Origin of the sequence: Dehalobacter sp. TeCB1 (assembly GCF_001707455.1) — a bacterium.
In the GTDB taxonomy this organism is placed as follows: domain Bacteria; phylum Bacillota; class Desulfitobacteriia; order Desulfitobacteriales; family Syntrophobotulaceae; genus Dehalobacter; species Dehalobacter restrictus.
In genome coordinates, this window is sequence record NZ_MCHF01000026.1 from 1 (window position 1) to 57,671 (window position 57,671).

Annotated in this window: 51 protein-coding genes, 4 tRNA genes and 1 riboswitch (1 of these 56 running past the window's edge); of the genes, 12 read left to right on the plus strand and 43 right to left on the minus strand. The window is 45.3% G+C overall.

What is annotated here, in order from left to right:
- Positions 1-96: 96 nt before the first annotated feature.
- Positions 97-1,401 (minus strand): Rne/Rng family ribonuclease, encoded by a 1,305-nt coding sequence (locus A7D23_RS07495; RefSeq protein ID WP_025206111.1) that lies wholly within the window; start codon positions 1,399-1,401, stop codon positions 97-99.
- A 51-nt stretch (positions 1,402-1,452) separates the two neighbouring features.
- Complete coding sequence (locus A7D23_RS07500; protein WP_242836955.1) at positions 1,453-2,250, minus strand: TIGR03936 family radical SAM-associated protein; 798 nt, start codon at positions 2,248-2,250, stop codon at positions 1,453-1,455.
- 135 nt (positions 2,251-2,385) lie between these two features.
- On the opposite strand from A7D23_RS07500, the gene A7D23_RS07505 reads away from it, so the two are divergent.
- On the plus strand, positions 2,386-2,808 hold the full coding sequence (locus A7D23_RS07505; protein WP_019224799.1) for a DUF2935 domain-containing protein: 423 nt from the start codon (positions 2,386-2,388) through the stop codon (positions 2,806-2,808).
- Positions 2,809-2,821: 13 nt separating this feature from the next.
- Here the strand turns inward: A7D23_RS07505 and A7D23_RS07510 are convergent, their stop codons facing one another.
- Positions 2,822-4,696, minus strand: coding sequence for a TIGR03960 family B12-binding radical SAM protein (locus tag A7D23_RS07510; RefSeq protein WP_019224798.1), 1,875 nt, complete (start codon positions 4,694-4,696; stop codon positions 2,822-2,824).
- A 188-nt stretch (positions 4,697-4,884) separates the two neighbouring features.
- A complete protein-coding gene (locus A7D23_RS07515) occupies positions 4,885-5,502 on the minus strand; it encodes a methylated-DNA--[protein]-cysteine S-methyltransferase (protein WP_025206112.1) in 618 nt (205 codons plus the stop codon).
- A 173-nt stretch (positions 5,503-5,675) separates the two neighbouring features.
- Here A7D23_RS07515 and A7D23_RS07520 point away from each other — a divergent pair, with 173 nt between their 5' ends.
- Entirely contained in the window at positions 5,676-6,224 is a 549-nt protein-coding gene (locus A7D23_RS07520) for a manganese catalase family protein (RefSeq protein WP_019224796.1), read from the plus strand.
- 82 nt (positions 6,225-6,306) lie between these two features.
- Here the strand turns inward: A7D23_RS07520 and A7D23_RS07525 are convergent, their stop codons facing one another.
- From A7D23_RS07525 to A7D23_RS07595, 14 genes are all read right to left on the minus strand, one after another.
- Complete coding sequence (locus A7D23_RS07525) at positions 6,307-7,167, minus strand: M50 family metallopeptidase (RefSeq protein WP_019224795.1); 861 nt, start codon at positions 7,165-7,167, stop codon at positions 6,307-6,309.
- A 78-nt stretch (positions 7,168-7,245) separates the two neighbouring features.
- On the minus strand, positions 7,246-7,995 hold the full coding sequence (locus tag A7D23_RS07530; RefSeq protein WP_019224794.1) for a peptidoglycan DD-metalloendopeptidase family protein: 750 nt from the start codon (positions 7,993-7,995) through the stop codon (positions 7,246-7,248).
- A gap of 158 nt (positions 7,996-8,153) precedes the next feature.
- Entirely contained in the window at positions 8,154-9,326 is a 1,173-nt protein-coding gene (gene rodA, locus A7D23_RS07535) for a rod shape-determining protein RodA (protein WP_025206113.1), read from the minus strand.
- Between the two features lie 308 nt (positions 9,327-9,634).
- Entirely contained in the window at positions 9,635-9,925 is a 291-nt protein-coding gene (gene minE / locus A7D23_RS07545) for a cell division topological specificity factor MinE (RefSeq protein WP_025206115.1), read from the minus strand.
- Positions 9,926-9,951: 26 nt separating this feature from the next.
- Positions 9,952-10,746, minus strand: coding sequence for a septum site-determining protein MinD (gene minD / locus A7D23_RS07550; RefSeq protein ID WP_019224790.1), 795 nt, complete (start codon positions 10,744-10,746; stop codon positions 9,952-9,954).
- A 236-nt stretch (positions 10,747-10,982) separates the two neighbouring features.
- Positions 10,983-13,061 carry a penicillin-binding protein 2 gene (gene mrdA, locus A7D23_RS07555; protein WP_068883440.1) on the minus strand — a complete coding sequence of 693 codons (2,079 nt, stop codon included), beginning with the start codon at positions 13,059-13,061 and terminating at the stop codon, positions 10,983-10,985.
- Positions 13,062-13,099: 38 nt separating this feature from the next.
- Positions 13,100-13,615 (minus strand): rod shape-determining protein MreD, encoded by a 516-nt coding sequence (mreD, locus tag A7D23_RS07560; protein WP_025206117.1) that lies wholly within the window; start codon positions 13,613-13,615, stop codon positions 13,100-13,102.
- Positions 13,612-14,478: a rod shape-determining protein MreC gene (mreC, locus tag A7D23_RS07565; protein ID WP_025206118.1), complete on the minus strand. Its 867-nt coding sequence runs from the start codon at positions 14,476-14,478 to the stop codon at positions 13,612-13,614. The genes mreD and mreC overlap by 4 nt, the downstream gene beginning before the upstream one ends.
- 18 nt (positions 14,479-14,496) lie before the next feature.
- A complete protein-coding gene (locus A7D23_RS07570) occupies positions 14,497-15,513 on the minus strand; it encodes a rod shape-determining protein (protein ID WP_015044646.1) in 1,017 nt (338 codons plus the stop codon).
- A gap of 231 nt (positions 15,514-15,744) precedes the next feature.
- The gene (radC, locus tag A7D23_RS07575) at positions 15,745-16,428 is read right to left on the minus strand and encodes a DNA repair protein RadC (RefSeq protein WP_025206119.1); all 684 of its coding nucleotides are present in this window, start codon (positions 16,426-16,428) and stop codon (positions 15,745-15,747) included.
- Positions 16,429-16,457: 29 nt separating this feature from the next.
- Positions 16,458-17,063, minus strand: coding sequence for a Maf family protein (locus tag A7D23_RS07580; protein WP_051408119.1), 606 nt, complete (start codon positions 17,061-17,063; stop codon positions 16,458-16,460).
- Positions 17,064-17,232: 169 nt separating this feature from the next.
- Positions 17,233-18,834, minus strand: coding sequence for a citramalate synthase (gene cimA / locus A7D23_RS07585; protein WP_025206121.1), 1,602 nt, complete (start codon positions 18,832-18,834; stop codon positions 17,233-17,235).
- Positions 18,835-19,015: 181 nt separating this feature from the next.
- Positions 19,016-19,648, minus strand: a complete 633-nt coding sequence (locus tag A7D23_RS07590; protein ID WP_025206122.1) for a redox-sensing transcriptional repressor Rex — start codon at positions 19,646-19,648, stop codon at positions 19,016-19,018.
- A gap of 130 nt (positions 19,649-19,778) precedes the next feature.
- On the minus strand, positions 19,779-20,486 hold the full coding sequence (locus A7D23_RS07595) for an SPOR domain-containing protein (protein ID WP_025206123.1): 708 nt from the start codon (positions 20,484-20,486) through the stop codon (positions 19,779-19,781).
- Positions 20,487-20,661: 175 nt separating this feature from the next.
- Between A7D23_RS07595 and A7D23_RS07600 the strand changes: the two genes are divergently transcribed.
- A complete protein-coding gene (locus tag A7D23_RS07600; RefSeq protein ID WP_019224782.1) occupies positions 20,662-21,561 on the plus strand; it encodes a diguanylate cyclase in 900 nt (299 codons plus the stop codon).
- Here the strand turns inward: A7D23_RS07600 and A7D23_RS07605 are convergent.
- Together A7D23_RS07605 and A7D23_RS07610 are read right to left on the minus strand one after the other, a co-directional pair.
- Positions 21,552-22,877: a folylpolyglutamate synthase/dihydrofolate synthase family protein gene (locus A7D23_RS07605; RefSeq protein ID WP_025206124.1), complete on the minus strand. Its 1,326-nt coding sequence runs from the start codon at positions 22,875-22,877 to the stop codon at positions 21,552-21,554. The genes A7D23_RS07600 and A7D23_RS07605 overlap by 10 nt on opposite strands.
- 21 nt (positions 22,878-22,898) lie before the next feature.
- Complete coding sequence (locus A7D23_RS07610) at positions 22,899-25,574, minus strand: valine--tRNA ligase (RefSeq protein ID WP_025206125.1); 2,676 nt, start codon at positions 25,572-25,574, stop codon at positions 22,899-22,901.
- Between the two features lie 612 nt (positions 25,575-26,186).
- On the opposite strand from A7D23_RS07610, the gene A7D23_RS07615 reads away from it, so the two are divergent.
- The gene (locus A7D23_RS07615; RefSeq protein WP_025206126.1) at positions 26,187-27,986 is read left to right on the plus strand and encodes a ribonuclease J; all 1,800 of its coding nucleotides are present in this window, start codon (positions 26,187-26,189) and stop codon (positions 27,984-27,986) included.
- A 128-nt stretch (positions 27,987-28,114) separates the two neighbouring features.
- Here the strand turns inward: A7D23_RS07615 and A7D23_RS07620 are convergent, their stop codons facing one another.
- From A7D23_RS07620 to lonB, 8 genes are all read right to left on the minus strand, one after another.
- Positions 28,115-28,462: an EamA family transporter gene (locus A7D23_RS07620; protein ID WP_019224778.1), complete on the minus strand. Its 348-nt coding sequence runs from the start codon at positions 28,460-28,462 to the stop codon at positions 28,115-28,117.
- A gap of 4 nt (positions 28,463-28,466) precedes the next feature.
- A complete protein-coding gene (locus A7D23_RS07625) occupies positions 28,467-29,198 on the minus strand; it encodes a glycosyltransferase family 2 protein (RefSeq protein WP_019224777.1) in 732 nt (243 codons plus the stop codon).
- A 67-nt stretch (positions 29,199-29,265) separates the two neighbouring features.
- Positions 29,266-30,807, minus strand: a complete 1,542-nt coding sequence (locus A7D23_RS07630; RefSeq protein WP_025206127.1) for a glycosyltransferase family 39 protein — start codon at positions 30,805-30,807, stop codon at positions 29,266-29,268.
- A 219-nt stretch (positions 30,808-31,026) separates the two neighbouring features.
- Complete coding sequence (locus A7D23_RS07635; RefSeq protein WP_025206128.1) at positions 31,027-31,623, minus strand: hypothetical protein; 597 nt, start codon at positions 31,621-31,623, stop codon at positions 31,027-31,029.
- Between the two features lie 117 nt (positions 31,624-31,740).
- Positions 31,741-32,730 (minus strand): sodium:calcium antiporter, encoded by a 990-nt coding sequence (locus tag A7D23_RS07640; protein WP_019224774.1) that lies wholly within the window; start codon positions 32,728-32,730, stop codon positions 31,741-31,743.
- A gap of 160 nt (positions 32,731-32,890) precedes the next feature.
- Positions 32,891-33,502: a ribosome biogenesis GTP-binding protein YihA/YsxC gene (gene yihA / locus A7D23_RS07645; protein ID WP_025206129.1), complete on the minus strand. Its 612-nt coding sequence runs from the start codon at positions 33,500-33,502 to the stop codon at positions 32,891-32,893.
- Between the two features lie 280 nt (positions 33,503-33,782).
- Positions 33,783-36,167 carry an endopeptidase La gene (gene lon / locus A7D23_RS07650; RefSeq protein ID WP_038603376.1) on the minus strand — a complete coding sequence of 795 codons (2,385 nt, stop codon included), beginning with the start codon at positions 36,165-36,167 and terminating at the stop codon, positions 33,783-33,785.
- Between the two features lie 38 nt (positions 36,168-36,205).
- Entirely contained in the window at positions 36,206-37,951 is a 1,746-nt protein-coding gene (lonB, locus tag A7D23_RS07655) for an ATP-dependent protease LonB (RefSeq protein WP_025206131.1), read from the minus strand.
- 200 nt (positions 37,952-38,151) lie between these two features.
- On the opposite strand from lonB, the gene A7D23_RS07660 reads away from it, so the two are divergent.
- The 6 genes from A7D23_RS07660 to A7D23_RS07685 all read left to right on the plus strand — a co-directional run bounded on the left by A7D23_RS07660 (position 38,152) and on the right by A7D23_RS07685 (position 43,993).
- Positions 38,152-39,015: an SPFH domain-containing protein gene (locus tag A7D23_RS07660; protein ID WP_019224770.1), complete on the plus strand. Its 864-nt coding sequence runs from the start codon at positions 38,152-38,154 to the stop codon at positions 39,013-39,015.
- 23 nt (positions 39,016-39,038) lie between these two features.
- Positions 39,039-39,203 carry a hypothetical protein gene (locus A7D23_RS07665; protein ID WP_019224769.1) on the plus strand — a complete coding sequence of 55 codons (165 nt, stop codon included), beginning with the start codon at positions 39,039-39,041 and terminating at the stop codon, positions 39,201-39,203.
- 45 nt (positions 39,204-39,248) lie between these two features.
- A riboswitch (cobalamin riboswitch) is annotated at positions 39,249-39,425 on the plus strand.
- 119 nt (positions 39,426-39,544) lie between these two features.
- Complete coding sequence (locus tag A7D23_RS07670) at positions 39,545-40,462, plus strand: cobalamin-binding protein (RefSeq protein WP_025206132.1); 918 nt, start codon at positions 39,545-39,547, stop codon at positions 40,460-40,462.
- A 14-nt stretch (positions 40,463-40,476) separates the two neighbouring features.
- Positions 40,477-41,526 (plus strand): iron chelate uptake ABC transporter family permease subunit, encoded by a 1,050-nt coding sequence (locus A7D23_RS07675; protein ID WP_019224767.1) that lies wholly within the window; start codon positions 40,477-40,479, stop codon positions 41,524-41,526.
- Entirely contained in the window at positions 41,527-42,798 is a 1,272-nt protein-coding gene (locus tag A7D23_RS07680) for a heme ABC transporter ATP-binding protein (RefSeq protein ID WP_025206133.1), read from the plus strand. It begins immediately after the preceding gene.
- Position 42,799: 1 nt separating this feature from the next.
- Complete coding sequence (locus A7D23_RS07685; RefSeq protein ID WP_025206134.1) at positions 42,800-43,993, plus strand: adenosylcobinamide amidohydrolase; 1,194 nt, start codon at positions 42,800-42,802, stop codon at positions 43,991-43,993.
- A 221-nt stretch (positions 43,994-44,214) separates the two neighbouring features.
- Here A7D23_RS07685 and clpX read toward each other — a convergent pair whose 3' ends face one another.
- The 10 genes from clpX to yedE form a co-directional block, all read right to left on the minus strand.
- Positions 44,215-45,468 (minus strand): ATP-dependent Clp protease ATP-binding subunit ClpX, encoded by a 1,254-nt coding sequence (clpX, locus tag A7D23_RS07690; RefSeq protein ID WP_019224764.1) that lies wholly within the window; start codon positions 45,466-45,468, stop codon positions 44,215-44,217.
- A 50-nt stretch (positions 45,469-45,518) separates the two neighbouring features.
- Positions 45,519-46,868, minus strand: a complete 1,350-nt coding sequence (gene tig / locus A7D23_RS07695; protein ID WP_019224763.1) for a trigger factor — start codon at positions 46,866-46,868, stop codon at positions 45,519-45,521.
- Positions 46,869-47,179: 311 nt separating this feature from the next.
- Positions 47,180-48,337, minus strand: a complete 1,158-nt coding sequence (locus tag A7D23_RS07700) for a glycosyltransferase (protein ID WP_025206135.1) — start codon at positions 48,335-48,337, stop codon at positions 47,180-47,182.
- 337 nt (positions 48,338-48,674) lie between these two features.
- Positions 48,675-48,759, minus strand: a tRNA-Leu gene (locus tag A7D23_RS07705).
- 10 nt (positions 48,760-48,769) lie between these two features.
- Positions 48,770-48,843 (minus strand) — tRNA-Gln (locus tag A7D23_RS07710).
- Between the two features lie 111 nt (positions 48,844-48,954).
- Positions 48,955-49,572 carry a hypothetical protein gene (locus A7D23_RS07715; protein ID WP_019224760.1) on the minus strand — a complete coding sequence of 206 codons (618 nt, stop codon included), beginning with the start codon at positions 49,570-49,572 and terminating at the stop codon, positions 48,955-48,957.
- A gap of 283 nt (positions 49,573-49,855) precedes the next feature.
- On the minus strand, positions 49,856-50,623 hold the full coding sequence (locus A7D23_RS07720; RefSeq protein ID WP_025206136.1) for an IclR family transcriptional regulator: 768 nt from the start codon (positions 50,621-50,623) through the stop codon (positions 49,856-49,858).
- Between the two features lie 970 nt (positions 50,624-51,593).
- Positions 51,594-51,842, minus strand: a complete 249-nt coding sequence (locus tag A7D23_RS07730) for a DUF3343 domain-containing protein (RefSeq protein ID WP_019224758.1) — start codon at positions 51,840-51,842, stop codon at positions 51,594-51,596.
- Between the two features lie 34 nt (positions 51,843-51,876).
- Entirely contained in the window at positions 51,877-52,080 is a 204-nt protein-coding gene (locus tag A7D23_RS07735; RefSeq protein WP_019224757.1) for a sulfurtransferase TusA family protein, read from the minus strand.
- 60 nt (positions 52,081-52,140) lie between these two features.
- Positions 52,141-53,217, minus strand: a complete 1,077-nt coding sequence (gene yedE, locus A7D23_RS07740) for a YedE family putative selenium transporter (protein WP_025206138.1) — start codon at positions 53,215-53,217, stop codon at positions 52,141-52,143.
- A gap of 202 nt (positions 53,218-53,419) precedes the next feature.
- On the opposite strand from yedE, the gene A7D23_RS07745 reads away from it, so the two are divergent.
- Positions 53,420-54,577, plus strand: a complete 1,158-nt coding sequence (locus A7D23_RS07745) for an aminotransferase class V-fold PLP-dependent enzyme (RefSeq protein WP_019224755.1) — start codon at positions 53,420-53,422, stop codon at positions 54,575-54,577.
- 138 nt (positions 54,578-54,715) lie between these two features.
- On the opposite strand, the gene A7D23_RS07750 is transcribed toward A7D23_RS07745, so the two are convergent.
- The 4 genes from A7D23_RS07750 to A7D23_RS07765 all read right to left on the minus strand — a co-directional run bounded on the left by A7D23_RS07750 (position 54,716) and on the right by A7D23_RS07765 (position 56,463).
- Positions 54,716-54,791 (minus strand) — tRNA-His (locus A7D23_RS07750).
- Between the two features lie 46 nt (positions 54,792-54,837).
- Positions 54,838-54,914, minus strand: a tRNA-Arg gene (locus A7D23_RS07755).
- Positions 54,915-55,124: 210 nt separating this feature from the next.
- Positions 55,125-56,237, minus strand: coding sequence for a site-specific integrase (locus A7D23_RS07760; protein ID WP_068883442.1), 1,113 nt, complete (start codon positions 56,235-56,237; stop codon positions 55,125-55,127).
- Complete coding sequence (locus A7D23_RS07765; protein ID WP_068883444.1) at positions 56,224-56,463, minus strand: helix-turn-helix domain-containing protein; 240 nt, start codon at positions 56,461-56,463, stop codon at positions 56,224-56,226. Before A7D23_RS07765 ends, A7D23_RS07760 begins: the two co-directional genes overlap by 14 nt.
- 143 nt (positions 56,464-56,606) lie before the next feature.
- Between A7D23_RS07765 and A7D23_RS07770 the strand changes: the two genes are divergently transcribed.
- The gene (locus tag A7D23_RS07770) at positions 56,607-57,236 is read left to right on the plus strand and encodes a hypothetical protein (protein WP_068883446.1); all 630 of its coding nucleotides are present in this window, start codon (positions 56,607-56,609) and stop codon (positions 57,234-57,236) included.
- A 119-nt stretch (positions 57,237-57,355) separates the two neighbouring features.
- Here the strand turns inward: A7D23_RS07770 and A7D23_RS07775 are convergent, their stop codons facing one another.
- Positions 57,356-57,671 carry the 3' portion of a phage tail length tape measure family protein gene (locus tag A7D23_RS07775; protein WP_141690652.1) on the minus strand. The gene runs 1,349 nt beyond the window's last position, so the window shows 316 of its 1,665 coding nt (coding positions 1,350-1,665); the start codon falls outside the window, past its right edge; it ends in the stop codon at positions 57,356-57,358.

Consider the following 57,671-nt stretch of genomic DNA (forward strand, 5'->3'; position numbering starts at 1 on the left):
CTCCATATAATCTGAATCGGCTATTTTTAACAGGTACTATACCTGTTATTCCCAGTATTTTGACAGACTCAATGAAACCCCACTATATTTACTCTGTCAAAGGTTGCATTTACTTTGACCGCTCACCAAATGAAAAAATCCTTCGTCTCTCGTCTCTCGTCTCTCGTGCCAGCCTTTTCCGCCGCACTCCCGGCATTTTTCAGTGTTCCTGGCAGCTAAGGTCTGACCTTCTTTTTTGCGTGTTACCTCAACGAGCCCCAGCCTGGTGCGCCCCACTACTTTACATTTGACCTTATCCTGTTTAAAAGACTTTTCCAGCATTTCCAGCAGCTGATTCCAATCCTCATTTTGTTCCATGTCAATAAAATCGACGATAATAATCCCGCTAAGGTTTCTAAGTCTTATCTGCCTGGATATTTCTGTAGCAGCCTCCATATTCAGACTCTGCAGGGTATGCTGCAGGGAGCTTTCTCCAGTGTATTTTCCGGAGTTGACGTCAATGGCGGTCAGGGCTTCAGTCTGTTCAATCACCAGATAGCCTCCGCTTTCAAGCGGGACCTTGGGTTTTAATGCTTTCAGGATTTCATCACCGATATGATAGCGTTCAAACAAATTCCCTTTAAAGTCAGTCCATATTTTCCCGGAAACTGAGCATCTGACTTCCCGGAGCTTTGTCCGTAGCAGCTCGGCCATTTCCCCGTCATCGGTAATAATCCTGGTTACCTCTTCGTCGATCGTTTCTCTTAACAGACGGGACAATGGGTCGCTGCTGCTGTAAATCAGTCCCTTGCCAGACTTGCTTTTGATTCTTTCCGTTAAGGTCTGATTGATTTCTAAAATCTTTTCAATATCATCAGCCAGTTCTTTTTCCGCAACGCCTTCCGCCATCGTCCGGACAATCAGACCAGCATTCTCAATGCTGAGATTCTGGGCAAGTTGATTAAGACGTTCTCTTTCTGTTTCATCCGTTATTTTACGTGAAATCCCCAAATATCCGCGATTCCCGGGCAAGAGTACCACAAAACGCCCGGGCAGTGAAAGATTGGTCGTAACTCTTGCTCCTTTATTACCGACAGCTTCCCGGGTGACCTGAACAATCACCTCCTGGCCTTCTTTTAAGAGGCTCTCGATCGGTGGCACCGGCGATCCGGGTACATTTTGCACCTGGACATATTCTGGATTGACAATATCCCCTGCATAGAGGAAGGCATTCTTCTCGAGCCCAATATCGATGAAAGCAGCCTGTATGCCTGTAACAATATTACTGACCTTCCCCTTGTAGATATTGCCGGCCAAACGGGATTCTCTTCCGGAATCATCCAGGACTTCTGCCAGTCTGCCTTCTTCCAGTACCGCAGCCCTCATCCGATGATCCTCAGTGGTAATGACAATCTCTTTCAATCTTATCCCTGCTTTCAGGCTTAGTATCAAATCCAAATTTCTAAGATGACACTATATCGTTGCGATCACTTCGAGTGGGTTTCTGAGCATCCCGTCGGACTGTTCGATAAACAGGCCTTCCCTTGTTGTCGTTACGCCTGAAATATCTACCGGAAGTCCTTCCATGTTTTTTAGACTTTCCAGGATTTCAACCGGCCGGACTGAACCAGCGTTTCCGGTAATAATATCCAGGCGCAGTTGTACATGATAATTCTGAGCATCCGCAGAAATAACCCCTTCTTCAGAAATCAGTGTTATGGTTTTAACAAACGGACGAATATTCCGCTCTATTTTTTTGCCCTGCTGATAGCGAATCCCTGTTGCTTCGTCCCTGTTCAGCCAGTTCCGGCAAGCTTTACGGAGTTCTTCTGCCTCGACCGGACGAAGGAGAGGCGCTTCGGTCCGGTATCTGGCAAGATTAATCACAGCCATCAGTGCCTTGCTTCCCTTTACTGCGATCCCAGCGCCTATGATTTTTATGCCCTCGGGCAACTGGCTCTGAAGCCGCTCAACGATATTCCCAATATCACATGCTCCGGCTTCTGTTGCTTCTCCAGCTTCTTCCCGAATAGCGTCCTTTTCTTGTTCTTTATTCTCTTTGACTTCAATATCGACATATTCCTGTTCTCCTTCCACACCGACTGGCAAAGGGGGACCAAAAGCAATCTTCGGATGAGGATTGAATCCTTCGGAAAAAGCCACTTCAATTTGGGCTCTGCGCAGGGCCCTGTCCAACATTCTGGTTAAATCCAGATGCGCAATATACCGGGCTTCACCTTTCTTGGTGTAGGCCAGCCTTATCTTCATCATAACCGCCTCTTTTCCAATCTTTCCAAGATATAAATATCAGAGCTATCTTCCAAAGCTTTGTTGTAAAGCCTTTCTTTATTCCGGCATGTTTGTAAAAAAGCCGAATACATTACTTGTAAACGAGGAGGGATTTCAATGCAATTTTCTTCTGGCGAACAGACGCCGCTAAGATTGCTGGATGAGGCCAACTTCTGGAAACACCAGGAATATGAGCATACGAACGTCATCCGGGAAATCGTGCCGGATCTGGAAAGAAAATTTGTCGAAGAACTTAAAGAATGGGAACAGGCTCTGACAAGGACGCATAGCCAGGTTGTCCAGCTCACTGAAACATTGGTCAGATATGGAAATACGCAACCGGTTGTCGCCGATCAGGCACTTCGTCTGATCAGCTTTTCTCTTGAACAAAGCGGCCGGTTTGTAAAATTCCTTTTTGAAATTCTAGATTTGAGTCAGGCAGTCAAGAAGAATCCGACTGCTGCAGCTGTAATCAAACACATCATCCGTGAATCTGAATATTTCATCGGGATCACCCAGACCATCTGCAGTCAAGGCTAGGTTCTGTATAAAGTTAAAGCGCACTGAATTTTACGGGTCTGGCCAGATCCGGACAGACTCCGCAGTGGCTGCATTTTTCCCGGCAATCAGGTGTGACAGCTTCAGTCAGGGCCTTTTTATATTCTCCAAGCAAGTAGGATTTCTTGACACCTGAGTTCAGATGGTCCCAGGGAAGGATCTCATCCTCTGATATCCGCCTGTTGGCATAGAAATGCGGGTCAATGCCGATTTCCTCCATTCCCTGCTTCCACAGATCATACCGAAAATGCTCACTCCACCCGTCAAATTTGCAACCTGCGTTAACCGCCCATTCCAGTAGCTCCGCAACTTTGCGGTCACCCTTGGCAAATATGGCTTCCAGAAAGCTTGCTTCTACATCGTGGTAGATAAACTTGATCCGGTAATCCCGCAGTTTCTTGCGGAGGTATTCCTGTTTTTCTCTAAGAGTCACCATGGAATCCTGTGCTGCCCATTGAAAAGGCGTATGCGGTTTGGGAACAAACGAACTTGCCGAAACTGTGATCCTGCAGCCGCGTTTCCCAAGTTTTCTGGACAACTCTAGGACTTTTCTGGCCTGTTCGACGATTCCGTCCAAGTCCTCATAGGTTTCGGTCGGTAGTCCAATCATATAATACAGCTTGATACTGCTCCATCCTCCTTTAAAGGATGCTTCTGCCGTCCTTAAAAGATCCTCTTCCGTTACGCCTTTATTGATAACATCCCTTAAGCGCTGGGTTCCGGCTTCCGGTGCAAAGGTCAGTCCGGATTTGCGTACTTTTTGGACCTGTTCGGCAATCTCAACATCAAATGAATCCAGGCGGAGTGAGGGAAGGGATACACTGACCCCTTTGGGTTCCATTTTAGCCATCAGACCTTTAAGGACACCGTTGATGCAAGTATAATCACTGGTCGACAGCGAAACAAGTGAGATTTCTTCATAACCGGTGGCCTTGATGGATTTCTCCGCCTGTTCCAGCAATGCTTCAGGAGACCGTTCCCGAAGCGGCCTGTAGATCATTCCGGCCTGACAAAAGCGGCATCCCCTGGTGCAACCCCTCATGACCTCAAGCATTACCCTGTCATGAATAGCCTCCGTATACGGGACAATCACTTTTTCCGGGAAGTAGGCCGAGCTGAAGTCCCGCAACACCGCCTTTCTGACCGTCTCAGAAATTCCTTCCCTGACTGTGATTTGCTGGATTGAACCATCAGGTTTGTATTCGGCCTCATAAAAACCCGGCACATAGATTCCCTGAATCTGGGCCAGTTCGACCAGAATAGCTTCCTTCAGTTTTCCGTTTTTCCTGGCTTGCTGAATCACGTGAAGAACTGCGGGAAATTGTTCTTCCCCTTCCCCCAGGAAAAAGAAATCTACAAAAGGCGCCAGAGGTTCAGGATTGTAGGCACATGGACCACCGGCAAATATAAAGGGATACGCACCCCCACTTTCCGTCCCGTTTTTTCTGTCTTCGGATTTTAACGGTATCCCGCTGAGCTTTAGGACATTTAATAAATTGGTATAGCTGAGCTCATATTGCAGCGTGAAAGCGACCACATCAAAATCCAGCAGAGGACGAAAAGATTCCAGTGTGTAAAGCGGGATTCCTCCCTGCTTTAACTTTTCTTCCATATCCGGCCATGGAGCAAAGGCCCTTTCACAGAGAAACTCTTCATAAGAATTGATGCGGCCGTACAGGATACGTAACGCAAGATTGGACATGCCGACTTCATATACATCAGGAAAGACAAATGCCACCCGTACATCTGTCTTTTCCCAGTCTTTTTTTACCATATTCCATTCACCACCGACATAACGACCGGGCTTAATCACCTGCGGTAAAATCCGGTCGAGTTTCTGGCGAATCCATTCACGATCCTTCTGATTCATATGTATTTCCCCCTTGAGCCTATTTATCCAGGCAGGTCTTCATAATATATACGCTTTCGGCAGCATAAAGGCTTTGACCTGCCTTTATGCCATCCATGGCATCGTAACACTAGGCCATCCATAGCCCTCGTGTGCCGCGCTCAGCATCCCTGTTCCGCTTGACGTTGTCTATATATTACGGAGACGGATTACTTAATTGTGGATAAATTATTATAGCACAGCACCTTATTCTTAAGCAAAAACCTACCTTCCAGGCGCAGAAGGGCTTTCTTTTTGTCCAGGCCGCCGGCATAACCGGTAAGTTTTCCATTGCCGCCAATCACACGGTGACACGGAATTAAAATGGAGATCGGATTATGCCCGACTGCACTGCCTACCGCCTGAGCGGACATCGTTGTTAACCCCCGGGCCAGAGCAATACGTTGGGCAATTTCCCCGTAAGTTATGACTTTCCCATACGGTATCTGCAGCAGTATCTCCCAGACAGCCTTCTGGAAGTCGGTCCCCACAGGAGCCAGATACAAATCCATTTTGGGAACTGAAATACCTGCCATGATACCTTTCGCATTTCTTTCCGTGCTTGCCGCCTGTTCCTCTTCCCAAGCTTGTCCTTCTTGTCCCGAAAAATAAAAATCCAGCCGCCGACGCAGCGTCTCAAAAACAGGATATTCCCGATTCTCTGTCCATTCGGAAGTAACGGCAGGATAATGCTTCTGGCCAATGAACCATAAACCGCTTAGCTTATCTTGGACTGCCGCAGCTGTCATTTTTCCAAGAGGTGTATTCACAGTGCAGGTATAGGTCATGTTCGTTTTCATGTTGACAGGGTACCAGCTCCCTTCACCTATTTGAATAGCCGGTCTGCCAGTCCAACCCTCTTCGAGCTGAAAAGACAGAGTGACGAATTCTCAGATAGGATAATATAATACAGTAATTGCTCGTATGAAAGCAAGCGAAAAGAAGTATTGGAGGGGAAATTATGTTCAAATACGCCGATGCGCTGTTATTTCCAGTAGAAGTCAATTATCCAGACCCGCAGTTCGGCCGGATCATGCTGGAACATTACGGCGGGAAAGATAGCGAGTTCTCCGCAGCCACCCAGTATATGAATCACCGTGCTAATATGCCCAACCACTTTGTAAGGGAGTTATTGGGTCTTATCGCAGCAGAAGAACATAGCCATATGGAGATGATTGCTGAGGCGATTAACAGACTTGGAGGACCACCACTTTGCTACGTCAATTCCGAGGGTATACCCTGGGACCTGACCTATGTCGATCAAAGCCTTGATCCTGTTGCGATGCTGCAGGCCGATGCTGAAGCTGAGATCCGCGCAAAAATGCTTTATGACACACATTTGACAATGACCAGCGATCCTGGTCTGAAAAAGATGATTCGCTTTCTGGGTGACAGAGAAGATGTCCACAAACACCTTTTTGAAAAGTCCCAAGCTATGATCCTTCAGGGTGCTGCCCCAGGAAGTTTTAGCACATTAATCAGGGAATATCGAATGAGCTTCCCAGTCTGAATGCTTCTCTATATTTACCGGTGCATGATATTTACATGCTTTTGGATCATTACCACAGTATTCCATTCTATATGATCTTTTTTTATTCTTCTTTTAATTTTCCGACCATGCAATTGAGTCCAAAATCCATCATGCCCTGGATAACTTCAGTCTCACTTAGCATTCTTTCGATCTTATCGTCTTTACCCATTACACTGACGAGACTGAAATGATCAGCAGAAAACTTATCAATAATCTGTTTAAGCGCAGTGTCCCTACTTACCGCGAGACTCCTTCCAGGCATCAGCCCCTGCGCCAAAAGACGCTCTTTCTTGCGGCAGAGCTGCTTTAAAAAAACAATTCTGGCATTGTCCAGCTCTTTGCCGCTGCCAATCCAGAAAAAGATGCCAAGAACAATAAAAAGAATCGGTTCATAAATATAGAAGCCCATTCCCTGCATCAGGAAACCAGCAAAAACAAAAGCACCCCCAAGGCATTTACCGGCTGCCGCCAGGAACCGGGTGGTCGGGACAAAACCAAAAGACCCCGCCAGCAGGCCACGGACAATTCTACCACCGTCAAGCGGCAGAACAGGAAGCAGGTTAAAGGCTGCCAGCCAGAAATTTGTTTTGGCAAATTCCAACGCCCATGCTCCGCTTAAGATTCCGTTTTCACGAAGAATCTGAATAAAAAAGAACAACACGACATTGACGGCCGGACCAGCAAAAGCAATAATTGTCTCCTCCTTCTTTTTCCCTTCAAAACTGTCGTCAAGAACGGCCGTCCCCCCATAGGGATAGAGCTCGATACTCCTACACCTGATCCCGTAACCTCTTGCAGCAAGTATATGACAGGCTTCATGAACAATAACCAGACTAAAGACTAGAAGCGCCCTGACAACCTGACCAGCAAGCATACATAGGATTAACAGGATGATAAAGGTCGGGTGAACTTTAACTTTCATCTTGATCCCCCTCTGTCCCCATCCCTAGCAGATCGATTAAAAAGTATTAAGTACAATCGGGATTTTTGAATTTATATACTAGTTCTGAATTAGGTATGTCAAGGGGTCGACCGGCTGACCGTCTTTTTGCAGTTCTAGGTAGAGCCAGGGTTTTTCCTGTGCTGAACTGACTCCGACTGTCCCCAATTTTTTCCCCATCGAAACAGGTTCACCCCGTTCAACATTAATATCGCCAAAATTCCCCAAAAGGCCTTCCCAGCCATTGCCAAAGTTGATCCGTATCACTTTTCCGAGTTTTTTATTTTCACTGACTTCGAGTACAACTCCTTCCTGGGGGCAGAGCACAGCAGTCCCCAGCGCACTTTCAATTTCAATTCCGCTGCTGATCGTCCCATCCTCATCTGTACTCTCAAACGCTACCTTGACAGCTCCGGCTACAGGTGGATAAAAAATCTCTTCTTTTACAGAATTCACCGGCAGGCTTTCAGAGTTCTGAAGGCCTATTGCTTCTTTTGCCATCGTGTTTAATGCCACATAGATATTTCCACTGCTCATACCGCCTTGATAAACAGCATAGACACCTTTGGAAACAAAGTCCTCTCCGCTGGCACTGAAAACAATCGTTAAAAACAAAAAAGCCGAAAGAAGTACTCTTTTCTGACTGCCGTTCCAATCGGCCAAAAGACCTCCGGAAGGTTTTTTATTGAAATAAGTCCGATGATCTTTCCAGTCGCTCCTGACATATTCCTGATCATCCCTGTAACCACGTCCGATCTCCCGGGCAGCCTTTTCAAATTCCCAGTCATCCCAGCGCTCAAACGGATCCATTCATCCACCGCCTTATAAAGGTTTTCCTTCAGGGAGACAACCCTAATAAAGAATATGAACAAATACGCAAAAAAGAACATCTTCCTGACGAAAATGTTCTTTTAGAAATTTCTTTACAGATTTGAATAATGGCTTGTAAACTTTTATCGTTGAAGATGTCAGAACATTCGTCGTTCTCCTCTGCGACTTACGCTTAAGACAAGCCCGACCGCTAGCATATTTGCCCACATCGAGCTGCCGCCGGAAGTAATAAACGGCAGAGGAATTCCGGTGACAGGCATGATTCCTGAAGCCATCCCAACATTGATGAAAACATGGAAAACAATCATTGCTACGACTCCGGAGACAATCAGGACCCCATACCTGTCTCTCGATTTGGTGGCTACGGTAACCATCCGCAAAAGCAGGATGCAGAATATAAACAACAGTATCGATGTTCCGATAAAGCCAAATTCCTCGCCCACAACTGAAAAAATAAAGTCTGTATGATGCTCAGGTAAAAAATTATATTGGGCCTGGGTGCCTTGCTGGTACCCTTTGCCCCAAATGCCTCCGGAACCTATGGCCCAAACCGACTGAATAACATGATATCCATCCCCTGAAGTATCCTTGGCGGGATCCAGAAAAGCAATAAACCGGTTAATCTGATAATCTTTCAAAGGCAACGGCAATCCTTCCAGAAATTTCAGCGGTCCGGGAAGGTTCGTGGCTAAGTGCAATGCAACAGCACCAATGGCCGCCCCAATGCAGCCGACAATCACCGCCCCAAATTTAATCGGATTCGCTCCGGCAACAAACATCATTCCAATAAAAATCGCCCCGAACACCATCGCAGTCCCCAAATCAGGCTGAAGAAATATTAATAAAGTAGGCGGCAGTACAAACAGCAGGGGTAGAATAAAATCCTTTACATTATTCAGCTTTCCTTCCCTCTCATTGAGAAAGCTGGCAAACGTAACAATCAGCAGCACTTTGGCAAATTCCGAGGGCTGAATGCTTTGCGTAGAGGTGATAGGTATCCAGCGCTGCGCACCCTTCGCTTCAGAACCAAAAGCAAAAACGAGAAGAAGCAGGAATATATTGAAAGCGTAGATCCAGATACCGATCTTTTTATAGTTTTCATAATCAGTAAACGCAACAATGACTGCAAGAACAATTCCTGTAGCGATCCAGACCACCTGAGTTTTCACATAATGATACGGGTCTGACGCCATAACATTGATGGAAGCCGTGCTTAAGATCAGCAGGCTCGCCCCTAAAAGCAGTACAACTGCCAGGACCATTCCAAGATCGAGACCTCTGATAAAATTCCAATTTCTTTCTTTTATCATACAATACTCCATATATCGGCTGCTACCAAAGATTATATCACAGATCTCTCCGTTCACAATGATAACTTGACAAGTATGGGTTTTTTCTTACTAAAATACGTTGAACATCTTCATCCCGGCCCGACTCCAGCCGTCCAGGCTTACGAGACAAACCTCATATAGACAGCCTGTCCTAAATTCGAATGCGCATTCAAAATCGCCTCCGGGGGCGAATTTGGGACAGGCCTGATCCCCATACATCGATGTAAAGTCTTGTTCACAAAAAAAGAAGCTTAATGCTTCCTTTTTGTTTGACTTGAGCGATTTACTCACGAAATCGACTGTGTTCTCTCCATATAGTCCCTTCTAATTTTCTTTACAGGAACACTGGCCATCAGCGCGACTTCCCTCTCATCTTGATTCAGGTATACCTCCAACCCCTCTTCGTTGATCACCATATAATTCGATATCACCTTGACCAGATCTTCTTTTAAGCGATTCATCAGGTAGGGCGATATCGTGGCACGGTCATGAACCAGAACCAGCCGCAGCCGATCTTTGGCCTGACTACGGCTTCCGGAATTGTCCTTGCCCAGCACACGATATAATAATTCCCACAACATAATTACCTCCCCCCAGTGCAGGGCTAGCGTATGCCAACTAAATTTTTCAGTTTATCCATCAGGGAATTCGATACATCCAGATTCATTAATGGGACTTCTTCGCCTCTTACCCTCTGTGCAATCCTCCGGTAAGCTTCGCCCGCTTTGGAAACGCCGTCCATGACTGCGGGTTCTCCTCTGTTGGTCGATACAATAATCTTCTCGTCCTCCGGTACCACACCGAGAAGATCAATAGCCAAGATATCAACGATATCCTCAATGTCCATCATGTCCCCTTGTTTAACCATCCGTGGTCTGATTCTGTTAATAATTAGTTTTGGATTACGCAGATCCGCACTTTCCAATAGTCCGATAATTCTGTCGGCATCGCGGACCGCACTGACCTCCGGCGTCGTAACGACAATTGCTTTGTCCGCACCGGCGATTGCATTGTAAAAGCCTTGCTCAATCCCAGCCGGACAATCGATCAGCGTATAATCAAATTCTTCACGCAGCTCTTCGCAGAGAACCTCCATCTCATCGGGGCTTACTGCTGTTTTGTCTTTCGTCTGAGCAGCCGGAAGCAAATGCAGGCTGTTGAACCGCTTGTCCTTAATAAGTGCTTGTTTGATCCTGCAGCTGCCGCTTGTAACATCGACAATATCATAGACGATCCTATTCTCGAGGCCCATAACAACATCAAGATTGCGAAGGCCGATATCCGTGTCGACCAATGCAACTTTAAATCCGGCAAAAGCCAGGGCTGTCCCCAAATTTGCTGTTGTAGTAGTTTTCCCTACGCCACCTTTCCCTGAAGTTACTACAATTGTTTCACCCATAACCAAGCCTGCCTTTCATCATAAATGATTAATGCATTGTCTTACATTTCAGTTATAATTTTCCATTGCCAAGTAAAAAATAAATCCCCTCTTCAGAATTTCAACCAGTACCTTATTAGCCCAGCGTGAGCTTTGATCTGTTTCTGTGTAAGAAGATTCTACAATCCCTTTTGCTTTTCCTTTCGCAAAGAAAAAAAACCGAGGATCAAATTCCCCGGTATTTCTTATTTATATGACTATTTCCAGCCAAAATGATATTTAAATGCTGCTTTCGCGACATAACCCGATGTTTCACTGCCGTGTCCGCCATATTCCACCACGCCGGCAAATGCGATCTGAGGATTGTCATACGGTGCAAACGCGACAAACATCCCGTTATAAGCTTCTTCTTTGGATGTTCCCTTCGAACCGATCTGGGCCGTACCGGTCTTGCCGCCGCCGGTGAACTCTGGTATATCTCTGAAAAGCCAGGCCGCTGTCCCCTCACCGCTCGTTACTTCCGACATTGCTTTTTTGATCGTTTCAATATTTTGTTGGGAAACAGAAACTTCGTTTAGAACTTCCGGCTGGTTCTGCTGAACGACTTTCCCGGTCACAGGGTCAAGAATTTTGTCCACAACATAAGGCTTGTAATGTTTTCCGCCATTGACAATGGTCGCGACATAGTTAGCCATCTGAAGAATTGAATAGTGGTTTGCGCCTTGACCAATCGAACTGTTGAAACTATCGTACAACCGCCAGTTTACATACTCATTAATGTTATTTTTATACTCCTGTTCGGCCTGAGCAATTTCATCTTCTTTATCATGCTGAAGTGTATTTTTTTCATCCTGATCTTTTGCACTGGCCAGAAGCTGCGCATATTTATCCCCAATTTCCTGAAGCTTTTCTTCTCTTTTTTTATCGTAGTAGGGTTTATAATAAGATTCCTTCCAGGCCGGGGAAGGCACATTTCCTTCCGCTTCATACGGTAAATCTACACCGCTAGTAACCCCCAGGCCAAATTCATTGGCAATTTTCTTGATCAGCTCCGGATTTTTCTCATAAACCCGGCGGCCAACAATCTGGAAATAGATGTTGGAAGAATGCGCAAGCCCGCTATAAAGGTTCACCCTGCCAAAGTTATTTCCACCCCACTCGGCGACCCCTGCACTTTGTACATCCGGGGACCCCAGCGAAGACATGGTATCCATAAAAGTATCGTCCGGTGTAATGACGCCTGCTTCCAGAGCAGCCATTCCCGTAATCATCTTAAAAGTCGAACCGGGAGGATACGTACCGGTCAGCGCCCGGTTGAATGATGCGGCATCTTCACTGCTGAAATACTTTTGAGCAGTTTCCTCCGAAATTGTCCCGATCAGGTCATTCGGATCCATGAAAGGACGGGAAGCCATGGCCAGTATTTTGCCTGTATTCACATCGATGACCACCGCCGCGCCGGCCTGGGCATCGGGATGGGTCTTCTGAATATCCTTGATCACTCTGTCCAGTTCGTTCTCCACGACACGCTGCATCTTGCTGTCGATGGTCAGCTGCAGGGTACAACCTGCCTGGGCTTCCTGGAGCGTTTCTTTGTCGATCGGTCTCGCGTTGCCGTCGACGCTGACAATTTCTACGCCATGACTGCCGCGCAGCCAGGTATCGTAACTTTTTTCCACGCCCATTTTCCCTACAAGGTCACCCTGCGTGTAGCGATATTCGTCATCATTGGACTCTGCCTGCTCATTGAATTGTTCAATTTCACTCTCGCTTATTTCCCTAACATAACCCAAGATCTGACCAAGCAGTGTCTTTTGCGGATAAACCCTTTCCGCTATTGGTTCAATGCTGACGCCGGGCAGCTCATTGCTGTGCTCGGCGATAATCGCCTGTAGTTCTTTTGGTATATCTTCCAGAATGACAACCGTCTTGTAGCTCTTCCACTGCTGGTTACGAATCATCACCAAAAGATCCTCGGTAATCAATTCTACCGATTGGTTTGGATAAGGCCAGTACGGTTTAATATATTCTGCGAGGTTAGCAACAACATCTTTCCAGTTGGTGTTCACTTTCTGCAGGTCAGTCCAGTCCAGGGTCAGCGCAAAACTCGGCACGCTTTGGGCCAAAACGATATTGTTGCTGTCCACAATCTCTCCGCGGACCGCGGACGTCGTGACCGTTTTCATCACATTACCGGCCGCCAGGTTCGAATAATAGGACGCTTTGGCAATCTGCAGCCACCATAGATTAAATCCTAAAATCAAAAAAAGAAGAATGACAACCACACTGAGCCAGGTCAATCTCCTCTGATAGGGTTGTCTCTCCCTTTCTTCCATCGTGTTCATCTCCTATTAAGCATCATGTTTAACCAACACTATAATTGTTGTTCGATCTTCTTTTTAGGTTGCAAAATTCCTTCTGTAAAAGACTTGTGGATGAAGGGATAGGTAAGCGGAACCAATAGGCAGTTGTAGAAAGAAATGCCCAGAATGACCTTTACGGCATCCCCGAGGTACCAGTTAAGTCCAGCGGTGGTTGCAATCAAGGCCATCAGGGTCTGCCCAAGAACCGTTACGATAAAGACGAGCACCATGGTAAGCGGAATGTTTTCTCTGTACCAGCGCTGCTGAAGCATACTGATCAGCAGTGCAACGACAGCTAAAATGATCGCATAGAGTCCGATATACCTTCCGAGATAGAAATCCACAATCAGGCCGATCACAAACCCATACACAATTCCCTGAGCCGGCCGGTGATGCAGAGCGATATAAATAACCCAGAGCATGGCCAAATCAGGTTTTATGCCGGCCCATGACCAATAATGGAAGATCGTCCCCGGGAGGATGAGACAGACAATAAGAATCAGTAACATTACGATAAAACGTTTCATCGACTGTCCTCCGGAATGCTCACTACATAGACTTCCTCCAGAGAATCAAAATCAACAATGGGTTCGATCGCGGCTACTTTCAGCAAGCCTTTCGCATCAATTTTAATCTCGGTAACAACACCAATCGGAATGTCCTTGGGATAGACCTCTCCTAAACCCGAAGTATATACCAAATCTCCTGCATTGACTTCATCGTCCTGCCGGAAATTCATTTCGAGTTCTCCTGAGGAATTCAGCCTGGTGTTTTTCTTATACGTACCTTTGACAATCCCAAAAATTGCCTCACCTTTATTACCCCTGGCAAAGGCGCCAACCTGTCCCTCTCCGTCGAGTAGCAGTAAAACATCCGAGGTCTTCGGGGTGACAGAAATGACCTTCCCGACCAGACCCAGATTGGCAACAACAGGATCATCCACTTTTACGCCGTGATCACTGCCTTTATTGACGGTGACTGTCTGATACCAGGCTGAAGGATTACGATTTATAATGGTGGCACCAATTTTCTCATAGCTCTCCAGCGAGGGACTTTGAAAAACAGCATCAAGTTCCTGATAGCGCAGGGCAGCCAGTACCTGTTGTTTGAGCTGAAGATTGTCTCCCGTGAGCGTTTCTACCTGTTTACGAAGTTCCTCATTTTCTGCTTTGACAGTCCGAAAACTGAAAATCGCCCGAAAATTATCTTTAATCCCATCTCCCAGATTCCAAATCGCACTTTCTATCGGTGAAAGTACTCTTTGCATGGCGTTCCCGACAGGGTTCGGAGACTGACTGCCGAGTCCGGTCAAATGGATCGTCGTCAAAGTGATCAGCAGAACAGCAAAAACGAGAACGGCTATACCCATGGGATTTATTTTTTTCCCCACCGATTTCTCCTCCCGCTTTTAATTCTTCTGCATAGCGGCAATCCTTCTTAGAATTTCCTCATTCTCAAGCACTTTACCGGTACCCAGTGCAACACAGGAAAGCGGGTCCTCAGCAAGGTGGACGGGTATCCCTGTCTGATCGGCAATTAGCCTGTCCAGATTTCTTAACAGTGATCCGCCTCCCGCCATAATAATGCCTCTGTCCATGATATCTGCCGCCAGTTCCGGAGGCGTTTTCTCAAGGCAGTTCTTTACCGCATCAACGATAGCATTTACCGGCTCATTTAAGGCTTCAACAATTTCTTCGGAAGTAATCTCAACGTTCTTGGGGAGACCTGTCAGGAGATCGCGTCCTTTGATGGCATACGTCAAACCTTTTTCCGGCATATAGGCCGCTCCGATCTCCATTTTGATATTCTCAGCCGACTGATAACCGACGGAGAGGTTATAAGTTTTCTTGATATACGCAATAATGGCATCATCCATCTCATCTCCGGCTACCCGGATCGAGCCGGCTGTAACGATGCCTCCCATCGAGATCACGGCGACTTCAGTTGTGCCTCCGCCGATATCGACAATCATATTCCCGGTAGGATCGCTCACGGGCAGACCTGCTCCGATGGCGGCAGCCATCGGCTCTTCCATAATAATCGGATCTTTTGCTCCGGCTGCAAGAGCTGCTTCCTTGACAGCTCTTTTTTCAACTGCGGTAACTCCGGACGGCACACAAATGACGACCCGGGGCCGCGCAAATAAGAATTTTGATCCTAAAGCCCTGTTGATAAAATATTTAAGCATTTTTTGAGTAACATTGAAATCCGAGATTACGCCGTCTTTCAACGGTCTGATTGCAACAATATTTCCCGGAGTTCTTCCGATCATCTCCTTGGCTCTGTCTCCAACCGCCAGAGGCTCGTTCTTCTCTATATCCATAGCAACCACTGAAGGCTCCCGTACTATGATTCCTTTGCCTTTCATATGTACAAGGGTATTGGCGGTTCCCAGATCGATTCCGAGGTCCTTGGAAAAAACCATGTTTTGTAAATCTCCCTTCAAGATAAATCATTTCAAATTTCAAGTGATGCCTGGCAGTCTTTTCTCAGTCTCCCACAAAGTGGAATTTTTCATACCATATTTCGTATTGCTATGGCATCGTTTTATTATATCATTTTTTTGCATCAAATTAATGAATATTTCCTATTTTTCAATATTTTTTTATATTTGTGGTCATCTTTCGACAGTGGTACTGTTAGGCTAAAGATCGGGCTAGATGATCCCCTGTTCTTTCAGGCTGACATACTTTTTATCCCCAATGATGATATGATCCAATACCTCAATCCCTAATATTTTTCCGCCTTCCACAAGCCTTTTGGTAATATCAAGGTCTTCCCTGCTGGGCGAAGGATCGCCGCTCGGATGATTATGCAGCAAAATAATAGTATTCGTGTTACGCCGAATGGCATCCTTAAAACACTCCCTGGGATGCACAATGGATGAATTGAGAGACCCGACCGATACAGGACTTATACCCAGTACATTGTTTCGAGTGCTTAAGTGTATGATCCTGAAGTGTTCCCGGTCGAGCTTCCGCATCTCCTCCATGACCAGATCAGCCGCGTCTGATGGCGTGTTGATCACCGGGCGTGACATAGGATCAGTGCAGACACTCCGTTTGCCGATTTCCAAGGCTGCCTTGACTTGAGCCGCTTTGGCCGGTCCTATGCCGTGAACCTGTTTTAATTCATCAACGGATAATCTGGCCAGGCCAGTCAGTCCGCCCGTTTCCGTCAAGATTCGTTCGGATAGTTCCAGGACATTTTCCCCTCTTGAACCGGTCCTCAGCAGTATCGCCAGTATTTCTTTGGTGGACAGGTTTTCCGGACCATGCTGATGAAGACGTTCCCTTGGTTTTAAATCTTCAGGCAAGTCCTTTAGCCGGCGGTAATTCATCCCTTTTCCCTCATGCTTCAAGGTATCTTTTATTTTTTAGGGGAAATCCCCTTATCCCCAAGCTTTCGCACCAGAAGCTCCATCGGCAGTCCGACCACATTCGACCAGGAACCGCTAACTGCTGTCACAAACCCGGCAGCTCCGCCCTGAATCCCGTAAGCGGCTGCTTTATCCATCGGTTCCCCTGTCGTAATATAATCCTTGATTTCCTGAACCTTCAGCTCCCGAAAAGACACAGTTGTAATCTCAACAGCAGTCTCCACGCTGATCTGCTGACGAACCTTGTCCATTGCGGCTAACGCAATCGCGGTCATTACCCGGTGGGTTTTTCCGCTTAAGTTAAGAAGCATTCGTTCCGCTTCCTCCTCGTCAGCAGGCTTTCCGAGCACAATATGGTCCAGCACCACAATGGTATCGGCGCCTAAAACCAAATCATCAGCCGAACCACTTAAATCAAGCCACGCTTCAAATCCGGAAAGCGCCTTGCGTCTGGCAAGATCCTGTACGCCTGTCTCAGGCCAAACATCTGGCGGAAGATATTCGTCGACCGGAGCGCTGACAAGTCTGAAGTCATATCCCCATTCCTCCAGAAGCTCACGCCTTCGCGGCGAAGCCGAAGCCAAAATCAACATCATTCTGTCACATCCTAAGCATCTTACTATTCTTCAAATCATCAACGTAAGCTACGATAAACAAGCCGGGTTATCGTCCCCCGGCTGTTAAGTCTTCTATCAGTCTAGCACTATTCCCTTTTTTTGACAAGTCCAGCGTGTATTGACACTTTTACGACAAAAATGGAAAAGTCTATGCCTTGCCCTGAGAGCTCAAGATAACCAGATAGAGCGCATCAAGCAATGCTTTGGCGCTGGCCTTAATAATATTGCTGGATACCCCGATCGTTCCCCAGGTATTGACGCCATGCTTTGTTTCAACCACAACCCGGACAACTGAACCTGTGCCCCGGGAACCGTCAAGAACCCTAACTTTATAGTCTGTCAGCTCACTCTCTTCAATAGCCGGGAAAAAGGCACCCAAAGTGCTTCTGAGAGCTTGGTCAAGCGCATGAACCGGCCCGTCTCCCTCGGCTGCAATATGAACCTGCTTGTCTCCGACCTGCACTTTCACAACCGCGACAGAGTCAAGCTCACCGCGCAGCGGATCACTCCAAACGTGATAATCTTCGAGTGTAAACGGCTGTTCGTATTTGCCGAGGATCTCCAATAATAGCAGATCCAGGCTTCCCTCTGCCGTCTCATACTGGAATCCCTCGTTTTCGGCATTCTTAATTCTTTCCATCGCCAGTTCCACGAGCGGATCATCTTTTTCAATCTCAGGTTTGAACCGGCGCATTTTCAAGCACAAATTTGCTTTTCCGGATTGATCGGAGATCAGAACCCGGCGTTCATTCCCGACCGAAGCAGGGTCAATGTGCTCAAAGGTTCTGTTATTCTTCATGACCGCATCGACATGCATACCCGCTTTATGGGCAAAAGCGCTTCTGCCCACAAACGGCTGTTTCTCATCAAACGGATAATTGGCGAGTTCCGCCACATACCTGCTTAAATAAGAAATATTGTGCAGAACCTCAGGTTCAAGCAGTTGATAACCTAATTTCAGCTGCAGCCAGGGTATCAGTGTGCTTAAATTCGCATTGCCGCAGCGTTCCCCAAAACCGTTCCAGGTTCCCTGGATCTGATCCACTCCTGCCTCAACAGCCGCCAGCGTATTTACGACAGCCAGCCCTCCATCATTGTGAGTATGAATACCAAGTATGGCAGGGGAAAGCTCCTGCCTGACGATCTGCACCCCGTTCGTGATCTCCCTGGTATAGGTACCGCCATTCGTGTCGCAGAGAACAAGTCCTTTCGCTCCACCAAGCATGGCGGCTTCCAGACAGCTTAACGCAAACGCAGGGTCGTCCTGCCAACCGTCAAAATAGTGTTCTGCATCAAAGAAGACTTCCTTACCGGCTTTCACAAGATATTCAACAGATTCTCTGATGATTCTTAAGTTTTCCTGTGGGCTTGTTCTTAAGACCGTTTCAACATGAAGTTTCCATGTCTTCCCAAAAATCGTCAAGGTATTCGCTCCTGAAGCAATCAGTCCGTTCAATGAATCACTTTTTTCCGGAGATTCGCCGACTCTGCAGGTACTGCCGAATGCAACGACCCTCGTCCGCAAACGCCAGTCCTGATTTTCGGCAGAATCCGCCCAGGAGGACATCGTACGGTAAAACTCATCATCTTTGGGATTCGCACCCGGCCAGCCGGCTTCCACATAGTCGATGCCGGCTTCAATCATTTTCTGCATATAGAAAAGCTTATCTTTGGCTGAGAAGTGGACGCCTTCTCCCTGAGCTCCGTCCCTCAGCGTCGTGTCGTAAATTGAAATACGCTTGTCTGCCATTCTCTTCCCTCCCAAAAACTCTCTGTGCATCTAAAGAATTCTTAAAAATGTTTAATAACTCATTTTACCTGTAAATACAAAATTAATAAAGCCTTAATCCATTTTAGAACAAAAAAAAAGGCATCCAGCGCTAGCGTATCTGGAATACCTTCCTTCATGTACAAATGATCAATTCTAGGTTCTAAGCCATTTTTCCGCCCAGATTGAATGTCAGCACTTCAAGGTTTACAGACAAATCCACATTTCTGAGTTCTACAGTGGGAGGAACATTTAAAACGACAGGTGCAAAATTCAAAATGGCCTGGACTCCGCCTTTAATAAGTTTATCGGCAATTTCCTGGGCTGCAGATGCCGGGACAGTTATTGCTCCGATCTGGATCTGGTTTTGGGCGACGACTTCTTCCATCGTTTCAATCGGCAATACTTCGATATCGTTAATCTTCATCCCAGTTTTTTGGGGATCGTTGTCAAAAATATTGATGATTGAAAATCCGCGTTCTTTAAAACCCTTATACGTACTCAGGGCCAGTCCGAGGTTGCCCAGTCCTACGAGGCAGACGCTCCACTCATTGCTGAGACCCATGATCCGAAGAATATTTTTATGCAAGTCTTTGACATTGTAACCTACTCCGCGAATCCCAAACTCCCCAAAATAAGCAAGGTCTTTACGAACCTGAGCAGGACTTACGCCTACTCCTTCAGCAATATCACCTGAAGAAATCGTTATGATTCCTTTGCGGTCTATCTCTGTCAAATAACGAGAATATACGGAAAGCCGTATAATCGTTGCTTCAGGAATTTTCAAGGTTTTCAAATCCAAATCCCCCATTTCGTCTACTTCAAAGATAAGTTAATTATATCACTACCTAAAGAAAATGCAATTAAACCGAAGGAAATACAAGATATCACTGTTTAATTATGTTTTTTGACCCTACCCAAAATAATCAGGGATTTTGTTCAAAATACTTGTAAGTAACCCATTTATACTCAGCAAAGACTTGAAGAAGCTGCTGATTATACTTATATTGAAAATCCCCCTGACCATCCAGGGAGGCATTAAGGGCGCTCAAATTATCCTGCAAATGCCTGAAATCTTCCGGATAATCGCTGTCTTTAATATCCTGAATTCTCTCTGTGGCATCGGTTTGATCAATGCCTTGTCCAAGACCTGCACATAATGAATTCGCCAGCTCGAGGATTTCCAGAACCGTTTCCGTTTCGCTGCCGCTGACCTTATAGTGCAAAGCAGGATACGTCACTTCCCTGACCCATGAATCAATACCGTTTTCCAATAAGCCCTGGTAACAAAAAAGCGCCTCTTCATTGGAGCCAAAGGCACCCACCGCAACCTGATAAGGCTCCTTACTGATGATCACGGCCTGCCAGCCCTTGTTATGCAAATTCTGCAGCAATACTTCGGCATTTTCTTTATCCTTATAAACACCGATTTGACAGGTCCAAATTTTGATTTCCGTCAAATTGAGAATCTCGCTGTTTGTTTCTGGCAGGTTTTCTGAGGTAACGACGGTCTGTGAGGAAACCAGCCCGACAAACATTTTTCCAGTATACCATACAAACCAGCCGACAGCGGATAATCCTAGTATTACCATTATAATTGAAATCAAAACACCTGATCTAAATTTTTTTCCCATCAGGCAACTCCTTCAAATCATTCTATTTCGATCATATGAAGGAGCGGCAATAATTAGTACATGGTAATATGATCAGCGCTTAAATATTTTGCAAAAAAAAATAAATTTTAGTTCCATAATATGTTATAATATTTCCTGGAAAAATAAGTATCCCAATAAGGAAGGATATACCGGTATGGAAGAATATTTGATTCTTGCAGTGGATGATCAGGACTTTAATCTTATTTTTCTTAAAAAAACTTTAGCCGAATATCAGTTTCTTTCTGCCAGAAACGGCAGACAAGCCCTGGAATTGCTAAGAAAGTACTCTCCTGACCTGATCCTGCTGGATATCGTGATGCCGGAAATGGATGGTTATGAAGTTCTCAGACAGCTAAAATACGATGAACGGACCAGGAACATCCCCGTTATTTTCCTGACAAGCCTTGACTCCATTGAAGATGAAGAAAAAGGGTTTAATTTGGGTGCTGTAGATTATATCACCAAACCTTTTAAGCCAACAATCATTCAGGCCCGGGTCAAGAACACTTTACGGTTCATCCATCAGCAAAAACTCTTGGAAAGAATGTCTCACCTGGACGGTCTTACTGAGATCCCAAACCGGCGATTTTTTGAAGAAAAACTTGCTGCCGAATTTGGCTTTGCAGCCACCAACAAGCGTCCGCTTTCGCTGATCATGATTGATGTTGATTTCTTTAAGAAATTCAACGACCAGCATGGGCACTCCAAAGGCGATGAAGCGCTTGTTAAAGTTGCCCAGATCATCCGCTCATGCTTGAATGAACCTCACGAATTTCTGGCCAGGTATGGCGGAGAGGAATTTGTCGTGATTCTTCCGGATACGGATGCGGCTGCCGGAAGTGAAATTGCCGAAAAAATACGTTACCATGTCAGTATATCCCAACTGTTCAACAATCCCGCCGGCAGCCACGCTGCTCTGACCGTCAGTGTGGGCGGATACAGTATGATACCGGCCAATTACGAATACTGTCACAGCATATTGGAAAAAGCCGATGCCTGCTTGTACCAAGCCAAAAAACACGGCAGAAATTGCGTGAAGTGGGATTATTCCTGATGCGTATAATGATCCAGTAAAAATTTTCTTACCCCGGAGATCATGTACAAGGAGCCGGTGACACAAAGCAAATCACCCGGCTTCATTCTTTCAAGCCCTTTTCTTACTGCTCCCGCAGGATCTTCAACCGTCGATACGTTTTCCTGCACTAGATACTTCTCCGCGATTCTGGCCACATACTCCCAGTCACCAGCCCTTGGGGAATCCGGCTTGGTCACGATGATTTCATCGGCCAGCGGTGCGATAATCTCAACGGCTTTTTCTATTTCTTTGTCCCTGAGCATGCCAAGACAAAGCAACAGCCTGTTTCTTTTCAAAGGTCCGTCGGCGTACTGCTGCAGCGCCTTAGCCAGAGACATCATCCCATCGGCATTATGTGCCCCGTCCAGAAGAACTCTCGGATTCCGCAGCAAAAGTTCCAACCTGCCCGGCCAGCGGACTGCTTTGAGACCTTCCCTGACGGCACTTTCAGATATATTCAGCGAATACGTTCCAACCAATACTTCACAGACAGCTAGTGCAGCCGCTGCATTGGTAAACTGGTGTTCCCCAAGAAGCGCGAGCTCCAGATCCGGATAAGACCAGTACAAGCCTTCATAGCCAAAACGCTGCGAACCATCACCCGGGTGCCGCCAATGTACATCGCGGCCTACCTCAATCATCCTGGATCCTTTTTGGGCAGCTCGTTCCTCGATAACCTTCAAAACTTCCGGCTTGTCCGAGGAAGTGACCACTGGAACGCCATCCTTAATAATACCGGCCTTTACCCCAGTAATTGCTTGAAGCGTATCTCCAAGATAATCCATGTGATCCATGCCAATACTGGTCAGCACAGATATTAAAGGGGTAACGACGTTGGTGGAATCAATTTCACCGCCGAGACCAACCTCCAGAAGGACCAGATCGGGTTGTTTTTCGGCAAAATAACACAGGGCCAGCGCCGTACAGACTTCAAATTCGGTCGGATGTTCAATCCCGAGACGCTCCATTTCCTCCAGATGGGGTTTTAGCTTATTGATCCCTGAAACCACAGCTTCCGGTGAGATCATCTCTCCGTTTATCGTGATTCTTTCCCGGAAATCATGAAGGTGGGGGGATGTAAACATTCCCGCGCAATAACCGGCCTGCTTCATAATTGACTGAAGCATTGCCGTCGTCGATCCTTTCCCGTTGGTGCCGCCGATATGAATCACTTTCAATTTCTTTTCCGGGTGATCCAGACGATCCAGCAAAGCCTTGATCCGTTCCAGTCCGAGGTTAATGCCGAACTTCGTTAGGTTCTTAATATATTCCAGTGTCTCTTCGTATTCCGTCATTATCCTCAATCCTTTACAGATTTATTCAAGCTCTTCGCTTAGATCGGATAATCTCAGTTTCAGAGAACGCATCCTGGCCATGATATCATCCAGTTTCTCTTTTTCCTTTTGAACGACCACTTCCGGCGCTTTCGAGGTAAACCCTGGGTTGCCGAGCTTGTCTTCCAGCCTTTTCTGTTCCTTGATCATATTTTCGATTTCCTTGCGGACCTTGGCCACTTCTTTGTCCAAATCAAGCAGCCCTTTCAGTGGTATATAAACGGTAACACCAGTAAGAACCGTACTGGCGGACTGCGGCGGCTTATTCTCCATCTGCTGTAAAATTGTGATGTTTTCCGCAACTGCAAGCTGCCGGATATCCGCAAGACCGCTTTGTAGAACCGAGAGCATATCTTTTTCGGGAGCTACGAGCAGGATATCTGCCCTGCGGCCCGGAGCGACACCCATCTCCGCCCGGATATTGCGCACTGCCCGGATAATATCCATCAGAACATTCATATCTTTTTCAACCTGCTCGTTGCGATATCCTTCAACCTGCGGCCAGGAGCTGAGCATAATCGTCTTTCCTTTGATGGGCAGATGCTGCCATATCTCCTCAGTTAAGAACGGCATAAACGGGTGAATCAGTCTCATTGTACCTTCCAGCACTTCAAAGAGAATGCGCTGGGCGGTCTGGCGTTCAGACTGGTTTTCTTTCATATAAAGTCGTTTTTTAGTCAGCTCGATGTACCAGTCACAATATTCATTCCAGATAAATTCATAGAGCAGTCTGCCGGCTTCCCCAAGGTCAAAACGCTCTAAAGCAGCCGTGACATTCTGAACCGTATCTTCATAGCGTGACAGGATCCATTTGTCTGCCAGGGTAAGCTCAGCAACGTACGGTCCGGCAGGCTGTTCCTTAGCTTCCGATTGATAGTCCTCCAGATTCATCAGCACAAAGCGGGAGGCATTCCAGATTTTATTCAAAAAGTTTCTGGTGGACTCTAATTTTTCAAAATGGAATCTCAGATCATTACCCGGGGTGTTGCCGGTGATCAGCATAAACCTCAGGGTGTCCGCGCCATATTGATTAATGACTTCGATCGGGTCGACACCGTTGCCAAGTGATTTACTCATCTTGCGCCCCTGCGGGTCAAGAATCAACCCGTGAATCATCACCTTGTGAAACGGAACATCTTCCCGGAATTCCAGTCCCATAAAAATCATCCGGGCTACCCAGAAGAAAATAATATCCCTGCCGGTAACCAGAACACTCGTCGGATAAAACTGTTTCAGTTCAGCGGTATTTTCGGGCCATCCCATGGTTGAGAATGGCCAGAGTGCTGAAGAAAACCACGTATCCAGAACATCGGGATCCTGCTGCAGGTGATGGCTTCCGCATTTCGGACATGCCGTCGGATCCTCTTTCACGCAAACTTCAGCTCCGCAATCCTGACAATACCAAACCGGAATACGATGACCCCACCAGAGCTGCCGCGATATACACCAATCCCGGATATTTTCCAGCCAGCCTGTATAGATCCTGGCAAAACGGTCGGGCACAAACTGTAGATCGCCATCCTGCACGACTTTAATCGCCGGTTCTGCCAAAGGTTGCATCTTCACAAACCACTGCCTGCTGACCCGGGGTTCAACCACTGTGGAACAGCGGTAACACTCCCCCACTGCATGGGTATGCGGTTCTATCTTAACCAAAAGGCCAAGCTCTTCCAGATCTTTGACAATTCGGCGGCGTGCTTCGTAACGATCCAGTCCCTGGTATTTGCCGCCATTTTCGTTGATGGTGGCATCGCTGTTCATGATATTAATCTGCTCCAGATTATGGCGGAGCCCCATCTCAAAGTCATTTGGGTCATGCGCAGGCGTAATTTTGACCGCGCCGGTGCCAAATTCCTTCTCGACATATTCATCGGTAATCACCGGAATCTCTCTTTTCACTAAAGGAAGGATCACATTCTTTCCTGCAAGATGCCGGTACCGTTCATCCTCAGGGTGAACGGCAACCGCCACGTCTCCGAGCATCGTTTCCGGACGGGTCGTCGCCACAACAACGCCTTCCCCGCCATCCGCTGCCGGATAACGGATATGCCACAGGTTTCCTTCCCGTTCATTATGCTCGACTTCAATATCCGAAATGGTCGTATGGCACTTGGAGCACCAGTTAACAATATAGTTCCCTCTATAAATCAGTCCTTTGTTGTAAAGGTTGACAAAGACTTCTCTTACAGCCTTGGAACATCCTTCGTCCATGGTAAACCGTTCCCGTGACCAATCACAGGAAGCACCTAGTTTGCGCAGCTGACGGGTAATTGTACCGCCATACTGTTCCTTCCAGGCCCAGACTCTTTCCAGGAATTTCTCTCTTCCAAGTTCGTGTCTGTTCGTTCCTTCTTTGGCCAGCTGTTCCTCAACTTTGGCCTGGGTGGCAATGCCCGCGTGGTCTGTCCCGGGAAGCCATAACGTATTATATCCCTGCATTCTTTTATAACGGGCCAGAATATCCTGCAGCGTGTTATCCATCGCGTGTCCGAGATGCAAAGACCCGGTTACGTTCGGCGGCGGCATCACAATGCTGAAAGGTTTCTGCTCCGGTTCAACTTTTGGCGTAAAAAATCCGTTCTGTTCCCAATACTGATACCATTTTTCCTCTACCTGGCCAGGATCATATATTTTGGCCATCTGTTGATCCTCACTCATAAAAAGGCTCCTTTCGAACCAAAAAAATCTTCCGGCCCAAAGGACGAAAGACTCACATAACATACTTCATACCGGAATAGTATACGATTGTACAGTTCCAGCCGGCAATGAATCGGGAAATCTTTCAGCCCCTCTGCCAATTCCACTCTAAATTCTATACTGCAATTCTATGCCGCCGCCAACAACAAAAGGTTTGGTGACAGCCAAGTTTCCTTTAGTATGTCAGAATGAATACTTACTTTCTGTTACATCTAAGTGCAGCTAATGCTGCCGACAACCACGGATGGCTTAGTGTCGTGATGCCGAGGATGGCAAGAAGCGACCGCCAAAGACTTGGCGCCGGCGAAGTTTTCTTTATTATACTGAGGCAGTAAAAAAAAGTCAAAAGGTTTTAAGTAAAGGATCCCATTCAAATTCGTATTAGCTGAAAGGTTTCCCAGGCAATGTTTGTTTAAAAACACAAATACGTGATATAATAATAATTAATGTGCCTCAGAACGGCTAATAAAAAATTGCTGAAATATGCTTAAACACCGGGGCGTTTGGGTTTAACCGTATTTTGGCTTGTTTTCTGCTTGTTTGACACAACACAAAATATGGAGGTAAAAGTTTTTGACAAAAGAGAACAAACTGCAAATTATTCCCCTCGGAGGTCTCGGGGAAATCGGCAAGAACATGACCGTCATCCGGTATAATAATAAAATTGTCCTGGTTGATGCGGGTCTGACATTTCCAAATGAAGACCTCTTAGGTATTGACATCGTGATTCCGGACTATACATATTTGGTTGAGAACCAGGCAATGGTTGCAGGGATACTCATTACCCATGGCCATGAAGATCATATTGGGGCTCTCCCTTATCTATTGAAGGATCTTAATGTCCCTGTTTATGGGACACGCCTTACAATTGGCCTGATTCAGTCCAAGCTGAAGGAAGCAAATATTACGAAAGCGACACTCAACGTCATTCATCCGAATGACACGGTCCGGCTCGGCGCTTTCCGGGTTGAATTCATCAACATCAGCCACAGTATTCCGGGCTCTGTCGGCCTGGCAATCCATACACCGATTGGCACCATTGTCCATACTGGAGACTTTAAGCTCGACCATACGCCTGTCAGCGGCGATGTCCTGGATATACACAAATTTACCGAATTAGGGGAACACGGCGTTCTGTGCCTGATGTCCGACAGCACGAATGTCGACCGTCCTGGCTTTACCATGTCCGAGCGGTCTGTCGGCCAAAATATTGATGAAGCCTTTTTCCACGCCGAAGGACGGATTATCTTTGCTAGTTTTGCTTCAAATATCAACAGGCTGCAGCAGGCGATTTCCGCTGCCGTCAAATGCCAACGCAAAGTTGCTGCGATCGGACGAAGCATGGTCAATGTCATTAATATTGCGATGGATCTGGGTTATCTTGATATACCGGAGGGAACCCTGATTGAGGTAGACAAGGCAATGGATTATCCCGGCAACCAGCTCTGCATCCTGACCACAGGCAGCCAGGGGGAACCGATGTCAGCCTTAAGCAGAATAGCCAGCGGCGACCACCGCCAGATCTCAATCAGTGAGAACGACACGGTCATTATTTCGGCCAGCGCGATTCCCGGTAATGAGAAAGCCATTTCCCGCAATATCGACCAACTGCTCAAACTCGGTGCGCATGTCATCTATGAGCAGATTTCAGGAATGCACGTTTCGGGGCATGCCAGCGAAGAAGAACTTAAACTAATGTTCAGCATGGTGAAACCGAAATACTTCCTTCCTGTGCATGGTGAGTACCGCATGCTTGTCAAGCACGCAGAACTCGCGCAGCAGGTCGGCATCCCTAAAGAAAATATCTTTATTGCCGAAAACGGCAGTGTTCTGGAATTTACGGACGAGGGCGCTAAAATGGCCGAAAGTATTCCAGCAGGCAGAGTTCTGATCGATGGTTTCGGGATTGGTGATGTCGGCAATATTGTACTGCGTGACCGTAAACAGTTATCGCAGGATGGAATATTGATTGCTGTTCTGACTGTCAGCCGTCCGACCGGTGCATTGGTTGCAGGACCTGATGTCGTGACCCGCGGGTTTATTTATGTGCGGGAGTCGGAAGAAATTATCAGCGAAGTCAGGTACCTGATCCGAGAGGCTATGCAGGAATGCCAGCAAAAGGGTATTAACCAATGGGCACCAATTAAAAACAAGGTAAAAGATATCGTTGGAAAACACCTCTATCAGAGAACCGGCAGACGTCCAATGATTCTGGTCATCATTCAAGAAGTAAACAGCGAAGCAATCAAGGACGCAAACAAGAAAGACACTGCCGCCAGAGAAGCAACCAACAAACCGCCCAACTACAAGGAAATGGCCGTAAAAGCGCGTCCGAAAAGAACAATGAAGCCTAAGATTCAAGCCCCGACATGATATTCCTTTTAAAATATTAAAAAATTTAGAAAACGAATAGATTTAACACATCAGACAATAAAAAGATTACCTGAGTCCGTTCAACGGACTCAGGTAATCTTTTTATCAGAAATTCTTTAAGCGGGACATTACTTCATGTTTAGTACGATGACCCCTGCCACAATCAATAAAGTCCCGCCGACCTTGGCGGCTGAAACCTGTTCCTGAAGAAAGAAAAAGGAAAGCAGCATCACCAGGATATAGCCCAGACTGACCATTGGATAAGCAATACTGAGTTCCAGTTTTCTCAGGACAAATATCCACATCAGCATGCTGAAAACAAAACAGCTTACAGCAAAGACCATCTTCAGGCTGATCATCGAATAAATAAGGTTCCAGATTCCGCTGGCCGGCCGAAGTTCCCCTGCCGCCAGCTTAAGAACAAACTGCCCGGTCGATCCCAAAGCAATGGAAATCAAGGCCAGCAAATAAATCATCCGTTTATCTCACCTTAGCCAGCAGCGCAAAGTAACCTCTGACTGTCTTTGACACCTGCATTTTGCTGGCCCCTTCTTTCTGTTGATAATGAAGAATAAGTGGTACCTCCCCGGCTTTAACCCCCATCCTGCTGAATTTAGCAGCGATCTCAGCCATGCAGTCAAATCCGTTGGTCGTAATCAGCTCTTTCCAGCGTTCCTGTGCCTTTCTGATTATTCTCACCCGGTATGCCCTGTAGCCAGATGAGTAGTCATTAAGGTTTCTGATGCGGAAAAACAATTTAAAGAAACACCTGGCACCCCGGCTGAATAACTTTCGCAAGGTTTTCAGCCCAATTTCATATCCTCCCGAAGTAAATCTGGAGGCCACAACCAAGTCAAGATCCCGACTGTTCAGCGTTTCAATCATGCTCTCGATCAGCAGGGGGCTGTGGGTATTGTCGGCATCCATGGTAACCAGGACATCGTCATCCTTCAGGTTTTCCAGCGCATAACGCAAAATTGTTTTGACGGCTTCTCCGAGGCCCTTGTTTCCGTGGTGCCTGACCAGCGTTACATAACCATGATCCTGGGCGTAAGTGCTTACAATTTTTGCAGTATTATCGCTGCTGCCGTCATCCACCAGCAGGACCTGAATATTATACCGGCTGACCTCTCGGTAGGATGCAATGCTGTTAAATAAATGAGTAATCCCGGCTGCTTCATTATAGGCGGGTAGGCCAATCAGAACCTTCATATCATTTGCCCCCTCCAGGCAGTATTGCCAAAAGATAAATGTACGTTTGCGGATAAGCAGTCACCGCTCACTTTAGTACATAAATCGGGTAACCCTGTACGACCTCGAGCTTCGGATATTCTCCTTCAATATAGCTCAATAGCTTCTCATCCTGATCCCCATATATTTTCCCCTGAATTGGCACAAAATATTTGGCTCCTCTTGCAATATAATCATCCAGTTCCTGAATAGGATCTTTGGGTGTTGCAGCATACAGCCTAAGATTGTACCGCCAGCCTCTTCTGTCCGTTAAGTCCAGCAGACACGGATCCAGAGAACCGACCACAAGGAGATCGTCCTGAACCGTCAGCTGCTTTACTACGTTTACTTGTTGCGCCATCACCGTGTTGATGGTGAACATCGGTTTAACCAGGTCATAACTTTCCTTCATTAAGAGCAGTACCAACACCACTCCTGCAATTTTTCCAACTGGACCCGAAGCCGCCCTGGCCAAAAGATTACCGGCCAGCAAACAGCACGGCACCATCAAAAATATCAGGTAATAAAATGCCCGGATCCCGCTTACAATCAAGATTGCCTCGAAAATCATCGTGATAAACCAGACCAAAAATACTTTTTGCTTTCCCCTCAAAAAAAATATTCCTGCAAGGCAAAGAAGCAGCCCGCTTATGCCAAGGGCCCTTGGCAAATTTACCGTGAAAAAGTCAAGTGCTTCCGGACTGTAAAAGGCGGTAACCGCCTGCTTAAAAATAATATTACGGGTAATGCCCAGCGTAAATTTATACTCCGCAGCGGTAGTACTGAAATAGTAATAGCAGGCTGGAAGCGCTGCCGTAATGAAGCTGTATATCCAAAAAACACGCATTTTCAGCCATTTCCGCCCATAATACTTAAAACAGAGATATATCATGGGGATTCCAATAAAAATCACAGGTGGTTTGGTCATGATTGCCAGAGCTAAAAAAAATGAGCTCAAAATAAGTAAACCGTATTTGCTTATCAGATCGCTATACCCGTGATCATTTACATCACCATTCCTATTATTTCCGTGATTTCCGTAATTTCCGTGATTCTGATGATCGCTTCTTTGATGCTCCCTGCAATTATTTTGCTTGATAATCCATCGGTTAAAATAGTAAAATCCTCCGATCCAGAACATCAGGGCTGCGGACTCCGGCATAATCGCCCGGGAATAATACAGATTAATCGGCAGGATCCCATAAATCAGAAGACTGTAAGCTGCTCCATTCCACCCCAGATACAGGCGTGCCAGCAGATACAGATACAGGGCTGAGATCAAAAAAAAAGCAATCGGAACAGCCCTTGCCAGAAAATAATGATAGCCGAATACTTTGTACAGGATCGCGATCAGATAGGTCGTAACTTGAATTTCCAACGCCGGAATATTTGGAAATGGCCCGTCGTAGTTCAAATTGGGATGAAACGGATGAAAGTCATAACCTGCGAAATTCCTGGCGATTGATGCTGTGTCAGCCTGCCGCCAGCTCTCCTCAATTTCAACAGGACCGACATTTATGTGATAGAGCCTGAGCAGAAGAATAAAAGTCAATAAGAAAAATAGGAGGATTTTTTCTCTTTTCGTCATCATTGTCACTGGCACCCCTGTTTTCAGCTATCCAATTGCTTTCATTTTTTACTCTGTCCGCCGCGGCATGCATCATTCGGCTTAGCTTTTCCTGTATATGGATTCCCTATACTAAAACTCCTTTCAATGAAGAAAAAGCCTCTTCCCTCTTGCTTGTTTGCCCTGAAACAATGCAAGTGGAAAAGAAGCTTGAATTGAAATCAACACTTTTGGATTGTATAGTTACCGTCGCCGAAGCTGCCTCTTGGTTTCGACTTCCCACCAGTTGAAAGCTTCTTCTTCCTCCGTGAGTTCCGGTTTTTTGCTGCACAGTTCGTAGATCCGAGCCCTTTCCGCATTTGGGTCTTCACCGTACCAACTGGCATTTCTTCGAATCTCAGTTGTGGATTTCCGGTCTTCCTCTAACGGCCATTTGGATCGCAGCAGACTGTTTGGATGCGATATACTGTTTAGCCGTTCATAAGAGACAGGCTCGGAACCAAGAAAACCTGTACCGAGTACCCCTGCCAGCAATCCAAGACCTATTCCCTCGGAAATGATTTTGACGGCGCCAAGGCTTTCAATCGGAAAATAAAGAGCCAAAAGCAGTATGCCAACCACAGCATATCCTCCGGCAGCCAGTCCTGCAGGAAGCAGCCGGCCGGAGTCTCTGCTGGCTCGAAAACCGGCTACCAGGCAACTCAGCAAAAGACCAAAATCCACAAGATAGGCGATGATCTTTTCATCAATTCCGGCCAGCGTTGTGACCAGTACAGCCAGGAGGGTCAGAACCGTGACGAGCAGACCTATGGTAATGCCTTTTAGAATGCTTGTTCCCATAAAAAATCACCCGGTTTCATATATTATCCTATTATAATATATTAAAACCGGGATAACCTTTATTCATAGTTTTGGGAACATTTGTCTATTTTTTTCTGTGATATCTTCCGCTCGGGATTAAATCGCTCTTAGGGAAAGGAATAAGAAGATCGCATAGAATACCCCGCCAATCATCAGGATTGCAGGATAGAGTGTTTTCGTTTTGACGATGATGAAATACTGAAGGGATGCGGAGGCTAGGGCAAGCAGCGCACTGACCAGGGCCAGCGGTTCCAGAACCCAGGAGGTCAGGGAAATGCCAATTGCCGGAATGACCGAGCTCTGGAAGACCATTGCTCCGGTGATATTTCCCATGGCCAATGTATCTTTACCACGACGCACCCAGAGAACACTGTTGAATTTCTCCGGCAGTTCAGTTGCAATTGGCGTAATGATAATTGCCAGGATGAACACTGAGATTCCGGCAGCCGTCGATACGGCCTGAACAGAATTAATGAATAGTTCCGCACCCACAATGATAATTGCAAGCGCAGCTATAATCTGAACGAATACGACAATCAGCTTAGGCTCCCCCCTGCGGGAAAAGTAGCACACAGGAAGTTCCTCTTCTAAATTCGCTTCACCATGGCTTGATTTGATTGTCCGGTAAACATAGGCACAATAAGCCCCCACAAGAACAATCACAATCAGCATTTTCAAAGAGTGTGTTGGTAAAAAGGAAGCAACGATTGCGAGTAAATAGACAATCAGAAAAAACTTCAGATCCCGCTCAATGACTTCCGGATGAATATACATCGGTCTGTTTGTTCTTCGGAAAATCAGTACAGCAATCCCTGTGACGAAAAAAGCAAGTGTTCCAAGCATAAACGGCGCTCCTAAAATTGCCCCTATGCCAATGTCGTGCCCGCTTGACCCACTGGCGGTCAGAATCGCGAGGATCGGAATCAATGTTTCCGGCAAAGCGGTTCCTACCGCAGCGAAGATACTGCCGACAGCCCCTTCACCCAAATTGAGTTTCCTGCCAAGCCACTCAATTCCGTTTGTAAACACTTCCGCCCCAAGCAGAATGACGCCTAAACTGACAACCAGCAAAATTATATCGATCATTTTTTTCTCTCCTGTTTAGCTCAATAAACTATTTTTCTTAAACTATTAATTCAAAGCTATTAATGTTATTATTTTCCATATAATTCTTAAATTATTCTATGTTTTATTTTCCATTACTCTTCAAAATCTATTGCTCTTCTCCATTGATTATTCTTCCGGATCACTCTCCGGACTTGTCTTCCGCATCAGGAAAGATAATATCATCCATGGCCTGATTTAGCTCCTGAAGGCCGGTAGCGTCCTCTGAAGAAAAAGGAATAATCGTCTTCCAGTCCGACATTTTGAAAGATTCCGCAATGATTTTGAGATATTTGGGTCGTTGTCCCCTCGCAATCTTATCTGCTTTTGTCGCTACCACCAGAACAGGTATGTTGTTGACCTTAAGCATTTCCATCATCAGCCTGTCTTCATCGGTCGGCTGATGGCGGATATCAACCAGCTGAATGACCCCTTTCAAATTCTCACGCAGACGAAAGTACGTCTGCATCATCTTCCCCCACTGCATTCGGGTCTCCTGAGGCACTTTTGCATAGCCATAACCCGGTAAATCAACAAGATACCATTCATCATTAATATTAAAAAAATTGATCATCTGCGTTTTGCCGGGCGTTTTGCCGACCTTGGCCAGTGCCTTTCGATTGACAAGCTTATTGATCAAAGAAGACTTTCCTACATTGGAACGGCCTGAGACAGCCAGCTCCGGCCTTATTCCCTCAGGATACTGCTGCGGCTTCACTGCCGAAATCATAAATTCAGCTTTACGAAAAATCACACTATCACCTCAACGGAACATCGTGAGTACAATATGCCAACTATGTTATGTCCCAACTATGTTCCTTAAACATCAACAGCTAATATTGTACTCCAAAATCGGGATTAATCCAAGGGAGACAAATACATCGGGAGACCAACTAAGGAGTTAGAAAACGAAGGAAAACACAGAGGGACGTTTTCTTTGTTTCCTCTGAAACAAGATACTAAAACGCCCCTCTGTCTCCCGTCTGCCAGTATATAAGACTGAAACCTGTTTAGCAGCAGATTATTTGAGCTGCTTACAGCGGCCTGCTTTCAGGCTGCGTAAAATCCGTGTTGTAGACCGGCAGCTGCGGCAGGAATTCTTGTGATTTAGATACCGGAAGAAGGGCTATATCCAGAACTTCCTCCATTCGTTTGACAAAACGGAATTCCAGTTCTTTCCTGATTTCTTCCGGAATTTCTTCCAGGTCCTTCAGGTTCTTTTCAGGAAGAATAATCGTTTTGATCCCCGCCCTGTGTGCGGCCAGCACCTTTTCCTTCAGTCCGCCAATCGGCAGCACATTGCCGCGTAGAGTGATCTCTCCGGTCATCGCGACATCCTGCCGGACAGCTCTGGAAGAAAGCGCCGAAGCCATTGCCGTCGCCATCGTGATGCCGGCGGACGGTCCGTCCTTCGGTACAGCTCCCTCCGGCACATGAATGTGCAAATCAAGCTGATCGTAAAAATCCTTGCTAATCCCCAAGCTTTCAGCCTGGGAACGGACAAATGTCAATCCTGCCTGCGCCGATTCTTTCATCACATCGCCGAGTTTTCCAGTCAGCGTCAGTCTTCCTTTGCCTGCCAGAGGCGTAGCTTCAATGGTCAGTACATCTCCTCCGACTTCAGTATAAGCCAGACCGACAGCAGCGCCGATCTCCGGTTCGAAGCCCACTGTTCGGTAAAAATAGCGGGGAGCTCCGAGTAGGGTTTCAATATCTTCCGGTGTCAGTGTCCGCGGCTTCCATTCCTTTTTCACAACACGGACCGCTACTTTACGCAACACATTAGCAATTTCGCGTTCCAAATTCCTGACTCCGGATTCCCTGGTATAGCCCCGGACAATCTTCAGGACGCAGGCGCTATCCAGCCGGACAACAATCTCTTTCAACCCGTGCACTTTCATCTGTTTCGGTATGAGGTGCCGAACCGCAATATTGACTTTTTCATCTTCGGTATAGCCGCTTAAATGAATGACTTCCATCCTGTCCAGAAGCGGACGCGGAATATTTTCGATATAGTTGGCTGTCATGATAAACAGCACTTTGGAAAGATCAAATGGAACCTCCAGATAGTGATCCGCATAGGAATGATTCTGCTCCGGATCAAGCACTTCAAGCATGGCAGAAGCAGGATCCCCGCGAAAGTCTGAAGACATTTTATCAATTTCATCAAATAGGAAGACCGGATTTTTCGTTTCCGCCTTGCGTATCCCCTGAATCACCCTGCCGGGTAATGCGCCGATATACGTCCGACGGTGACCCCTGATCTCCGCCTCATCGCGAACGCCGCCCAGGGACATTCTGACGAACTTGCGGTCCAGAGACCTCGCAATGGATTTTGCGAGTGAGGTTTTACCTACTCCGGGCGGTCCGATAAAGCAAAGTATCGGGCTGCGCATATTTGGCGTGAGTTTACGGATAGAAAGATACTCCAGGATCCGCTCCTTGACTTTCTCCAGACCATAGTGGTCTTCTTCCAATATTTTTTCAGCCTTATGCATATCCCCTTTGTCCCTGCTCGCCTTATTCCAGGGAAGCGCGATGATCCAGTCAATATACGTCCGGACAACGGTTCCTTCAGCGGAAGATGCAGCCATTTTTTCGAGGCGGTCCAGTTCTTTCAAGGCCTTTTCCCTGGCCTCATCCGTCAGATTCGCCTTTTCGATCTTCTCTTTATATTCTTCAATTTCAGCCTGTTTTTCATCCTTGTCGCCCAGTTCTTTCTGGATCGCTTTAATCTGCTCCCGCAGGTAATATTCTTTCTGGGCCTTTTCCATCTGCTTTCGTACCCTGAGCCCAATGCGTCTTTCCAGCTCAAGAATCTCGATTTCACGCATGATCAGTTCGGTGAGCTTTTCCAGGCGTTCGCTTACATCAATCGCGCCAAGAACCGCCTGTTTATCTTCTATCTTTAAATTCAAGTGGGAAGCCACCAAATCAGCCATCCGACCGGGCTCTTTTACAGCAAGCACCGATCCAATCGCTTCGGGGGATACTTTTTTGCCGAGACGCGCATATTCTTCAAACTGGTGGGTCAGACTTCTGGTCATATTCTCCAGTTCTGGGCTCATACGCTCATTACCGGGGAATCTTTCTACCTGCGCTTTAAAGAAAGGATCTTCCGCCAAAAATTCCTTGACCTCGGCACGGCAGATCCCCTCGACAAGAACGCGCATTGTCCCGCCGGGAAGTCTCAAAAGCTGTTTTATATCGACAATTGTGCCTACTGTATACAGATCATCAATCGTCGGGCTGTCTATTTCCATTTCCTTTTGCGATAGTAGAAGAATCTGGCGATCCAAGAGCATTGCTTCCTCAATGGCTGCCATGGATCTTTCCCTGCCAACATCAAGATGAATCACCATATAGGGAAAGACAAGGATTCCTCTAAGCGGAAGGATCGGTATCTCTCTTTCTTGCATAATTTATCTCCCCTCAAAAGACTTGTCAGTGCTATATTTTAACACGGCTTACCTTGTTCATGCAAATTGCCTGATGGAATTTTTATCCTTTTCAGCACTTTATTCAGCGATACCTCCTTTTCCGACAAATCCACTTCGACCATGTCGGTGGTCGGCAGAACAGGTTGCAGTACTGCATTCAATATCTCATCGAGCGTTTCCACCGGAATGATCTGGATGTCCTTTTCCCAGTGAGCAAACCTGGCCTGCCAGTTTTCCTGCGGAATAAATACTTTTTTACACCCTGACTGGACGGCTGCCTCAATTTTGGCACTGATCCCGCCAACCGGTTTTACTCTGCCCCGAATCGATAACTCCCCGGTCATAGCTGCGGTATTGTCTACCTTGCATTTCTTAATTGCTGAATACACTGCGGTCGCCATTGCCGTCCCTGCCGACGGACCATCCATTGGAACTCCCCCGGGGAAATTGACATGGATATCGTAATGACGCGGTTCAATCCTATGCTCCCGGCAAAGCACCGTCAGAACATTTTCCAGCGAGGAGCGCGCCATACTTTTCCGGCGCGTTTTTTTACCCTCATAACCTGATTCTTCCTCTTCAACAATTCCGGTTACATAGAGCTCTCCCTTACGGTTCCTGACCGGGTAGGCTGTGACCTCGATTTCCAGGAGCATGCCAAGGTTTGCTCCGTAGATTGCTAGGCCGTTGACCAATCCTATCTGGGGGAAAGGCGGAATTTTTTTCTCCGGCCTTGGCGTGTATTGTCCGGTCGTAACCACCCACTCAATGTTCTCCTCATCGATACAGCAATGGCCTTCATTTTGAACGACTCCGGCTGCCAGCTGCACGATATTGACAGCTTCTCTGCCGTTCGTGGCGTATTTTTTAAGAACTTCCAATGCTCTGTCTGTGATCTCTATATCAATTTTTTCGGCGGCATTTTTGGCGATGACTGCAATTTCCTCCGGCTGAAGCGCCCTGAAGAAGATTTCCATACAGCGTGAGCGTACTGCCGCTGGTATTTCCTCCGGTCTTCTGGTCGTCGCACCAATCATTCTAAAATCTGCCGGCAAGCCGTTTTGGAAAATATCGTGGATGTGCTCAGGGACATTGCTGTCCTCAGAGCTGTAGTACGAGCTTTCCAGAATAACCTTGCGGTCCTCCATCACTTTAAGCAGTTTATTAATTTGGATAGTGTGAAGTTCACCAATTTCATCAATAAAAAGAATCCCACCGTGGGCTTTGGTGACTGCACCCATCTTCGGCTGCGGTATTCCCGCCATCCCCATGGCGCCAGCTCCCTGATAAATCGGATCATGGACAGAACCAATCAGCGGGTCAGCGATCCCTCTCTCATCGAATCTGGCCGTCGTACCGTCAATTTCAATAAATTTTGCCTCACTTTTAAACGGTGAGAGCGAATTTTTCATAGCTTCTTGAAGGACAAGCCTGGCTGCGGCTGTTTTGCCGACGCCCGGAGGCCCGTACAGCAGGACATGCTGGGGATTCGGCCCGCACAAAGCAGCCCGAAGTGCTTTCACGCCTTCTTTTTGTCCAATGATCTCCGCAAAGACTTCCGGTCTGGTCTTTTCCGACAGCGGGATCGTCAAAGATATTTTACGCATTCTTTGCAGCTTTTCTTTTTGTTTTACGGACTCCTTCTCCACAGCAGATCTCGTCGAGTACTGCTGCCTTAACATCGTCCAGAAATAAATCCCGACAACCAATACAAAAGCCAGCTGAATCATCGCCAGTAGTGACCCGAACCCTAAACCTTCCATTCCTGTACCTCCTGCTCAAGACTCTCTATGTAGTATTTACCAGATCAGAAGATTCAAAACATATTGCCAAAATCACCCGCAGAACCAGTTGCATTAATTATATTAAAGTGATATCATAATCATATCAATTAAATGTATGATCCAGTTGTTTGATCCAGTTCGATCAGACTGGATTTTTCTCCAAGAAAGGATGATAAACTATGATCGAAAAAAAAGTATGGAAAATTAACGGGTTCTTAGGCATTCTCATTTTTTTAGCCCTTTTAGCTGCAACAGTATTTAATGTTATCGCCTCAGTCAAAGAAACAGGATTCACGAATATCGTACTGGCAGCCATTCTGCTTCTTCTGGCACTGATTGTGTCAACCGGCATCCAGGTTGTCCAGCCAAATCAAGCCAAAGTACTGACATTCTTCGGCAGCTATATTGGCAGCATTCGCGAACCTGGCATCTGGATGACGGTTCCGTTCGTTGCAGCAAAAAAGATTTCTCTAAAAGTCCGCAACTTCAACAGTGAGCGTTTGAAAGTCAATGATGTCGACGGCAATCCGATTGAAATTGCTGCGGTTGTCGTAATCAAAGTGGTTGACTCTGCTAAAGCTGTATTTGATGTGGACAATTATGAGCAGTTTGTAGAAATCCAAAGTGAGACAGCATTGCGCCATGTTGCAACCAAATATCCTTATGACAATTATGAAGAAGGTGACGTTTCCTTAAGGGGCAACACCGAGGAAGTAGCCGAAGAAATTGCGAAGGAACTTCAGGAGCGCCTTACACTTGCCGGCGTGGAAGTAATTGAAGCCCGCCTGACCCACCTGGCCTATGCCACCGAGATTGCGAGCGCCATGCTTCAGAGGCAACAGGCCAACGCAATCCTGGCCGCCCGTCAGAAAATTGTGGAAGGTGCTGTCGGAATGGCCCAGATGGCCATTCAGCAGTTGGAAAACAGCGGGACAATCGAACTTGACGACGAACGCAAGATGGCAATGATCAACAACCTACTTGTCGCAATTGTCTCCGACCGTTCAGCCCAGCCAGTACTCAATACCGGCACCCTGTATTAAAAAGCATTGGCAGGAGCAGGATAATGGCAGACAAGAAGAACTTTCCGCTGCGTATCGATCCAAAGCTATTCAGCATTATTGAAGAATGGGCGTCCGACGAATTTCGGAGCGTCAACGCTCACATTGAATATCTCCTGCGGGAAAGCGTCCGAAAAGCCGGAAGGATTCCTAAAAAAAATTCAGATTGACAAAAAGGGCCTTCTATGCAATATTGTTAGCGTAGGGAAATGAGAAATGAATGATTAATCCCAGGTGCCTCAGGATGAGGATAATAGGGAAGACCGGGAAACCGGCGCGGACCCACCACTGTATGCGGAGACGAATTCCGAATGCCACTGGATATGATCTGGGAAGGCCGGGAGGAGAATGACCCGTAAGCCAGGAGACCTGCCTAGGATTGGGAAGATGATGTAATGGTAAGAACACTTCCTTCAATGATTAAATGACTTAGAATGGGAAAGTCTCTTAGAATATAAGAGACTTTTGTTTTGTTTTATTTAAAAAGAATCGAAACAAAGGAGAAATGATTATGAAGAAGAAACCAATTGCACTGCTGTTGATTCTGCCCCTGGTGCTTACCCTGGCCCTTGGACTGGCCACAGGCTGTTCAACGCAAAATGAGCAGGCCTTGAAGGGAAAAACGTTTACAGACACGATGGGCAGACAGATCACCCTTGACGCGTACCCCCAGAAAATTATTTCTTTGGCCCCTGCTATTACTGAAATACTTTTTGCCATTGGCCTTGATCAGGAAATTATCGGTGTAACCGATTACTGTGATTATCCCGAGCAAGCGTTGACTAAAGAAAAAATGGGCGGATTTAAGAACCCGAATCTGGAAACGATTGTCGCTGCCGAGCCTGATATGGTCTTTATTGCAGCCGGCGTGCAGGAAGATGTCATCAAGAAGCTTGAAGAGCTGAAGGTGACGGTTGTTGTACTCGATGCCGATACGATCGATCAGGTTATCAGCAATATCGAATTGGCTGGTTCTTTGACTGGTAAGGAAGCAGAAGCCAAGAAAGTCACTGCAGATATGAGAACCAGAATGACAAATATAACCTCCAAACTCAAAGACATCGCCAAACCAACTGTATTTGTGGAAATTTGGGACGATCCTCTGATGTCGGCCGGTTCAACCAGTTTTGTCAATAACCTTATCGAAGTTGCCGGAGGCGTCAATATTGCTGCCGGCAATACTGAAAAATTTTATAATTACAGCATGGAAAGTCTGCTCCAAGCCGATCCGGATTATTACATCATCAATACTCATGCCCATACCCCAGCTGATATCCAAAACAGAACCGGCTATGAAGTCTTAAGTGCGGTGAAAGACAACAAGGTATATGCTGTCGACGACAACCTGATCAGCCGCTCAGGCCCAAGAGTCATTGACGGTCTGGAGCAAATCGCAAAAATTATTCATCCTGAAATTTTTGGAAATTAATGGTGCTATTGATCATGGATGTTTTAAAAAACCGGAAAAGTTGGAAGTACCTGCTGATCTGCTTCACCTTGTTTTTGATTGCTGTGGGCATTTTTTGCACAACGGTTGGCTCAGCAGATATTTCGTTTAAAGAGAGCGCCGGAATTATCATGAGCAAAGTACCTTTATTGAATCACTGGTTTCATGCTGAAGACTATCCCCATGTCCATCAAACGATTATCTGGTCTCTGCGTGTTCCGAGAATCATTCTGGCAGCTTTGGTTGGCGGAGCTCTGGGCGTCATCGGAGGTACCCTGCAGGGTTTTTTCAAAAACCCGATGGCCGATCCTTACGTAATGGGTGTATCCTCCGGAGCAGGTTTGGGTGCGACGATCGCCATCATTACCGGAGCAGGCGGTTTCCTGGGCATGATCGAAATTCCTGTTTTCAGTTTTATCGGTGCTTTTCTGACAACCTGGATCGTCTACTCCCTAGCCAAAGTCGGGAAAAAAGTCGTTGTCACGACACTTCTGCTGGCAGGGGTCGCACTCAGTGCGTTTCTGTCAGCAGTCATGTCTTTTCTGATGGTTTTGAATACGGATGATATCGATAAAATTTATCTATGGCTCATGGGCAGTTTTGCCAACAAGAGCTGGGAGCATATCCAACTTGCCGCGCCGTTTATCATTATTGGCGTGATTGTCTTATTCACTTTAGCGAAGGAAATGAATGCAATGGTATTCGGCGACAGTGCCGCCCAGCATCTTGGCATCAATCTTGGGAAACTGCAAATCATTCTGCTGATGGCCACCTCCCTGACAACAGCGGGAGCCGTGGCATCCTGCGGCTCCATTGGTTTTGTCGGACTAATCGTTCCACATATTGTCAGGATTATGGTCGGTCCGGATCACCGGGTCCTGCTTCCACTCTCCTTTCTTGTGGGCGGGACCTTTTTGGTGATTACCGATACGATTGCCAGGACATGCCTGGGCTCACAGGAAATCCCTGTTGGTGTCATCACTGCGCTTTTTGGTGGACCCTTCTTCATCTATCTGCTGAAGAAAAAGAAAGAGAGAGTAATATAAGTGGATTCTTTAATCATTGCCAGCAACCTTACATTCGCCTATGGCAGTAAAAATATTCTGGAAGACTTAAGCCTGGAAATCAGCAAGGGCAGCTTTGTATCCATCATCGGCCCCAACGGGTCCGGCAAGTCTACCCTGCTGAAAAATATTACCGCAGAAATTACTCCCCAGAAGGGGGCCGTCCTGCTCGATGATCAGGATATTTTTAAGATTAAGAAAAAAGATCTTGCCAAAACGATTGCAGTCGTCCCCCAGGATACCGGAGGGGATTTTGCTTTTTCTGTCATGGAGACGGTACTGATGGGCAGAATGCCTCATCAAAAGCGATTTGAGGGCGATTCTGAAAAGGATGTGGAGATTGCTCAATGGGCGATGGAGCTGACAAACGTCTGGCACCTGAAGGACCGCTCTGTGAACGAACTAAGCGGAGGCGAGCGGCAAAGAGTCATTGTGGCCAGAGCCTTAACTCAGGAACCCAAAGTCCTGCTGCTCGATGAACCCACCTCTCATTTAGATATCCAGCACCAATATGAATTGCTGGAACTTCTGGATCGTTTGAATAAAACCAAAAGCCTGACCGTAATCGCTGTTTTGCACGATCTTAACCTTGCTGCCCAGTTCAGCCATAAAATCATTCTTCTCGATAAAGGCAGAATTGTGGCTTATGGCAGTCCTGTTGAAGTGCTGACAGCCCAGAAGATCCGGGACAGCTACCATATCGAAGTTGCGATTACGACGAATGAAATCACCGGACGCTTTAATATTATTCCGTTAAGTAAAAAGAAGGACCGGAGTGAGGCTGCCAGGGATGTACGTATCCATTTACTCTGCGGCGGCGGAAGCGGTGTCTATCTGATGGAACAATTGGTTCAGGCCGGTTATCAGGTGAGCTGCGGCGTCCTGAACATTGGAGATTCGGACTGGAAAAAAGCCAAAGAGCTCGGCATTGCCGTTTCCGAAGAAGCTCCTTTTTCCCCCATCTCCGCCGAAGCCTTTAACATGAACGAAGAGCTTCTAAATGAAGCAGACCTGATCATTGTTTTGTCTGTCCCTTTCGGGTACGGGAACATCGTCAATTTAGAACAGGTTTCCGTGGCCTTACACCTTAAAAACAAAAAAGTAATGATTGTGGAAACTGAATCAGAACAGTGGGATTACACAGGAGATTTTACCGGTGGCAAAGCTGACAGCCTTCTTGCCGGCATGATGCAGCACGGCGCAGAGAAGTTCGGCAGTATCCGGGAACTATTAGGTAGGATCGGAGGAAAATGATTTGCTTCTGTGGACTTACGAAACAGGTGATACTGTTGAGCGCTATAAAGACAGTATCATTATTTCTTTCAAGGATGACCGCAAGGTCCTGAGTACCGCCCATTTAAACGGTGGTTACCGCGAAAACCTGAAATTTGTTTTTAACCACGATATTAATTCCGGGATGGGTTTGACGTGTGACATCACTCCAGCCGTCTATGAGGAACATATGAAGCTGATTGCCACGAAATTGGATCTTGATCCTGAAGCCTCCGCAGGCCTTCTGACGGCTGCTGCCATGAATAATGTGGCTATTCGGACAGCAAGCTACGAAGATCTAACTGTCACCGCAGTGGTAACCGGCGGCATCGAAATGAACGGCGGCCGGATCGGTGATCCCGCTTTTTTTCATGAACGGCAGGGGGAAACGGTAACCATTCCAGCTGGAACGATTAATATTCTGCTGTATATCAATGCCGATCTTCCGGAAGAGACCCTGACCCGAGCACTTGTGACCTGTACAGAAGCCAAAACGGCTGCCCTGCAGGAGCTTATGGCCGGCAGCTGTTATTCCAGAGGCATCGCCACAGGATCAGGCACAGACGGGACGGTCATCATCTGCAACAGCAAGTCTGGCTCCCGGCTTTTCTATGCCGGCAAACACAGCAAATTGGGAGAGCTGATTGGAATTACCGTCAAACAGGCTTTGAAGGAGGCTCTTTTCCTGCAGACCGGTCTTTGTCCGGAATACCAATTCAGTCTGCTGAACCGCCTGAAAAGATTCGGTATCAATGAAGAAACCCTCTGGCAGGAATATCAGAAGGGCATCGGTGTCCTGTGTCAGGAATCTACGTCTCGAGCGGGAGTTCCGAATCAAGCGGAATCGAGAAAACCAGGATCACTAGATAAGCAAAAGTTCCTGAACAGGTTAAAAAAGATAGAATGCGAAGAGGAACTTGTGATCCCGGCTACGCTCTATGTCCATCTGATGGATCAATTGGACTGGCAGTTATTATCACCTGCTCAGGCTGCCTCCGAAGGGAAAATCATCATTGAACGTCTCAGGAGAAATTATGATTTACCGGATGATTTTTTACATGATTTTCTGAATGATTTCTTAATTTCCTACAGCTCCGTTTACGATGCCATAACGGCAATGTCCCATTGCTTTGCAGTGCTGACAGTAAGGATCATTGCTGCAGCGAAGTTCGGCTAGAACAGTATCCTCAAATTGTTGTTTTTTCATTTTGTATATTACATTACCATTATGTGAGGGTAAGTCTGTGAGCCACAATACCGCTTTTCGGCTATTGCGCCAAGGATGGCGCAATAGCCGAAGAGCGGTTAGGGTACATGACGTAAACCCTAAGTTTACAAAAAATACTGCCAATAGCATAAAACTATTAACAGTATCTCATAGGTTTAGATTTATTCTGTTTAAGCTGATTCTTCCTTCTTGCTATCCACTGTGATAAGCTCAGGCTCAATTCGTTGAAGAATTGTATCCTTGGTAACGATGCACTTGGTGACATCCGAGCGGGTTGGAATATCATACATTACATTCAGCATGATTTCTTCCATAATCGCCCTGAGGCCCCTCGCTCCCGTATTACGGCGAATCGCTTCTTCAGCAATGGCTTTAAGCGCATCTTCTTTGAATTCCAGCCCTACGCCGTCCATTTCCAGCAGTTTTTCATACTGTTTGACCAAGGCGTTTTTGGGCTGGGTCAAAATGCTGACCAGCGCATCCTGATCCAGAGCATCCAAGGTGACAATGACAGGAAGTCTTCCGACAAACTCGGGGATTAATCCGTATTTTAAGAGGTCTACCGGCAGTATCTGCCTTAAGAATTCCCCGACGTTCTTTTCATTTTTCTTTTGAATTTCCGCCCCAAAACCCATCACTTTCTTGCCGATACGGTTTTGAATCAGTTTGTCAATGCCATCAAAAGCCCCGCCAACAATGAACAGGATATTCGTGGTATCGAGCTGGATAAATTCCTGGTGGGGATGCTTGCGTCCTCCCTGTGGAGGAACACTGGCTACTGTACCTTCCAGAATTTTGAGCAGTGCCTGCTGGACACCTTCACCTGATACATCCCTGGTAATGGATGGATTCTCAGATTTCCGGGCAATCTTATCGATCTCATCAATATAGATGATCCCTCGCTCTGCCCTCTCAATATCATAATCAGCAGCCTGAATCAGTTTGAGGAGAATATTCTCGACATCTTCTCCGACATAGCCGGCTTCCGTCAGTGAGGTTGCATCCGCTATAGCAAATGGAACATTAAGAACTTTAGCCAGTGTAGAAGCAAGCAGCGTCTTACCGGAACCTGTTGGACCGAGCATAATGATATTGGATTTCTGAAGTTCGACATCATCGACCTTCATGCCAATGCTGATACGCTTGTAATGGTTATAAACTGCAACAGATAATGCTTTTTTTGCTTCGTCCTGACCGACAACGTATTGATCAAGAATACTTCTGATTTCTTTTGGTTTAGGTATCTCTCCAATTTCTGAACCTACATCATCCTGGAGCTCCTCTTCTATGATTTCATTACAGAGCTCGATGCATTCATCACAAATGTATACCCCGGGACCTGCTACCAGTTTCTTGACCTGTTCCTGTGTTTTACCGCAAAAGGAACACTTCAGTTGATTCTTTTCATCGTTAAACTTTGCCATATGCTCACCCCTTTACTGAGAATTCCCTTATCATTGTCGCAATAACTATCTTATTCATTTTCCTCCGTTACATTACTCTCTGAATCCGTGTTCTGTGCTGCGGCACTTTCCTGCCCTGCTCCATTGTTCTTGACCAGGAAATCAACGGTATGCTCTGATGTTAAACTCATTTTGAACATCTGCATCTCGCCGCGAGCTTCAAGAGCTGACTTCAGTTCTTCAGCTGTCCTGCCATACTGCATAGCCATTCTATTAATCTCGGATTCAATTTCTTCATCGGTAACCGTAATTCCTTCTTTTTCCGCAATTGCTTCGAGGACAAGTTCAGTTTTTAGTCCATCAGTTGCCTGTTGGCTGAAGGATTCGCGAAGCGCTTCTCTGCTGGTATTGACATACTGGCAATACTGCTCCATGGAAATTCCTTGATAGGACATGTTCTGCTGCAGGTCTTCCATTAACGCATCAATGCGCTCCTGTTTCATTCCTTCAGGAATTTCACAGACTGCGTTTTCAGCGACCTTCTTAATAACTTCGGTCTTATATTCGTTGTCACGTCTGGCTTCTGCAGCTGAAATCATCTTTTCTCTGATATCCTGCTTCAATTCTTCCAACGTGTCAAATTCGCTGACGTCTTTGGCAAACTCGTCGTCCAGAGCCGCCAGTTCTTTTCTCTTAATACCGTTGATCTTGACTTTAAACATGGCATCTTTTTCGGAAAGCTCTTCGCTGTGATAGCCTTCCGGGAACTTGACACTGATTTCGAGTTCCTGACCACTCTTAGCACCCTTTAATTGTTCCTCAAATCCAGGGATAAAAGTGCCGGAACCGATGGTTAACTCGTGATTCTCGCCTTTTCCTCCTTCAAACGGCACATCACCCAGGAATCCTTCAAAGTCAATCGTGACGATATCCTGGTCAATGATTTCTCCGTCTTCAACCGGAATAAGTTTAGCATGTCTGTTTTGACGGCGTTCCAGTTCTTCGGCCACCTGCTCGTCTGTAACCTCAACAGCCTGTCTTTCGATGCCAAGACTCTTATATTGTCCCAGCTCTACATCAGGTTTGGTCTCTACCGTAACTTTAAAAATGAGATCTTTATCTGCCTCAAATTGGACGACCTGCATAGCCGGCCTGGAAACTGGCGTAATAGAATGCTCTTTATAGGCTTCAAATAAAGCCGGGTAAGAGACCTGCTCCATCACTTCATTTTTCACAGCGTCTTTATCAACATACCTTTCTATTATATGCTTGGGGGCTTTTCCTTTGCGAAAACCTGGTATGCTGAGTCCCTGGCCAGCTCTTTTCATCACCCGGTCAAAAGCTGCAGAAACCTCTTCAACCCCAACCGTAATTTCCATTTCGTAGATGTTATTGTTCTTCTTTTCGATCTTGACAGACATGTCCGCTCCTCCTTGGAATTTAACCTTACATTATTTTTTATATTTAAATAGTATCAACATTTCACACCAGGATATTCTGCCCTTTTTCAAAAAAATGCAAACCTAGCTTAAGCGTAAATCCCTGGAAAAAAGCAACAAGTTCAGAAAGAGGAAACATCCGTTTCCCCTTTCCAGTAAACCTGATATTGACCAGTTAATATTATCAGAAGTTTTTCAAAGAATCAAGGAAAACGCTTGATATTCTGTTTAAATCTAGTGCCTTGTTAACCCTTGTTTTGAAATACAATGACGGGCAGATTTTCTGCCGGGTATTATATCGCTTCTGTTTTGAACGGATTGGTTTTGATGTTTTTCCCGAGTGTCAAAATATAGGCAGCTGCATTTTGTGAAGGATTGACCGGCAGTATCATCCGTGCCGCTAAACTCATTGTTTCCAGTCTGGCAGGATGCTTAAACAGTTCTACTGTGTAGCGGATCAGTTCATCTGGGGTACCGAAAGCCTTCCCCGCTCCCGCTTGTTCAACGAAATAAGCATTTCCTTTTTCATGCCCCGGGATGGGTCTGTACATCAGCAAGGGAAGTCCCATGGTCAGTGCTTCGGAAATTGTCAATGCTCCTCCTTTAGTGATCATAAGATCAGAAGCTGCCATCAATTCCTGAACATTGTCGACATGACCGTAGAGTCTGATGCAAAGATTCGTTTCCCTAATTTCACTGTTAAGCGCATGGTACAGCTCTTTATTGTAGCCGCAAACCACCAATAATTGTGCCGAAATATCCTGAGCCAAGTTCCGGACAATATCCTTCAGTTCTGAAACATTGCTTACGGGCTTACCGTTAAGACCCATGATAAGTACCGTCTTCCGGTCCAGGTCAAGCCGCAGTTTTTGTTTAGCAGCGCTTTTTTGCATGGGTTCTTCAAATCTTAACCGGAGAGGGATCCCGGACTGAATCACGTTCTGGGGCGCTATTCCTGCCTCCACGAGCCTGGTACAGGCATCCTTGCAACCTACAATATACTTATCCGTTCCGGAGTGGATCCATACGCCGTGAACAAGGTAGTCCGTCACCACCGTGACCAGCGGAACAGAAAGGAGCCCTTTCAGCTTCAGTTCACCCAATATGGCAGCCGGTATAAAATGGGTACTTACAATCACATCAGGATTAAACTTCCAGATGCAGTCCAACAGCTTCTTCGTTTCCAATCCCCGCACAAACTTCCGGCAATCTTCGGCAGTCAATCCTGCCGTCTTTTCAAAGAGTATTCTCCAGAGTTTTGGCGTCTTCTTGATCATTGTTGCGTAGGCTTTCCTCATAAAATAATCCGTGTTAAAGTAAAAAAAAGAACCAAAATCTAAGTGCTTTACCTCTATTGGCGAAAGTTGATGACGAAAAGCTTCGGCGAGTGCTTCACCTGCCTGGAAATGTCCTTCACCATAGTTTGATGAAAAAATCAGAACTCCCGACACTTCTTTTTTCCCCTTCCAAACACTCTCTTCATTTGGTGTCATTACTATTTATATTATGAACCGGATCAGATAATTATATATGAAAGATATTCTAGTCCAAGAATCCGGGATTATTCCTGCTACATCCATATTATAATAATTGCCGGTCGACATTTAAATACTTTTTCTCGATTTTTTCACATTTGGTGTTACTCTTCTGCGACTTCTTTGTTGCGGCACCTCCATTTTGCCGATTTATTATCTAGTGCGTAAGAAACGAAATCTAAGGCTGGAAATGCAGAAACAAAAAAGACAGTCAACCTTCTTTATAGGTCAACTGCCTCGAAATCATCAATTTTGGTGCGGGAGACAGGACTTGAACCTGCACGGAGTTACCCGCTGGAACCTAAATCCAGTGCGTCTGCCAGTTCCGCCACTCCCGCATGTAAAAGTTGGCTGGGGTAGATGGATTTGAACCACCGGTGTCGGAGTCAGAGTCCGATGCCTTACCGCTTGGCGATACCCCATTGGAATGAAAACCGGTTATGCAATATTCTGACGGTTCTAACACGCAAACAGTATTATACTTAAAAAATTTTGCCCTGTCAAACAAAAGTTAATACAAAAAAATAGTGTCCTTATTTAATCGGACACTGAAAGTTTTTGCAGAAAGAGTTAAAACCAAAGACATAAAGCGCTGCTTTTTCAATCCTGAGACTCTGCCATTGTTTTATATCGATTTTTTCACCAAACCGGTTTTCGGCAATTCCATCTTTTCCGATCCAGCCGGAAGCTTCCCCCTCGCCTAAACGGATTTCCCATTCGCCTTCATTTTTACCAGGTAAGATCTGAACATTGCATCGGGCATGGAAAATTTCCACAAGTTTGACGAACAATCTAAAAAAATATTCTTCATATTCAATGGGCTCACTTTGCGGGATCGCAAGGTCGGAACAAATATCCTCAACCAGCACTGTCAGCCCCTTAGCAGGGTTATAGCGATGATAAAATGCTGTCGTAAGGGATCCGTAATTAATGATCCCGGAATCATAATCAATCGTCAGCGGATGGTCTAGATCCGTAAAAAGAAGTGTAATCCCGTTGCCGGAAATACCCCATTTTCCTTGATAACGCGACAGCAACTGGTCTGCAATCTGAAAAGACAGAATATAGGTGGATATTTGCTTTTCATCTCTGATAGCGCATCCTATACAATCTCTATCCTGATTATAAGCTATTGATGAAATTCTCATCATAATCAATTACCCCCCCACTTTCGTCTCACTATATGATACACCGTTTCATTTTATACGCATAAAAATAAGTTTGTTTTATTCTTTGAAACACCGTTTCATATCTGATCTAAACCCATTTCCGTGTCCACCTTTTGGTTTTTTTGCTGAAGCTTGATTCTGATCTTTTGGTTATTTTATGCAAACTAACACAGAAAGATTCTGAAATATTTGAAAATGTAGTATTAATATTATGTACTAGTTTTCTACTTCCGTCAAGCGTTTCTTTTGGCAGATTACTGTAATATCAGCGGCCAGAATATCCTAATCTGAAGGATATATCCTGACCAACACGCTTGATTTCCTGACCAACCTTTTCAATCCCTTTCTCCATCAGCCTGTTAATTGGTCCGGAAATGCTGATCGCGCCAATAGTTCCGCCCGAATAATCATAAATGGGCGTTCCTATGTTAATGACCCCGACTTCAGTTTCTTCAGCGGCAACTGCAATGCCTGTTTTTCTTATTTCCTTCAGCTGTTCGATCAGTTTTTCCGGATCTGTAATCGTCTGCTGAGTAAAACGGGGCATACCCTTTTTCTGCAGAATAAGCCTTACTTCCTCTTCCGGCAAAGTGGAAAGGATTGCTTTACCAACCGCCGTACAATGCATGTAGCCTCTGCTGCCTACCTTGGAGTGCATGCCGATCAACTGGGAACTTTCCTTATGATCGATAAACACCACTTCGCCGTTGTCGGGCAGAACCAGATGAACTACTTCATCAAAGGTTTTAGCCAGGCTTTCCAGATAGCGCTCGGCAACCTTCCGGACTTCAAGCTGATTGAAAAATGCGTTGCCAACTTCGGCTATTTTTATCCCGAGACGGTACCGTTCCCTGTCTTTCTCTTTTTCGACATATCCCCGATAGCATAAAGTCTGAATAATCCGATGTACCGTGCTTTTATGCAGCCCTATCTTGCTACCAATTTCAGTCACGCCGAATGATTCCCTAGAACTGGCCAGCACTTCCAATATATCCAGCGCTCTTTCCACAGTCTGAACATATCTTTCTGTCACAAACAGGCCTCCCATCTTCTTGCTGATTTCTATTATGGCTGATTTTAATAAGAATAACAATAAAAAATTAAATTGAATACTCCAAAGGATTTACAAATAATTTACAGATAATAAACCAAAAAATGGTATACTTGTTTCATGGTCACTTTCTTCCTATGCCGGCGCCACGACCCTTGCATCTTTCTCAAGCCTTTCAGCGAAATCCTCCGGACCAGGGCAAATCTATCTTTCCTGGAATTTAATCAGTGGAATGACCTCTTACGCGGTCTACCGCTCGGCTTCGTATTCAGGGACCTATACAGAGATTGCCTCGACGGTATATACCAATTATACAGATGGCAGCCTGACATCAGGCAATACTTATTATTACAAGATCAAGCTGTTTACAGGGCGTCCTCTCCCGAGGGCACCTACAGTACGATAGCGGAAAATGTGGCAGCGCTCCCTTACACGGATACAGGCCTAGATTCGGAGATAACCTATTATTATAAAATCATTGCATTAAACAGCAGCGGCCAGAGCGGTCTATCCGCGGAAGCATCCGCCACGACGCAGGCAGCATCACCATAAAAAAAATTGCACCACCCTAAAGGGGTCAGGTTACTGACGAACCCCATGATGAAAAAAAAGGATGGGACTTGCTCCAATGCCTCGCGGCAATCACGCCGGGGCGGGTAATCAAAAAGCTTTATCTTGCGATAAAGCTTAATCTTTTTATATGGGGTGAATGATGGGACTTGAACCCACGAGTGCCGGAGCCACAATCACTCTGTGACTGCCGCGATACCACAAGCCATAATCCATGCGTGTTTGCGGGCTTTTACCTTTGAAAAAACACCGTTTCTCATGCTGTATTTGATTTCTTAACCTACCTGGATTTTAACCAATTATTTTACAGAATACAAGTAATTAATTTTTATAATTAGTATTTATTATAACTATACTTGGGTTAGAAACAAACTATAAGCAATCATGCTCCTTTAGCCTTATATACCTGCCGGTACCCGGTTGTTTCAATGCAGACTATTTGTTCAATCTCTTCATCCGGATTTTCCGGTGCAACAAAGTCCCGGTGATCTTCATACTTGACGCAGCTGCCGCAAGAAGAGCTGAGACTTCTGGGAACAGGCATTACGACCGCATGAAGGTTATTGGCTATACACTTTTTTTTAAAGCGCATCGCGCCATAATGCGAATAAAAGGTTGCGATGTATTCCATAAGTGGATTCCCCTTCGATGTTTGTGCTGCATTATTATTTTTTTGTTATTTTCAATGTAAAGATCCTATTTTCTTCAGTATAATCACTATGATATCCTGCAACTCTCGCAAAACGTGAGACATTTTCCAAAGAGGTACGGTTGTCAAGCAGTATGGTATATTCATCCTCGTTGGAAGCCATTGCTTTCTTGATCATGATAACAGGCTCTGGACATGAACGGCCTCTTGCATCGAGCATGTCAATTCTCCTCTCAATGTAATGTAATTTTTTACATTTGAATAAATATCAAAGCGTATGTCAATTATTCACAGTTGCAGCGGCCTTCCGGGTGTTGACCACAGCGATTATCAGCATGACAACCAAACCAATAGCGACCGCGATCATGCCGTTGGTCGTAGGTCCTTTAGCTGAAGAAGCTAAAGAAAAATTGTGCGCAAAGGCTGCGCCGGCAAATAGCCCAATCACTGTAATAACGGAGTCCGTATTGCCTTCGCCGGCAAGAATCATTTGCCGAAGCGGACAGCCTCCAAGGAGTGTCGAGCCAAAACCAACCGTAAGCATACCGAGAAAATTCCATAAACCGTCCGTATGGGCAATGGGTTGATTGGCAAATCCCACGGATAAGTTACCGGTAGCGGTATTCATAACAAAAGCAGATGCCAGGATAGCCAGAAAACCAAGCAACAATTTCCATTCTCTAAATAATACTAGATCCCGAATGCCGCCAACCATGCAAAGTCGGGTTCTTTGCGCTAAGATACCGACAAGGATACCCGCAGCTAGAGAAATTGCGATCGCGGCATGTTTGGCTCCGGGACCGGCTCCTGCTTCCGTAAAATAAATAAAGGCAGGCGCTGCCAAGAGTAAAGAAAGAAACACAATTTGTATCACCGGGAATATGACTCCCTCAATTTTCGGAAGACTATAGGTTCTTTTTAATGTATAGCCCCTGTTAAGGAAGAATATCCCTGCTAAAATGCCACAGATGAATCCAACCAAGCCAACGAGAGCATTTAAGTCTCCGCCGGCAAGTCGTAGAATCATCCGGAAGGGGCATCCCAGGAACATCAGCGCTCCGATCATAACAAAAAATCCAAGAATAAACCGCGTTAAAGGGGAAGAACCACCTCGCGGTGAGAATTCTTTTTTACTTAAAGCCATCAGACAGGATCCCAAAACCAAACCAATAATTTCCGGTCGTATGTATTGGACGGCAGTGGCCCGATGCAAACCCAGCGCACCTGCTGTGTCACGGACAAAGCAGGCAATACAAAAGCCCATATTGGCTGGATTGCCTAGAAGCACCAGTGTGACAGAAATAATACCAATGATAATTCCAGCGATAACAATTACAATCTTTTCGTTTTTGATCACTCTTCAATGACCTCCTTCTGTAATATCATTATTTAGACATTATGTGTCTAACATATGGAGATAATATTACCATAATAGGTTTATAAAAAAAAATTGAAATTTTCAATAATAAAAGTCTTTATGAATAGATTATTCCAATATATTAACGCAACAAAATTGAGCTATAATATAAGCTGAATAACATCAGTTAGAAAGGGAAAAAATGAATCTCACCAAAATATATTTTGATAATGCTTGTACAACTTTTCCTAAACCAGCTTCAGTTTCTGCTGCAGTAGTGCACTACATGCAGAGTATCGGTGCAAATATCAGTCGGGGTGGCTACGAAAGTGCCTATACAGCGGATGAAATTGTGATTGAAACCAGAGAACTCATTTGTGAGTTATTCAATTACCCCAACTGTAAAAACGTTATTTTCACTCCAAATATCACAACTAGTTTAAATATGATCTTAAAAGGCTTCTTGCATAATGGCGATCATGTGCTTGTTTCAGCAATGGAACATAACGCGGTCATGCGACCTTTGATCCAGCTTCAAACTTCCGGAGTAGAATTTGATAGGATTCCCTGTACTGAGGATGGAGAGTTATTGTTCGAAGAAGTACCCAGGCTGCTCAGGCCGAACACTAAAGCGATCGTCATGACCCACGCTTCCAACGTTTGCGGGACACTTCTTCCTATTCAGAAAGTAGGCAGTTTTTGCAAAGAACAGGGGTTGGCTTTTATTATTGATAGCGCCCAGACGGCTGGAGTTATTCCAATCGATATGCAAGCAATGGGTATTGATGTCCTCGCTTTTACCGGACACAAGGGTTTACTGGGACCGCAGGGGATCGGCGGCTTTATCACGACAGAAGCTATGTTTCCGTTAATAAACCCCCTTATCAGCGGCGGAACGGGGAGTTTATCCCATACAGAGGAAGTACCAGGCTTCATGCCGGACCGATTTGAAGCAGGCACGATGAATCTTCCGGGAATTTTCGGACTTCATGCAGCTTTGCGGTATCTATTGGAAACAGGCATTGATAAGATTCGAGAAAAAGAACTCGAATTGACCGCCCGTTTTTTGAAAAAGCTGAAATCATTACCGGATATTCGGATTATTGGGAGGCCGGATATAACCAATCGCACAGCGGTTGTATCCATTCAGACCACCAAACGCGATCTTGCCGAGATTTCGTTTGAGCTTGACAATCGCTATGGCGTGATGACAAGGGTAGGTTTGCATTGCGCTCCAAATGCCCATAAAACATTGAAAACTTATCCAACCGGAACTCTACGCTTCTCATTTGGGCACTATAATACCAACAAGGAAGTGGATTATTCAATTGAAGCCATTAGGAGAATTACTGATGGGTGAATGATGGGACTTGCTCCGTCGCTTCGCGGCTATCACGCCGGGGCGGGTAAATGCTTCCATAGGTCGCGTTTTCTGTTCAAGTTCCATCATTCCTAATAATAAAAGCTTTATCTTGCGATAAAGCCCAATCTTTTTATATGGGGTGAATGATGGGACTTGAACCCACGAGTGCCGGAGCCACAATCCGGTGCGTTAACCACTTCGCCACATCCACCATGAATATTTTTTTGTTTTTGAGAAATACACTTTTAAATGAAAAATGGTGCGCCTGGAGAGATTCGAACCCCCGACAACCTGCTTAGAAGGCAGATGCTCTATCCGGCTGAGCTACAGGCGCATGTTTTAATCACTGCAGCATTGATTATGGTCGGGGCAGAGGGATTTGAACCCCATTGCTCTACTCTCAAACCCGCTTGTGACAAGGCTCTCAGAAATGTGACGGAATTTTTGACGGAATCTGATATCCTTGACGGAATTTAAAACCTAATCCATTGATAAAAGCCACCTGATTATTATGCAAAACTATATCGTTTTTGTCAACTTGTTTTTAATCTTTTGCTTCTTCTTGAAGAAGATCATTTATACCTTTTCCTCTTCGCAAAGCATGTGCATAATTCTTGGCAATAGTCATAGGTACATCACCTAATGTTTCTGCCACCTGAGTAATCGAGTAGCCTTTGTCTAACAGTATTGAACCCATGCCATGTCTTAAATCATGATTTCTAATATGACGTAAACCTGCCTTTTTTAGCACCCGATTTTTTGTTCTATTGATTGCCCTATAATGTAGAAATTCTTCTTCATCACTTTGAAATACATACTCTTCATCCTTTATGCCTTTCCCTTTTTCAATCATAAATTTTCTGTGTTCTTTAAATTCTTGAATGGTTTCATTATCAAGTTCAAGAACTCTAATACCATTGATTGATTTTGGTAATTTAAGGTTCTCATATTTAGAATTTATAGCTTCGTCAATTTTAATACAGTTTTCTTCAAAAAGTATATCTGACCACCTTAAAGCCATAACTTCACCAATACGCATTCCGGTAATTGCCATTAGCTTAACAGGGAGATAGTGTTTGTATTCTTTGGCATTATCAATGAAGGATTTTAATTCTTTTGGATTGAGAACATTTCTTTTAATGTGTTCAATTCTCGGAAGTTCTATGCCATACACCACTGTTAGATCGAGTAGCTTCTTCTTAATTCCCCAATTCAGACACGTTCTAAGTGTTTCGATATAATTTCTAACTGTCCTAGCACTAATTGGTTTATTACGATATTTTATTTCATATAACTTTTTGGTTTTTTCTTCAATGTCTTCTGATTGTATAGTTTGAACGTAACAATCTTTGAATAATTCTTTGCACTTTGTTAGATGGGTTTTGTATTTTTCATAAGTAATCTTTTCTATTTTACTTTCCTTGTCTGCTAAGAAAATATCAAATAATTCACTCATAGTCATACTTAGAGAACGTGCCATATTTCTTTTTTTACAATCTTCTTTTAATTCATTTTCTTTTTTATATGCATACAGTTTTGCTTGTGGTTTTGTACCATAGAAAGTTTCGCGGTATATATCTTTCTTCCCTTGATCATCCTTTCCTAAATATATTTCAATTTGAAAAGTATTTGTGCCTCTATCTCTAACACTTGGCATTGAATTTTTGCCCCCTTTTACAGGGAGCTTGGACAACTTTATTATACCCTAAATTTTCTTCTGTTTGTAGTAAGTAATTATTAAAATCGGTCAAAGATACTCTTGTTCTTCTCTCCGATAACTTAATTGATTTTAGCTTTCCGAAATTTATAAGATCATAGATATATGCTTTTTTTACTTTAAGAATTTCAGCGACTTCCGTTACTGTATAGTATGTTTCGTTCATTTATATTTTCCTTTCATAATATGTATTTTTAAGTAAACAAAAAAAAGAGTACATGATGCACTCTAGTAATAAATCCAAATATTTTGTTAAATTATAGTATAATAATTAGATAAGAGTTTTGATAAAAAAGGAGTGTCATTAATTTGAATATTGATATTCAGGTATCATCTAGTAGAGTAGAAATAAAAGGTATGGATTTAAAAGAAGCTTTCCCGAGCTACGTTGATGAAGCAAATGAATACTCTTTTAACATCTGGATTCATGTAAGAAAAAATCGGAATCTTATTGCTATAGTTCATGGTTTTGTCTTAGACGAAGATAAAATATTAAATGAACACCAGAATATGATTGATGTTGCAGATATATATACCGGAGATGCATGTAACGCAATATCAGCTTTAGTAAAAAGTCCGATTTTTGAGCAAGAATTAGACGATGATTTAGCTATTTTACCACCATATACTTGCTATCTTGAAACCTTATATGTGTATCCAAAATATAGGGAAAATGGTGTTGGGCGGTATCTATTTAGTAATTTATACAATATCCTTTTATATAGCCTTAATATCAATACACGTTGTTTCGTAATAATCCCTACCCCTCAAGAACCCGCTGATAATCATTCTTGGAAAAACTCTTTGGATAGTGATGGAAATATAAAAAAAACAATGATTAATTTACTTAAAAAATGTGGTTACAAAAGAATCGGAAAAACTGAGTTTTTCGCAATAAATTGTATGACCAAACACCCATTACTTTTGCCAGTAATATAGCTTGCAATACTTTTATCCATTTATCAAAACTTATGGAAGGTATGTGCTAAATAATATTATTAAATGCTCAATATCAATATCAAGATTTCTTGCAAAAAATAGAAGGGCAGAGCTTATCCCTACCCTTGTGAGTTAACCAAATAATCTATTTGTTTGAAGAAGTCTTTTGCATTGTCGGTGTTGATTGTGACATTATTTAATGAATAATTATGGTTAATAGTATTTGCTATCATTCCACTGCTAACCTTATTTGACGGATTATAAGGATTATATTGAGCCGGAATAATTGCTTCCCCTTTATGTATCAATGCAATCTGATCATTCGGAACAAAAGGAGTTCCAACCGCATAAGCAGGAATTTTACTTCCGCTATCTCCTGAAGCCATTTCAGACTGTGCCGATCTCCAAGATGACAACATATTTTGAATCCATTGA

Excerpts from the sequence above, each read along its gene's own strand:
- A7D23_RS07500 (WP_242836955.1), bottom strand. The coding sequence starts at position 2,250 with ATGATGAAGATAAGGCTGGCCTACACCAAGAAAGGTGAAGCCCGGTAT.
- A7D23_RS07505 (WP_019224799.1), top strand. The coding sequence starts at position 2,386 with ATGCAATTTTCTTCTGGCGAACAGACGCCGCTAAGATTGCTGGATGAG.
- A7D23_RS07510 (WP_019224798.1), bottom strand. The coding sequence starts at position 4,696 with ATGAATCAGAAGGATCGTGAATGGATTCGCCAGAAACTCGACCGGATT.
- A7D23_RS07515 (WP_025206112.1), bottom strand. The coding sequence starts at position 5,502 with ATGACCTATACCTGCACTGTGAATACACCTCTTGGAAAAATGACAGCT.
- A7D23_RS07520 (WP_019224796.1), top strand. The coding sequence starts at position 5,676 with ATGTTCAAATACGCCGATGCGCTGTTATTTCCAGTAGAAGTCAATTAT.
- A7D23_RS07525 (WP_019224795.1), bottom strand. The coding sequence starts at position 7,167 with ATGAAAGTTAAAGTTCACCCGACCTTTATCATCCTGTTAATCCTATGT.
- A7D23_RS07530 (WP_019224794.1), bottom strand. The coding sequence starts at position 7,995 with ATGGATCCGTTTGAGCGCTGGGATGACTGGGAATTTGAAAAGGCTGCC.
- rodA (WP_025206113.1), bottom strand. The coding sequence starts at position 9,326 with ATGATAAAAGAAAGAAATTGGAATTTTATCAGAGGTCTCGATCTTGGA.
- minD (WP_019224790.1), bottom strand. The coding sequence starts at position 10,746 with ATGGGTGAAACAATTGTAGTAACTTCAGGGAAAGGTGGCGTAGGGAAA.
- mrdA (WP_068883440.1), bottom strand. The coding sequence starts at position 13,061 with ATGGAAGAAAGGGAGAGACAACCCTATCAGAGGAGATTGACCTGGCTC.
- mreD (WP_025206117.1), bottom strand. The coding sequence starts at position 13,615 with ATGAAACGTTTTATCGTAATGTTACTGATTCTTATTGTCTGTCTCATC.
- A7D23_RS07570 (WP_015044646.1), bottom strand. The coding sequence starts at position 15,513 with ATGGTTTTTTCCAAGGACCTCGGAATCGATCTGGGAACCGCCAATACC.
- radC (WP_025206119.1), bottom strand. The coding sequence starts at position 16,428 with ATGAATTACCGCCGGCTAAAGGACTTGCCTGAAGATTTAAAACCAAGG.
- A7D23_RS07580 (WP_051408119.1), bottom strand. The coding sequence starts at position 17,063 with ATGATGTTGATTTTGGCTTCGGCTTCGCCGCGAAGGCGTGAGCTTCTG.
- cimA (WP_025206121.1), bottom strand. The coding sequence starts at position 18,834 with ATGGCAGACAAGCGTATTTCAATTTACGACACGACGCTGAGGGACGGA.
- A7D23_RS07595 (WP_025206123.1), bottom strand. The coding sequence starts at position 20,486 with ATGGGAAAAAAATTTAGATCAGGTGTTTTGATTTCAATTATAATGGTA.
- A7D23_RS07600 (WP_019224782.1), top strand. The coding sequence starts at position 20,662 with ATGGAAGAATATTTGATTCTTGCAGTGGATGATCAGGACTTTAATCTT.
- A7D23_RS07605 (WP_025206124.1), bottom strand. The coding sequence starts at position 22,877 with ATGACGGAATACGAAGAGACACTGGAATATATTAAGAACCTAACGAAG.
- A7D23_RS07610 (WP_025206125.1), bottom strand. The coding sequence starts at position 25,574 with ATGAGTGAGGATCAACAGATGGCCAAAATATATGATCCTGGCCAGGTA.
- A7D23_RS07620 (WP_019224778.1), bottom strand. The coding sequence starts at position 28,462 with ATGATTTATTTGCTGGCCTTGATTTCCATTGCTTTGGGATCGACCGGG.
- A7D23_RS07625 (WP_019224777.1), bottom strand. The coding sequence starts at position 29,198 with ATGAAGGTTCTGATTGGCCTACCCGCCTATAATGAAGCAGCCGGGATT.
- A7D23_RS07630 (WP_025206127.1), bottom strand. The coding sequence starts at position 30,807 with ATGATGACGAAAAGAGAAAAAATCCTCCTATTTTTCTTATTGACTTTT.
- A7D23_RS07635 (WP_025206128.1), bottom strand. The coding sequence starts at position 31,623 with ATGGGAACAAGCATTCTAAAAGGCATTACCATAGGTCTGCTCGTCACG.
- A7D23_RS07640 (WP_019224774.1), bottom strand. The coding sequence starts at position 32,730 with ATGATCGATATAATTTTGCTGGTTGTCAGTTTAGGCGTCATTCTGCTT.
- lon (WP_038603376.1), bottom strand. The coding sequence starts at position 36,167 with ATGCAAGAAAGAGAGATACCGATCCTTCCGCTTAGAGGAATCCTTGTC.
- lonB (WP_025206131.1), bottom strand. The coding sequence starts at position 37,951 with ATGGAAGGTTTAGGGTTCGGGTCACTACTGGCGATGATTCAGCTGGCT.
- A7D23_RS07660 (WP_019224770.1), top strand. The coding sequence starts at position 38,152 with ATGATCGAAAAAAAAGTATGGAAAATTAACGGGTTCTTAGGCATTCTC.
- A7D23_RS07665 (WP_019224769.1), top strand. The coding sequence starts at position 39,039 with ATGGCAGACAAGAAGAACTTTCCGCTGCGTATCGATCCAAAGCTATTC.
- A7D23_RS07670 (WP_025206132.1), top strand. The coding sequence starts at position 39,545 with ATGAAGAAGAAACCAATTGCACTGCTGTTGATTCTGCCCCTGGTGCTT.
- A7D23_RS07675 (WP_019224767.1), top strand. The coding sequence starts at position 40,477 with ATGGATGTTTTAAAAAACCGGAAAAGTTGGAAGTACCTGCTGATCTGC.
- clpX (WP_019224764.1), bottom strand. The coding sequence starts at position 45,468 with ATGGCAAAGTTTAACGATGAAAAGAATCAACTGAAGTGTTCCTTTTGC.
- tig (WP_019224763.1), bottom strand. The coding sequence starts at position 46,868 with ATGTCTGTCAAGATCGAAAAGAAGAACAATAACATCTACGAAATGGAA.
- A7D23_RS07715 (WP_019224760.1), bottom strand. The coding sequence starts at position 49,572 with ATGATGAGAATTTCATCAATAGCTTATAATCAGGATAGAGATTGTATA.
- A7D23_RS07730 (WP_019224758.1), bottom strand. The coding sequence starts at position 51,842 with ATGGAATACATCGCAACCTTTTATTCGCATTATGGCGCGATGCGCTTT.
- A7D23_RS07735 (WP_019224757.1), bottom strand. The coding sequence starts at position 52,080 with ATGCTCGATGCAAGAGGCCGTTCATGTCCAGAGCCTGTTATCATGATC.
- A7D23_RS07745 (WP_019224755.1), top strand. The coding sequence starts at position 53,420 with ATGAATCTCACCAAAATATATTTTGATAATGCTTGTACAACTTTTCCT.
- A7D23_RS07760 (WP_068883442.1), bottom strand. The coding sequence starts at position 56,237 with ATGCCAAGTGTTAGAGATAGAGGCACAAATACTTTTCAAATTGAAATA.
- A7D23_RS07765 (WP_068883444.1), bottom strand. The coding sequence starts at position 56,463 with ATGAACGAAACATACTATACAGTAACGGAAGTCGCTGAAATTCTTAAA.